Source organism: Zavarzinia sp. (assembly GCF_041650655.1).
Taxonomy (GTDB): domain Bacteria; phylum Pseudomonadota; class Alphaproteobacteria; order Zavarziniales; family Zavarziniaceae; genus Zavarzinia.
On record NZ_JBAZKR010000016.1, the window covers coordinates 1 to 57287 of the forward strand.

The 57287-nt window shown below is 68.4% G+C and carries 49 protein-coding genes and 1 tRNA gene; 32 read left to right on the forward strand and 18 right to left on the reverse strand.

Annotated elements, in window-relative coordinates:
• A partial coding sequence (locus WC493_RS05350; protein ID WP_373063295.1) for an amino acid--tRNA ligase-related protein occupies window positions 1-744 on the reverse strand: 744 nt, incomplete at its 3' end.
• A gap of 187 nt (window positions 745-931) precedes the next feature.
• On the opposite strand from WC493_RS05350, the gene WC493_RS05355 reads away from it, so the two are divergent.
• Both WC493_RS05355 and efp read left to right on the forward strand, forming a co-directional pair.
• Window positions 932-1336, forward strand: a complete 405-nt coding sequence (locus tag WC493_RS05355; RefSeq protein ID WP_373063297.1) for a DUF805 domain-containing protein — start codon at window positions 932-934, stop codon at window positions 1334-1336.
• A 96-nt stretch (window positions 1337-1432) separates the two neighbouring features.
• On the forward strand, window positions 1433-2002 hold the full coding sequence (efp, locus tag WC493_RS05360) for an elongation factor P (RefSeq protein ID WP_373063299.1): 570 nt from the start codon (window positions 1433-1435) through the stop codon (window positions 2000-2002).
• 74 nt (window positions 2003-2076) lie between these two features.
• Here the strand turns inward: efp and WC493_RS05365 are convergent, their stop codons facing one another.
• On the reverse strand, window positions 2077-2622 hold the full coding sequence (locus WC493_RS05365; RefSeq protein WP_373063301.1) for a hypothetical protein: 546 nt from the start codon (window positions 2620-2622) through the stop codon (window positions 2077-2079).
• Between the two features lie 162 nt (window positions 2623-2784).
• On the opposite strand from WC493_RS05365, the gene WC493_RS05370 reads away from it, so the two are divergent.
• From WC493_RS05370 to WC493_RS05385, 4 genes are all read left to right on the forward strand, one after another.
• Window positions 2785-3945, forward strand: coding sequence for a serine hydrolase domain-containing protein (locus tag WC493_RS05370; RefSeq protein ID WP_373063303.1), 1161 nt, complete (start codon window positions 2785-2787; stop codon window positions 3943-3945).
• Between the two features lie 6 nt (window positions 3946-3951).
• Window positions 3952-5130: an MFS transporter gene (locus WC493_RS05375; protein WP_373063305.1), complete on the forward strand. Its 1179-nt coding sequence runs from the start codon at window positions 3952-3954 to the stop codon at window positions 5128-5130.
• A 9-nt stretch (window positions 5131-5139) separates the two neighbouring features.
• The gene (locus tag WC493_RS05380; RefSeq protein ID WP_373063307.1) at window positions 5140-5880 is read left to right on the forward strand and encodes a DUF6065 family protein; all 741 of its coding nucleotides are present in this window, start codon (window positions 5140-5142) and stop codon (window positions 5878-5880) included.
• Between the two features lie 80 nt (window positions 5881-5960).
• Complete coding sequence (locus WC493_RS05385; protein ID WP_373063309.1) at window positions 5961-8063, forward strand: PQQ-dependent dehydrogenase, methanol/ethanol family; 2103 nt, start codon at window positions 5961-5963, stop codon at window positions 8061-8063.
• A gap of 33 nt (window positions 8064-8096) precedes the next feature.
• On the opposite strand, the gene WC493_RS05390 is transcribed toward WC493_RS05385, so the two are convergent.
• The 3 genes from WC493_RS05390 to WC493_RS05400 are packed head-to-tail and all read right to left on the reverse strand — an operon-like array spanning window position 8097 to window position 10573.
• Window positions 8097-9176, reverse strand: coding sequence for a DUF2817 domain-containing protein (locus WC493_RS05390; protein ID WP_373063311.1), 1080 nt, complete (start codon window positions 9174-9176; stop codon window positions 8097-8099).
• On the reverse strand, window positions 9173-10150 hold the full coding sequence (dgcA, locus tag WC493_RS05395) for an N-acetyl-D-Glu racemase DgcA (protein ID WP_373063313.1): 978 nt from the start codon (window positions 10148-10150) through the stop codon (window positions 9173-9175). The genes WC493_RS05390 and dgcA overlap by 4 nt, the downstream gene beginning before the upstream one ends.
• 45 nt (window positions 10151-10195) lie before the next feature.
• Window positions 10196-10573: a cytochrome c family protein gene (locus WC493_RS05400; RefSeq protein WP_373063315.1), complete on the reverse strand. Its 378-nt coding sequence runs from the start codon at window positions 10571-10573 to the stop codon at window positions 10196-10198.
• Window positions 10574-10745: 172 nt separating this feature from the next.
• Between WC493_RS05400 and WC493_RS05405 the strand changes: the two genes are divergently transcribed.
• Genes WC493_RS05405 through WC493_RS05425 form a run of 5 tightly spaced genes read left to right on the forward strand, consistent with a single transcriptional unit; the run spans window position 10746 to window position 15389 of the window.
• Complete coding sequence (locus WC493_RS05405) at window positions 10746-11858, forward strand: DUF2336 domain-containing protein (protein ID WP_373063317.1); 1113 nt, start codon at window positions 10746-10748, stop codon at window positions 11856-11858.
• Window positions 11859-11885: 27 nt separating this feature from the next.
• Complete coding sequence (locus WC493_RS05410; protein ID WP_373063319.1) at window positions 11886-13028, forward strand: ABC transporter permease; 1143 nt, start codon at window positions 11886-11888, stop codon at window positions 13026-13028.
• Window position 13029: 1 nt separating this feature from the next.
• Complete coding sequence (locus WC493_RS05415; RefSeq protein WP_373063321.1) at window positions 13030-13827, forward strand: ABC transporter ATP-binding protein; 798 nt, start codon at window positions 13030-13032, stop codon at window positions 13825-13827.
• Window positions 13828-13830: 3 nt separating this feature from the next.
• Window positions 13831-14730, forward strand: coding sequence for an MlaD family protein (locus WC493_RS05420; RefSeq protein ID WP_373063323.1), 900 nt, complete (start codon window positions 13831-13833; stop codon window positions 14728-14730).
• Window positions 14727-15389, forward strand: coding sequence for an ABC-type transport auxiliary lipoprotein family protein (locus WC493_RS05425; protein WP_373063325.1), 663 nt, complete (start codon window positions 14727-14729; stop codon window positions 15387-15389). Before WC493_RS05420 ends, WC493_RS05425 begins: the two co-directional genes overlap by 4 nt.
• A 209-nt stretch (window positions 15390-15598) precedes the next feature.
• Here WC493_RS05425 and mtgA read toward each other — a convergent pair whose 3' ends face one another.
• Genes mtgA through WC493_RS05450 form a run of 5 tightly spaced genes read right to left on the reverse strand, consistent with a single transcriptional unit; the run spans window position 15599 to window position 23190 of the window.
• Window positions 15599-16294 carry a monofunctional biosynthetic peptidoglycan transglycosylase gene (gene mtgA, locus WC493_RS05430; RefSeq protein ID WP_373063327.1) on the reverse strand — a complete coding sequence of 232 codons (696 nt, stop codon included), beginning with the start codon at window positions 16292-16294 and terminating at the stop codon, window positions 15599-15601.
• Between the two features lie 3 nt (window positions 16295-16297).
• Window positions 16298-19327, reverse strand: coding sequence for a hypothetical protein (locus WC493_RS05435; protein WP_373063329.1), 3030 nt, complete (start codon window positions 19325-19327; stop codon window positions 16298-16300).
• Window positions 19328-19370: 43 nt separating this feature from the next.
• Window positions 19371-20855 (reverse strand): redoxin domain-containing protein, encoded by a 1485-nt coding sequence (locus WC493_RS05440; protein ID WP_373063331.1) that lies wholly within the window; start codon window positions 20853-20855, stop codon window positions 19371-19373.
• A 7-nt stretch (window positions 20856-20862) separates the two neighbouring features.
• A complete protein-coding gene (locus WC493_RS05445; RefSeq protein WP_373063333.1) occupies window positions 20863-22377 on the reverse strand; it encodes an alkaline phosphatase family protein in 1515 nt (504 codons plus the stop codon).
• 39 nt (window positions 22378-22416) lie between these two features.
• A complete protein-coding gene (locus tag WC493_RS05450) occupies window positions 22417-23190 on the reverse strand; it encodes a ferredoxin--NADP reductase (protein ID WP_373063335.1) in 774 nt (257 codons plus the stop codon).
• Between the two features lie 254 nt (window positions 23191-23444).
• Here WC493_RS05450 and WC493_RS05455 point away from each other — a divergent pair, with 254 nt between their 5' ends.
• The 4 genes from WC493_RS05455 (at window position 23445) to WC493_RS05470 (ending at window position 27518) form a co-directional block, all read left to right on the forward strand.
• On the forward strand, window positions 23445-23900 hold the full coding sequence (locus tag WC493_RS05455; RefSeq protein WP_373063337.1) for an Lrp/AsnC family transcriptional regulator: 456 nt from the start codon (window positions 23445-23447) through the stop codon (window positions 23898-23900).
• The gene (locus WC493_RS05460) at window positions 23900-24538 is read left to right on the forward strand and encodes a LysE family translocator (RefSeq protein WP_373063339.1); all 639 of its coding nucleotides are present in this window, start codon (window positions 23900-23902) and stop codon (window positions 24536-24538) included. Before WC493_RS05455 ends, WC493_RS05460 begins: the two co-directional genes overlap by 1 nt.
• 136 nt (window positions 24539-24674) lie before the next feature.
• Window positions 24675-25604 carry an alpha/beta hydrolase gene (locus WC493_RS05465; protein WP_373063341.1) on the forward strand — a complete coding sequence of 310 codons (930 nt, stop codon included), beginning with the start codon at window positions 24675-24677 and terminating at the stop codon, window positions 25602-25604.
• Between the two features lie 3 nt (window positions 25605-25607).
• On the forward strand, window positions 25608-27518 hold the full coding sequence (locus WC493_RS05470) for a PAS domain-containing protein (protein ID WP_373063343.1): 1911 nt from the start codon (window positions 25608-25610) through the stop codon (window positions 27516-27518).
• 12 nt (window positions 27519-27530) lie between these two features.
• Here the strand turns inward: WC493_RS05470 and WC493_RS05475 are convergent, their stop codons facing one another.
• Both WC493_RS05475 and WC493_RS05480 read right to left on the reverse strand, forming a co-directional pair.
• Window positions 27531-29210: a sensor histidine kinase gene (locus tag WC493_RS05475; protein WP_373063345.1), complete on the reverse strand. Its 1680-nt coding sequence runs from the start codon at window positions 29208-29210 to the stop codon at window positions 27531-27533.
• A gap of 11 nt (window positions 29211-29221) precedes the next feature.
• The gene (locus tag WC493_RS05480) at window positions 29222-30316 is read right to left on the reverse strand and encodes an Mrp/NBP35 family ATP-binding protein (RefSeq protein WP_373063347.1); all 1095 of its coding nucleotides are present in this window, start codon (window positions 30314-30316) and stop codon (window positions 29222-29224) included.
• A 158-nt stretch (window positions 30317-30474) separates the two neighbouring features.
• Between WC493_RS05480 and hflK the strand changes: the two genes are divergently transcribed.
• The 5 genes from hflK to WC493_RS05505 all read left to right on the forward strand — a co-directional run bounded on the left by hflK (window position 30475) and on the right by WC493_RS05505 (window position 35143).
• On the forward strand, window positions 30475-31590 hold the full coding sequence (hflK, locus tag WC493_RS05485) for an FtsH protease activity modulator HflK (RefSeq protein WP_373063349.1): 1116 nt from the start codon (window positions 30475-30477) through the stop codon (window positions 31588-31590).
• On the forward strand, window positions 31587-32501 hold the full coding sequence (gene hflC / locus WC493_RS05490) for a protease modulator HflC (RefSeq protein ID WP_373063351.1): 915 nt from the start codon (window positions 31587-31589) through the stop codon (window positions 32499-32501). The genes hflK and hflC overlap by 4 nt, the downstream gene beginning before the upstream one ends.
• Before the next feature lie 186 nt (window positions 32502-32687).
• The gene (locus WC493_RS05495) at window positions 32688-34220 is read left to right on the forward strand and encodes a DegQ family serine endoprotease (protein ID WP_373063353.1); all 1533 of its coding nucleotides are present in this window, start codon (window positions 32688-32690) and stop codon (window positions 34218-34220) included.
• 111 nt (window positions 34221-34331) lie between these two features.
• Window positions 34332-34661, forward strand: a complete 330-nt coding sequence (locus WC493_RS05500; protein ID WP_373063355.1) for a type II toxin-antitoxin system PrlF family antitoxin — start codon at window positions 34332-34334, stop codon at window positions 34659-34661.
• The gene (locus WC493_RS05505; protein WP_373063357.1) at window positions 34652-35143 is read left to right on the forward strand and encodes a type II toxin-antitoxin system YhaV family toxin; all 492 of its coding nucleotides are present in this window, start codon (window positions 34652-34654) and stop codon (window positions 35141-35143) included. The genes WC493_RS05500 and WC493_RS05505 overlap by 10 nt, the downstream gene beginning before the upstream one ends.
• 7 nt (window positions 35144-35150) lie before the next feature.
• Here WC493_RS05505 and WC493_RS05510 read toward each other — a convergent pair whose 3' ends face one another.
• Entirely contained in the window at window positions 35151-36554 is a 1404-nt protein-coding gene (locus WC493_RS05510; RefSeq protein WP_373063359.1) for a wax ester/triacylglycerol synthase family O-acyltransferase, read from the reverse strand.
• A gap of 166 nt (window positions 36555-36720) precedes the next feature.
• On the opposite strand from WC493_RS05510, the gene WC493_RS05515 reads away from it, so the two are divergent.
• From WC493_RS05515 to WC493_RS05540, 6 genes are all read left to right on the forward strand, one after another.
• Window positions 36721-37395, forward strand: coding sequence for a hemolysin III family protein (locus WC493_RS05515; protein ID WP_373063361.1), 675 nt, complete (start codon window positions 36721-36723; stop codon window positions 37393-37395).
• 172 nt (window positions 37396-37567) lie between these two features.
• Window positions 37568-39439, forward strand: coding sequence for a pilus assembly protein TadG-related protein (locus WC493_RS05520; protein ID WP_373063363.1), 1872 nt, complete (start codon window positions 37568-37570; stop codon window positions 39437-39439).
• A complete protein-coding gene (locus tag WC493_RS05525; RefSeq protein WP_373063365.1) occupies window positions 39420-39842 on the forward strand; it encodes a TadE/TadG family type IV pilus assembly protein in 423 nt (140 codons plus the stop codon). The genes WC493_RS05520 and WC493_RS05525 overlap by 20 nt, the downstream gene beginning before the upstream one ends.
• Window positions 39843-39868: 26 nt before the next feature.
• Window positions 39869-42010, forward strand: coding sequence for a pilus assembly protein TadG-related protein (locus WC493_RS05530; protein ID WP_373063367.1), 2142 nt, complete (start codon window positions 39869-39871; stop codon window positions 42008-42010).
• 86 nt (window positions 42011-42096) lie between these two features.
• Window positions 42097-44382, forward strand: a complete 2286-nt coding sequence (locus WC493_RS05535; RefSeq protein WP_373063369.1) for a pilus assembly protein TadG-related protein — start codon at window positions 42097-42099, stop codon at window positions 44380-44382.
• Between the two features lie 37 nt (window positions 44383-44419).
• The gene (locus tag WC493_RS05540) at window positions 44420-44848 is read left to right on the forward strand and encodes a TadE/TadG family type IV pilus assembly protein (RefSeq protein ID WP_373063371.1); all 429 of its coding nucleotides are present in this window, start codon (window positions 44420-44422) and stop codon (window positions 44846-44848) included.
• A 6-nt stretch (window positions 44849-44854) separates the two neighbouring features.
• Here WC493_RS05540 and WC493_RS05545 read toward each other — a convergent pair whose 3' ends face one another.
• Together WC493_RS05545 and WC493_RS05550 are read right to left on the reverse strand one after the other, a co-directional pair.
• Window positions 44855-45034, reverse strand: a complete 180-nt coding sequence (locus WC493_RS05545) for a hypothetical protein (protein ID WP_373063373.1) — start codon at window positions 45032-45034, stop codon at window positions 44855-44857.
• Window positions 45035-45135: 101 nt separating this feature from the next.
• The gene (locus WC493_RS05550) at window positions 45136-45912 is read right to left on the reverse strand and encodes an N-formylglutamate amidohydrolase (RefSeq protein WP_373063375.1); all 777 of its coding nucleotides are present in this window, start codon (window positions 45910-45912) and stop codon (window positions 45136-45138) included.
• 268 nt (window positions 45913-46180) lie between these two features.
• Here WC493_RS05550 and WC493_RS05555 point away from each other — a divergent pair, with 268 nt between their 5' ends.
• A complete protein-coding gene (locus WC493_RS05555) occupies window positions 46181-47071 on the forward strand; it encodes a CHAP domain-containing protein (protein WP_373063377.1) in 891 nt (296 codons plus the stop codon).
• A gap of 179 nt (window positions 47072-47250) precedes the next feature.
• Window positions 47251-48774 carry a wax ester/triacylglycerol synthase family O-acyltransferase gene (locus WC493_RS05560; protein WP_373063379.1) on the forward strand — a complete coding sequence of 508 codons (1524 nt, stop codon included), beginning with the start codon at window positions 47251-47253 and terminating at the stop codon, window positions 48772-48774.
• Here the strand turns inward: WC493_RS05560 and WC493_RS05565 are convergent, their stop codons facing one another.
• Complete coding sequence (locus tag WC493_RS05565; protein WP_373063381.1) at window positions 48775-49218, reverse strand: GtrA family protein; 444 nt, start codon at window positions 49216-49218, stop codon at window positions 48775-48777. It abuts the gene before it with no gap.
• Window positions 49215-51869 carry a glycosyltransferase gene (locus tag WC493_RS05570; RefSeq protein ID WP_373063383.1) on the reverse strand — a complete coding sequence of 885 codons (2655 nt, stop codon included), beginning with the start codon at window positions 51867-51869 and terminating at the stop codon, window positions 49215-49217. Before WC493_RS05570 ends, WC493_RS05565 begins: the two co-directional genes overlap by 4 nt.
• 467 nt (window positions 51870-52336) lie before the next feature.
• Between WC493_RS05570 and WC493_RS05575 the strand changes: the two genes are divergently transcribed.
• The 4 genes from WC493_RS05575 to WC493_RS05590 all read left to right on the forward strand — a co-directional run bounded on the left by WC493_RS05575 (window position 52337) and on the right by WC493_RS05590 (window position 57006).
• Complete coding sequence (locus tag WC493_RS05575; protein WP_373063385.1) at window positions 52337-53233, forward strand: LysR substrate-binding domain-containing protein; 897 nt, start codon at window positions 52337-52339, stop codon at window positions 53231-53233.
• Window positions 53234-53454: 221 nt separating this feature from the next.
• Window positions 53455-54168: a hypothetical protein gene (locus tag WC493_RS05580; RefSeq protein WP_373063387.1), complete on the forward strand. Its 714-nt coding sequence runs from the start codon at window positions 53455-53457 to the stop codon at window positions 54166-54168.
• A gap of 61 nt (window positions 54169-54229) precedes the next feature.
• Entirely contained in the window at window positions 54230-55522 is a 1293-nt protein-coding gene (gene gabT / locus WC493_RS05585) for a 4-aminobutyrate--2-oxoglutarate transaminase (RefSeq protein WP_373063389.1), read from the forward strand.
• Between the two features lie 5 nt (window positions 55523-55527).
• Entirely contained in the window at window positions 55528-57006 is a 1479-nt protein-coding gene (locus WC493_RS05590) for an NAD-dependent succinate-semialdehyde dehydrogenase (protein ID WP_373063391.1), read from the forward strand.
• An 86-nt stretch (window positions 57007-57092) separates the two neighbouring features.
• Here WC493_RS05590 and WC493_RS05595 read toward each other — a convergent pair.
• Window positions 57093-57169 (reverse strand) — tRNA-Arg (locus WC493_RS05595).
• Between the last annotated feature and the right edge of the window lie 118 nt (window positions 57170-57287).

A 57287-nucleotide genomic window follows, 5' to 3' on the forward strand; every position in this document is an offset into this window, starting at 1 on the left:
GAGCGAGATCGGCCAGTCGGTCAGGAAGCTCGGCTTCACGCTGCCCAGCACGGGCTCGATCCGGTCGAGGCTGATGCGGAAGAAGATGTCTTCCCAACTGTCCTCGGGGGCGCAGCGGATGGCTGCCGCCTCCGCCTCGGCGCGCAGGGCTTCGGGCTTCGGGTTCAGGGGGTCGTCGATGGTCGCGGCGAGGTCGATGCCGGCGTGGAGCAGGAAGGCTTCCTGCACCGTCAGGCGCTCGAATTCCTCCTCGATCGCGATTTCCCGGCCCTGGGCCAGCAGGGTCTTCCGGCCCGCCGCCGCGGCCGCCGCGCGCAGCAGGGCTTCGCAATCCGCCATCAGGTCCTCGACCGTGCCGCCCGCCCGGTACCATTCCAGCATGGTGAATTCCGGGTGGTGGGTGGCCGAGCGTTCGCGGTTCCGATAGGTCTTGGCGAGCTGGAAGATCCGCGTCTCGCCCGCCACCAGGAGTTTCTTCATGGCGAATTCGGGCGAGGTGTGGAGATAGAGCCGGCGCAGGACATGGCCGTCCGCCGCTTCGAGATCGGTCGAAAAGGCCATCAGATGGGGCTCGAGGCCCGGGCTCACCTGCAGCGCCGGGGTCTCCACCTCGGTGAAGTCAAAGCCCTCGAAGGTGGCGCGGATCGCCTTGGTCACCGCCGCCCTGGCGGCCAGATAGGGGCGCCGGGCCGCATGGCGGTCGGGCCGCCACCAGGGCACGGGGGGAAGTCGGTCGTCGGTCATCTGTCGCGCTCTCGGCTCGGGACCCCTGGTTAGTGGATTTGCGCGCCGCGCGCCATCGGCAAGGCGGATTTGACGGGCATCACACCTGGCTTGATTTCAACTTGCGGATTCCAAGGCCCCGGTGCCTAGTTCTCGCGACCGGCCCGGCCCGACGAAGGGCCGCCGTTTCGAAACCGGGGGGTATCGAATGTCCGAACTTCTGTTCTCGTTCCAGGGCCGGATCAACCGCCAGCCCTTCTGGCTCGCCTCGATCGCGGTCGGCATCGCCACCAATGCGCTCATCTGGGGCCTGGCCTCCGCCCTCGGCCTGATGCCCGAGATGACACCGACGACCATGCCGGACGGCACCATGATGATGTCGGCGCCCATGGGGCCGGGCTTCGTCGTCCTCATGCTCGTGGTCATGGTGCCGGCGCTCTGGATCGGCCTCGCGCTCCAAATCAAGCGCTGGCACGACCGGAGCAAGAGCGGCTGGTGGGTCTTCATCGGCTTGGTCCCGGTGATCGGCGGTCTCTGGGTGCTGATCGAATGCGGCTTCCTGCGCGGCACTCCCGGCCCCAACGCCTACGGCCCCGATCCGCTGTCGGCCTGAGCCGCGGCTTTACCCGGGGGTTTCGCCGAGGTTGTCCCTGGCGGCGGTGTCTGATAGGGTCCGCCGCCATTCGGACAGGCTATAGAGTATTCCCCCATGCCCAAGGTTAACGCGAATTCGATCCGCGTCGGCAATGTCGTCGAGATCAACGGCAAGCTGTTCGCGGTGCTCAAGACCCAGATGGTGCAGCCCGGCAAGGGCGGCGCCTTCGCTCAGTTCGAGCTGCGCGGTATTCGCGACGGCGTGAAGACCCAGGAACGCTACCGCTCGTCCGAACAGGTCGAACGGGTCAGCCTGGAAGACCGCGAGTATCAGTATCTCTATCCCGAGGGCGACAATTACGCCTTCATGGACATCGAGACCTTCGACCAGATCCTGGTGCCCGGCGACGTGATCGGCGATCCCGCGGTGTGGCTGCAGGAAGGCATGGTCTGCTACATCCGGACCTACGAAGGCTCGCCCGTCGCGGCCGAACTGCCGCAGACCGTGACCCTGAAGATCGTCGAGGCCGACCCGGTGGTGAAGGGCCAGACGGCCTCTTCCTCCTTCAAGCCGGCCTTGCTCGAGAACGGCCAGAAGATCCTGGTGCCGCCCCATATCGAATCCGGCACCCGCGTCGTCGTCTCGACCGCCGACGGCGCCTATATGGAACGCGCCAAGGACTGATCCCCACCGCGTCGCCCGGCCCGGCCGGAGCGACGCGCCCAGGATCGGTGTGCCCAGGATCGGTGTGCCCAGGATCAGGGCTTCGCGGGGGTGTCCGCGAGCAGCCATTCCGGCCCGAACATATGGGCCATGGCACCCTTGGGCACCACCGCGTGGTCGGCCGGCGGGTTGGTCCGGTAGATGACGGTCCAGCTTCCGGGCACGATGTTGTTCTTCTTCAGGGCCCGATTGTATTTGCCTGCTTCGAAGGCGGAGGCGGGCTGCAGCGGCGCGCCCAGGATGACCACCAGCTCGATCCGCCACAGTTCGTCCGGGTTCTCCTCTGACAGCCGGTCGAGGATGTGGCGCATGTTGTAGCCGCCGCCGGAAAAGCCGTAGAAGGCGGCGATCTCGGGATCGCGGCCGAAGAGCTCGACCGTGGCATTGGCCTGCGGGCTGGTCTTGCTCTGGGGTTGGCCCGGCTTGTCGAGGACGACCGGCTCGTAACCCTTGCGCTGCGCGAATTCCTTGGCGGCGCCGACATGCAGCGCGCCGTTCGGCCAGGCGATCTTGTTGCCCTGCTCGTCGGGATAGGTTCCGGCACCGGCGGAATTGCCGCGCAGGATGATCATTTTCTTCATCGTGGCGCTCCCCCTCCCGTGGCCGTGGCCCGGGCGGCCGGCATTCTACGCCGCGCGGCCGTGACGTGCCATGTCCTGCCCTGCCCGCCCCATTCGCCCGCTTGAACCAGCGCCGGTTCAGCCCCACACTCCCCCGCCGCAGAAGCCGGGGAGAGCCTGAACATGCCGTCATCCATCGCCGCCGCCCAGGGTTTCGATCCGGGCCGGCTCGCCCGCCTGACCGCTGCGGTGGAGGCGGATGTCGCGGCGGCGCGGATCGACGGGGCGGTGGCGATCGTCGCCCGGCGCGGCCAAGTGGTGCTGGAGCGGGCGATCGGCCTGGCCCATCGCGAGAGCGGCCGGGCCATGACGCTCGACGCCGTGTTCAATTCGATGTCGGTCTCGAAGCAGTTCACCAATCTGGCGGCGCTGCAGAAGATCGACCAGGGCGAACTCGCGATCGACACGCCCGTGGCCGCCGTGATCCCGGACTTCGCGGCCGAGGGCAAGGGCGGCATCACCGTCGGCCATCTGATCACCCATACCAGCGGCCTGCCTCCCGTGGTCATGGGCGACCGCAACCTCAACCCGACCCGGCTGGACTCGGTGGCCGAGGTGCTGTCGCGCACGGCACCGCTCTGCCCGCCGGGCGAACGGGTGATGTACAGCCCGATCCTGGCCCATGGCCTGCTGGCCGAAGTGGTGCGCCGGCTGGACGAGGGGGAGCGGCGCTTTTCCCGCATCCTGGCCGAAGACCTGTTCCAGCCTCTCGGCATGGGCTCGACCGCGCTCGGCATTCCGGCCGAGCTGCGGCCGCGTTATGTCCCCGTCGTGGTGCGCGATCCGACCCCCGGCCTGTTCCCGCCCGGCGTGCTCGAATCCGGCGACCGGCTGAAGCCCGACAGCGAGATGGCGGGCGGCGGCGCCAGCCTGACCGCGGGCGATCTGCTGCGCTTCGTCGAGGCACTGCGCCAGGGCGGCAAGCTGGGTGATGCCCGGATCCTCTCGCCGGCCCTGCTCCGTTTCGCCCTGGCCGACCGCACCGGGACCAAGCCGCACCTGATGTACGACCCGATGCGGACGTCGCGCGGCTGGCCCGAGGTGCCGTCCCATCTCTCCTATGGTTTCTGGCTGCGGGGCGAGGGGGTGCACCCCATGGCCTTCGGCCATCTGGCGAGCCCGGGCACCTTCGGCGGCATGGGCGCCGGCTCCCACGTCTTCTGGTGCGATCCCGAAACCGACGTGAGCTTCGTCTTCCTCTCGGCCGGGCTGCTGGAAGAGGGGGCCTCGGTCGAACGGCACCGCCGGCTGTCCGATCTGGTGCACGCCGCGATCGAACGCTGAACCATCTTGAGCGCGCCCGAACCCCTTCGCCGCCGCATTCCGGTGGCGCTGCGCATGGCGCTGTTCTATGCCGTGTCCTATTCGGGGCTGGGCGTCATCGTGCCCTTCCTGCCGGTCTGGATGCAGGCGCGCGGGCTCGATCCGATCGAGATCGCCGTCGTGCTGTCGGTCGGGCAATTGGTGCGCATCTTCGGCAATACCGGCTTCGGCCGCCTGGCCGATCATTTCGGCGAACGCCGCCGCATCCTGATGGCGCTGACCGTGGCCAGCCTGCTGTCCTACCTCCTGCTGCTGCCGGCCCAGGGTTTCGTCGCCATCCTGGCGGCCAATCTGGTGGCCAGCCTGTTCTATCCGGCCCAGGTGGCGCTGACCGAAAATCTCGGCGTGCTCGCGGCCTATCAGCGCGGCTACGACTATGGCCGCGTGCGGCTCTGGGGTTCGGTCACCTTCATCGGCGGCACGCTGGCGGTCGGCTTCGAGCAGAAAGTGGTGGGGCCGGACGGCATCCTGTGGCTCGCCCTGGTGGCCCTGGCCGCGACCGTCGCGCTTGCCTGGATGCTGCCCGACATCCGGACCGAGCGCGCGCCCCGGCAGAAGGGGGCGGTCGGCGCCTTCCTGCGCAATCCGGTGTTCCTGCTCTTCCTGGGCGCCAATGCCTTCGTGCAGTCCAGCCACGCCGCCTATTACACCTTCTCCACCCTGCATTGGCGCCAGGCCGGGCTGGACGATCTCGCGATCGGCCTGATCTGGTCGGAAGGCGTGGTGGCGGAGATCCTGCTCTTCGCCGTCTCGGCGCGCTTCGTGCACAGGATCAGGCCGACCCGGCTCATCCTGATCGGGGCGCTCGGCGGCATCGTCCGCTGGGGCGTGCTGGCCTCGACCACCGATCTCGGCTGGCTGCTCGCCATCAACTGGCTCCATGCCGCGAGTTTCGCCTTCGCCCATCTGGGCGCCATGCATTTCATTCCCCGCGGCATTCCCCAGGGTCTGACCGCGACGGCCCAGGGGCTCTATTCCTCGATCGGCATCTCGGTCGCGGTGGCTGTGGCGACACTGGCGCTGGGCCCGCTCTATGCCGCCCTGGGCGGCCTGATCTTCATCGTCATGGCCGGCTTCTGCGTGCTTTCGGCCGTGCTCGGCTATTTCCTCGATCGGCGCTGGGACGGCGGTGTGATCCGGCTATAATCCACCCTCATGCGCCTCACCTGCTACACGTTCGGCGACCATGCACCGCCCATGCGCGTCGCCCCCGCCACGCGGGACTGGATGGATGCGACGCCGCATGGCTTCGCCTATCGCTGCCTGCCCCTCAACATCGCCAATGCCCACGGCTGGGAGCTGCTGTGTCCCACGCGGGTCGAGGCGGTCTGGACCGGAGGGGTCGAGCCGGCGGCGGTGCAGGTCTCGGGGCCGGGCGCCGGGCGTTCCGCGATCGGCCATTTCGGCTCCGGCGTGCTGACCTTCCATGTCCATGCCCTGTTCGTGACCGAGCCGGGCTGGAACCTCTATGTCACCGGTTCGCCCAATCAGGCCAAGCACGGCATCGCCCCCCTGACCGGCATCGTCGAGACCGACTGGTCGGCCGCCACCTTCACCATGAACTGGCGCTTCACGGCGCCGGACGTGCCGGTGGTGTTCGAGGCGGGCGAACCCTTCGCCTTCCTCTTCCCGGTGCCGCGCGGCATGATCGAGACGGTCGAGCCCGAGGTGAAGCGCCTGGCCGACGAGCCCGACCTCGCCGCCGCCTTCAAGGAATGGTCCGAGGGACGCACCAAATTCCTCAGCGACCTGCCGGTCAAGGGCTCCGACGCCAACAAGCGCGGCTGGCAGAAGAATTATTTCCAGGGCAAGAACGCCGACGGTTCGTCGACCGTGCCCGATCACCAGACCAAGCTGAAGCTGAAGCCCTTCCCGGCCCGTCCCCCCAAAAAGTGACGCCGTGTTCACCATTGTGCGGGCCCCACGGGACGGCTAGTCTTTCCTGACCTGATAAGAAAATAAATCGGGAGGAGAGATTGTTCGCTTCGCGCGTTGGCGGCGCCTTGTCTGCGCTCGCCCTTTTGCTGTGTCCCACCCTCGCCCTCGCCGATGTCGCCCCGCCGCCACCTCCGGGTGTCGCGACGGTCGACGGCGCCCGCATCGCCCATGCCGATGCCGAGCCGGGCAACTGGATGTCCCACGGAAGGACCTATGACGAGCAGCGTTTCAGCCCGCTCGACCAAGTCACCAAGGACAATGTGAAGGATCTCGGCCTCGCCTGGTCGTTCGAGACCGGCGGCACCCGCGGCCATCATTCGACGCCGATCGTGGTCGACGGCGTCATGTATGTCACTGCCCCCTGGTCCCTCGTCTTCGCGCTCGACGCCAGGACCGGCAAGCAGCTCTGGACCTATGATCCCGAAGTGCCCAAGGAATGGGGCAAGTTCGCCTGCTGCGACGTGGTCAACCGCGGCGTCGCGGTCTGGCAGGGCAAGGTCTATGTCGGCACCATCGACGGCCGCCTGGTGGCACTCGACGCCGGAACCGGCAAGGTCGCCTGGTCGGTCGACACCAAGGTGGGCGACTGGCCCTATACGATCACCGGTGCGCCCCGCGTGGTGAAGGGCCATGTCATCATCGGCAACGGCGGCGCCGAATATGGCGTGCGCGGTTACATCTCGGCCTATGACGCGGCCAGCGGCAAGCTCGACTGGCGCTTCTTCACGGTGCCCGGCGATCCCTCGAAGCCCTTCGAGAACCCGGAACTGGAAGCCGCGGCCAAGACCTGGACCGGCGAATGGTGGAAGATGGGCGGCGGCGGCACGGCCTGGGATTCCATGGCCTTCGACCCGGCGCTGAACACGCTCTATGTCGGTACCGGCAACGGCGCGCCCTGGGCCCGCCATATCCGGAGCCCGGGCGGCGGCGACAATCTCTATCTCTCGTCGATCCTGGCGCTCGACCCCGACACCGGCAAGCTCCGCTGGTATTATCAGGTAACCCCTGGCGATACCTGGGACTTCACCGCGACCCAGCACATGATCCTGGCCGACCTGGTGATCGACGGCAAGCCGCGCAAGGTCATCATGCAGGCGCCGAAGAACGGCTTCTTCTATGTCCTGGACCGCGAGACCGGCAAGCTGATCTCGGCCAAGAATTTCGTCACCGTCACCTGGGCTTCGGGCATCGACATGACGACCGGCCGCCCGATCGAGAACCCGGACGCGCGCTGGGAGACCAAGCCGGCGCTGATCTTCCCGTCACCCTTCGGCGGCCACAACTGGCAGCCGATGTCCTTCGATCCGAAGACCGGCCTGGTCTATATCCCGACCCAGGAAATTCCCGGCTTCTATGCGCCGCAGGGCAAATTCACCTATCATCGCAAGCAGTGGAACACCGGGGCCGACAATTCGCCCTTCGTCGACGTCGATCCCGCCACGGTCTCGGGCGCCCTGATCGCCTGGGACCCGGTCGCCCAGAAGGAAGTCTGGCGCGCCAAACTTTGGGGGCCGTGGAACGGCGGCGTGCTCTCCACCGCCGGCGGCCTGGTGTTCCAGGGCACCAGCGACGGCAAGTTCAACGCCTATGACGCGGCGACCGGCACCCGTCTCTGGACCACGCCGACCTGGACCGGCATCCAGGCCGCGCCCATCACCTATACGGTGGACGGCCAGCAATATGTCACGGTCGTGGCCGGTTACGGCGGCACCTATGCCCTGGCCTTCGGGCGGGCGGCCAAGACCTCGGACTTCCCGAATATCGGCCGGGTGCTGACCTTCAAGATCGGCGGCACCGCCACCCTGCCCAAGCCCGACCTGACCGCCGCCATCCCGGCCCCGCCGCCCAATGTGGCGCCGGCCGAGCAGGTGGCCAAGGGCCAGGCCCTCTATGCGCAATATTGCGGCGTCTGCCACGGCTTCGGCGTGGTCTCCGGCGGCGTGCTGCCCGATCTCCGCCATTCCGGCCCGGTGATCCACCAGTCCTTCAAGGAGATCGTGTTGGGCGGCATGTTGAAGGACAACGGCATGGTTTCCTTCGCCGACGTGCTGAACGATGCGGACGCCGATGCGATCCACGCCTATATCATCCAGCGCGCCAACGAGGGTGACGTGCCCGGCACGCCGCGCATCACACCATGATCCTTGCGGCACCCGGGGCGTCCCCGGGTGCCGTCAGATCCCGGCCAGCACGCCCTGCACGGTCTCCAGCCCCAGGGCATAGACGGCGTCCTGCCAAGCCGCCTCGTCGGGCGCGAAGGCGTCCTTCAGGCGGGCCTTGATGGCGCGGCCCTGCTCGGTGTCGAGCCCGCCCTGCTGATGCAGGAAATTGTCGTCGCGGAGTGCGCCCAGCACGGTGATGCCGTCCCTGGTGCCGACCTCGAGGGCGACGAAGGTGAGGCCGTCGTCGCCGAGCAAGGCGGCTACGCCCTCGTCGAGCGAACCCATCAGATGGGCGGAGAGGGATTCGCCCGTCACCGTCGACTTGACCCGGGCGCCGAACAGGGCCTTTGCCCGCCCATAGGCGGCGCTGCCAGGCGCCGCGATGGTGATCGCCTCGCCCGTGCCATAGGCCCCGAGCCCGGTATGGCAATCGATCGCCACCACATGGTCGGCGCCGGAGAGCTGGCAGAGCACGGCTTCCGAGACCCGGCGGCGCGACCAGGTCGGACCATAGCCGCCGAAATAGAGCCCGTCGCCATGGTGATACTGGCCCCGCGTCACCGCGGCCTGGAGGGCCGGCAGGCCGTTGGTACGGGCGAAATGGCGGAGTTCGCCGTCGGCCGCGGCCAGGGTCGCGGGGTCGAGCCCGGGGGGCAGCAGGGCGGCGGCGATGATCTCGTAATCGCGGTCGCGCGCCCGGCTCTCGCCGAAGTCGATCCAATCGCGGTTGAAGTCGACATTGTCCTCGGTGACGCGCCGGGTCCAGGCGAAGCCCCAGGGATTCAGGGCATGGAACAGGTGGACGGAAACGCCCTCGGGCAAATGGTCCAGATGCCCGTCTTCGACCAGGCCGAGGGAGAGGGCGGCGCCGAAATAGCCCTCGACCCCATGGGTGCCGGCGAAGAGCGCCAGGCGGCGCGGCGCCCCGGCCGGGCCGATGCGGACGACGTCGAGCGCCAGTTGCTCCGCCGCCGGGCCGCGCAAGGGGTGGACCCGGCTCTCGACCACGAGGCCGCGCGCGGCGCAGGCGGCCAGCAGGCGGTACCGGGCGGTCGCATAGTCCGGGCTGAAATGGTGGTGCCCCGGCCTCATCCCCAGAGCGCCGCCACGCCTGGATGGAGCAGGGCGCCGTCGTAGCGAAGCCCCGGTTCGCGGTCCCTGGCCAGGAGCAGGGGACCGTCGAGGTCGGTGAAATCGGCCAGGGGGGCGAGCAGGGCGGCCGGCGCCATGGCCAGCGACGTCCCCACCATGCAGCCGACCATCAGCCCGAGGCCGAGTTCGCGTGCCCCTTTCGCCAGTTCGATCGCCGCCGTCAAGCCGCCCGCCTTGTCCAGTTTCACATTCACATGAGAATAATGCCCGGCGAGCCGCGGCAGATCCGTGACCGTGTGGCAGGATTCGTCGGCGCAGAGGGCAATGGGGCAGGTGGCGGCGTCGAGTGCTTCGTCCGCCCCCGCCGGCACCGGCTGCTCGATCAGGGAAACGCCGAGGCCGGCCAGGCGGGCGGCCAGTGCCGGCGTCTCGGCCGGGCTCCAGGCTTCATTGGCATCGACGATCAGGCGCGCTTCCGGGGCGGCGGCATGGACCGCGGCGACCCGGGCGAAATCCTCGCCGTCGCCGCCCAGCTTCAGCTTGAGCAGCGGCTTGGCCGCGGCGCGCGCTGCAGCGGCCATGGCTTCCGGCGCGTCGAGGCTCAGGGTATAGGCGGTGAGCACCGGCCGGGGCAGGGGCAGGCCGGCCAGTTCGGCGACCCGGCGCCCGCTCTGTTTCGCGGCGAGATCCCAGAAGGCGCAGTCGAGGGCGTTGCGCGCCGCCCCGGCGGGCAGCGCAGATTGCAGGGCGATGCGGTCGAGCCCGGCTTCGATCGCCGGGCGCAGTCGCTCGATGGCGGCGACCACGCCTTCGACCGATTCGCCGTAGCGGCGGTAGGGCACGCATTCGCCCCGGCCCCGATGGGGGCCGTCGGTCAGGGTGGCAACCACCACTTCCGCTTCGGTCTTGGCCCCGCGGGAAATGCGGAAGGCGCCGGCGATGGGCCAGCGTTCGACCGAAACGGAAAGTTCCATGATGAAGCTCCGGGCGGGTGGGGCCCGGAGCTTAGCACTGCCGAATTATTTTTGTTCTTCGAGGTAGGCGATCACGTCCTCGCGCTCTTCCTCGTTCTTCAGGCCGACGAAGGCCATCTTGTTGCCGGGCACGAAGGTTTTGGGGTCGGTCAGATAGGATTCGAGCTTCTCCTTGTCCCAGGTGAAGCCGGCGCCGGCCATCGCCTTCGAATAGGTGAAGCCTTCCTTGGTGCCGGCGACGCGGCCGACCACGCCGTGCAGATTCGGACCCACGCGGTTCGGGCCGCCGGCCTCGACGGTGTGGCAGACGGCGCATTTCTTGAAGACGACGGCGCCCTTGGCGGCGTCGCCGGCCAGGGCGGCCTGGGCGCCGAGCCCGGTGAACAGGGCGATCAAGGCGATTTGCAGCTTATTTTGCATCATTCGGGTCCGATCGGCGTTAATCTCTGTGTGGGAAGTTCCGGTGTAGCTCTAAAATAGGCGAACAGAGGCCGAGGTCGATGCGGCACGCCGCCGCTCGCCGAAAGTCGAAGTGTCCTAAGTCGAAGGTGGCCGCTCTGCGCGGCACTTCGTCTGGTTGCAGCGAGAGGCAGTGTTGACCGAGACCATGCTGTCCCGATCCGATCTCGAAGCCCTGTTGTCCGATCCGGTGCCGGAACGCCAGGCCGCCGCGGTGACCCGCGTGGCCACGGCATGGCGCGCCGGCCGCCTGGACGAGGAGACGCGGGTCGCGACCGAACAGCTCTTCCGCATGGTCGCCCGCAAGGCGACGGTGGCGGTGCGCGGGGCCCTGTCGCGGGCCGTGCAGGATGCCGACGACCTGCCCCATGACGTCGCCATCAAGCTGGCCAGCGATGTCGATCACGTCGCCCTGCCGTTGCTCGAAGCCTCCAACGTATTGACCGACGACGACCTGGTCGCCCTGATTCGGGCCGCCACGCCGGGTGCCATGTATGCCATCGCCGGCCGCCCGGCGGTCTCCGGCCCGGTCGCCGACGCCCTGGTCGAGCAGGGCGATGCGCGTAGCGTCGGCCGCCTGGTCGGCAATCCCGGCGCCAGCCTCAGCGACCAGGCGTTGGAGCGCGCGGCCGAACGGCACGGCGATTCGGCCCTGGTGGCCGAACCCCTGGCGGCCCGTCCCGCCCTGCCGCCCCAGGTGGCGGAACGGCTGATGGCCGTGGTCGCCGAACAATTGCGCCAACACCTGCTGAGCCGGGACGCCATCGCCCCCGACCTGCTGACCGATCTCGTGCTGCAGAGCCGGGAACGCGCCACCCTGGGCCTGCCCCATGGTGTCGGCCAGGATCTCGAAGGCTTCATCGAGTCGCTCGACCGCAGCGGCCGCCTGACGCCCACCCTGATGATGCGGGCGCTGCTGACCGGCGATTATCTCTTCTTCGAAAGTGCGATGGCCCGGCGCGCCGGCATCCCGGCCGCCAATGCCCACCAGCTCCTGAACGATCCGGGCGGCCAGGGTATCGCCCGTCTGTTCATCGCCGCCGGGATGCCCGAGGAACAGCTTCCGCTTGCCCGAGTCGCCATGATCGCGGCCGAAGAGACCGAGCTGCGCGACGAACCGGGGGCCAAGCAACATTACCGCGACCTCGTGGTGGCGCGCATCCTCACTGGTTTCGGCGATCGGGTGGATACCGACAGCCTGGATTACATGATCACCAAGATCGGCCGGGGCTCGGCCGCGGTTGCGTGATCGGTCCGGACGCTCCACCATGCCGTCATGACGCCTTCCGCCGGAACCGGCCTGCTCACCATTGCCGAGGAGACGGGACAAGTCCGCGTCGTCTTGGCCGGGCGCTGGGTGGTCGGCAATGCCGATCGCCTGGATCGTGCCCTCGACGCCCTGCCGGCGCCCGCCGGACGCGGCCTGCAGCTCGACCTCGGCGGATTGGACGCCATCGATACCGTGGGGGCCTGGCTCGTGCATCGCACCGCCGCGCGCTGGCAAGCAGCAGGCGCGGCAGCGGCCATCGTCGGTGCCAGGCCCGAATACGAGGTCCTGCTGGGCCAGGTCGCCCAGGCCGACCGGCCGGCGCCGGAGCGGCCGCCGCGGCTCTCCCCCGTCGCCCGCATGGTCGGCGATTTCGGCCGCTCGGTGGCGCTGGCGGCGCACGACGGCCTGCAGCTCGTGGCCTTCCTGGGCGAGACGGTGGCGGCCCTGCTGCGTCTCGCCTTCCTGCATCCCGGCCGGTTCCGCCTGACCTCCACCTTCGCCCAGGTCCAGGCGACGGGGATCGAGGCGATGCCCATCGTCGGCCTGATCTCCTTCCTGATCGGCGTCGTCATCGCCTATCAGGGCGTCGACCAGCTCCGCATGTTCGGGGCGCAGATCTTCGTGGTCAATCTGGTTGCCATCTCGGTCCTGCGCGAACTCGGCATCCTGCTGACCGCGATCGTCATCGCGGGCCGTTCCGGCTCCTCCTTCACGGCCCAGATCGGCTCGATGAAACTGAACGAGGAAGTCGACGCAATGCGTACCCTGGGCCTCGATCCGGTCGAGGTCCTGGTGGTGCCGCGGGTCCTGGCCCTCGTCATCATGCTGCCCTGCCTCGCCTTTTTCGCCGACATCATGGGGCTCTTGGGCGGCATGGTGATGTCCTGGGCCAGCCTGGGCATCCCGCCGGACGCCTTCATCCACCGCCTGGCCGCGGCGGTCTCGTGGAAGACCTTCTTCGTCGGCGTGGTGAAGGCGCCCTTCTTCGCCGTCACCATCGCGGTCGTGGGTTGCCTCGAGGGCCTGCAGGTCGAGGGCAGTTCGGAATCGGTCGGCCGGCGCACCACCCAGTCGGTGGTCAAGGGCATCTTCCTGGTGATCGTCCTCGACGCCGCCTTCTCCATCTTCTTCGCGACGATCGGGATCTGACGTGGACGCCGATCATCCCATCATCCGCCTGCGCGGCATCCGCAACGCCTTCGGCGCCCAGGTGGTGCACGACAAGCTGGATCTCGACGTGCGAAAGGGCGAGATCATCGCCCTGGTCGGCGGCTCGGGCACCGGCAAGTCGGTGCTGCTGCGCACCATCGTCGGCCTGAACCAGCCGAAGACGGGCTCGATCGAAGTCTTCGGCCAGGACGTTCTGCACATGCCCTCGGCCGAGCGGCGCAAGGTCGAGGAGCGCTGGGGCATCCTGTTCCAGAACGGTGCCCTGTTCTCGTCCCTGACCGTGGCCCAGAACATCCAGGTCCCGCTCAAGGAACATCTCGGCCTCAAGGGCAAGATCCTGGACGAGATCGCGGCCCTGAAGATCGCCATCGCCGGCCTGCCGGCCGATGCGGGCGACAAATATCCCTCCGAGCTCTCGGGCGGCATGAAGAAGCGCGCCGGGCTCGCCCGGGCGCTCGCCCTCGATCCGGAGATCGTCTTCCTGGACGAGCCGACGGCGGGCCTCGACCCGATCGGCGCCGCGGCCTTCGACCGGCTGATCGCCGATCTTCGTGATACGATCGGTTTCACCGTCTTCCTGGTCACCCACGACCTCGACACCCTGGCCACGGTGTGCGACCGCATCGCCGTGCTCGGCCAGAAACGTGTTATGGTCGTCGGCACGATGGAAGAGATGCTGCAACAGACCGATCCCTGGATCGTCGAGTATTTCCACGGACCGCGCGGGCGCGCCGCCCTCGATGCCAAGGCGCGACTGGAAGCGCGGAAGGGGCTCTGAAGCATGGAAACCCGCGCCAACTATCTCTTCATCGGCTCGGTCACCCTGGCCCTGCTGATCGCCGGTTTCGCCTTCGCGCTGTGGCTCGCGGGCGCCGGGCGGGCGCCGGCCTTCGACCGCTACGTGATCTATTTCCAGGGCGCGGTGGACGGCCTCGGCGAGGGCTCGGACGTGCGCTACAACGGCATCAAGGTGGGCTCGGTCGGCAAGATCACGCTCGACCGCAACGACCCCAGCCGGGTCAAGGTCGAGGTCGACGTCGCGGCCGGCACGCCGGTCCGCAAGGATACCGTGGCCAAGCTCGAATCCCAGGGCATCACCGGCGTCGCCTATGTCCAGATGACCGCCGGCCAGGGCCAGAGCCCGCTGGTGGAGCGCAACCCGAACGGCGAGCCGCCGATCATCCAGAGCCAGCAGGGCGGGCTTGCCCAGGTCATCGCGACTTTGCCGGAAGTGCTGCGCAATTCGGCCGAGATCCTCGACCAGGCGAAGAATTTCGTCAGCCCCGAGAACCAGGAATCGGTCCGCCGCACCCTCGCCAACATCGAGACGGTGACCGCTGCGATCGCCGCCAAGTCGACCGAGATCCAGGAAATCATCGACAACGTCAACACGGTCTCCAGCTCGATTGCCGATGCCGCGCGTTCGATCTCCTCGATCACCGGCGACGCCAAGAAGGCGATGGACGCGATCGAACAATTCGCCGTGGCGCTGCGCGATCTCGTCATCAGCAACCGCCGCTCGATCGACGAATTCGCCGACGAGGGACTGACCCAATTCGCCAAATTCATCACCGAGGCGCGCCGCCTGGTCGCCACCCTGGAGCGGGTCGGCGAAAGGCTCGACAGCGATCCTTCGCGCTTCCTGCTCGGAACCCAGCGGCCGGAGTACGCCCCCCGATGACCGATGTCTGCGTTTCCCCCGGCCGCCGCCGCTTCCTGGGCCGGGCCGGCGCCGGCGTTGCCGCCCTTTCGCTCGCCGGCTGCGGCGGGCTGTTCAAGGCGGCGACCACGACGCCGAGCCTCTACACCCTGACCTCGAAGAACGATTTCGCGCCCGGCGCCCAGGTCAACTGGCAGCTCGTGGTCGAGGAACCGCTGGCATCGCGCGCCCTCGACACCGACTACATCGCCCTGATGCCGTCGACCACCGAGGTCAAATATTTCGACAATGCGCGCTGGGCCGAACGGGCGCCGCGCATGGTCCAGACCCTGCTGGTCGAGAGTTTCGAGAACAGCAAGCGGATCGTCGCCGTCGGGCGCCAGGCGGTCGGCCTCAGGGCCGATTTCAACCTGATCTCGGAACTCCGCGAATTCCAGGCGGAATACCGGAACGGTCTCGGCAAGCCGCCGGTGATCCATGTCCGCCTCAACGCCAAGCTGATCATGCAGCCCCAGCAGGTGATCATCGCGGCCCAGACCTTCGACACCGAAACGGCGCTGCAGGTGAACGACATGAAGGCGGTCATCGGCGCCTTCGACGCAGCGCTCGGCAAGACCATGCGCGAACTGGTCGAATGGACGCTGGCACAGAACAACCCGAACCGCGGCAAGCAGCTCTGAGGGTAGCGCTCTCGATCGTCAGCTCTGGCTCGCCCTACGACTGTCCGGTCGGGGAGTCGGGTCGCAAGATCGCGGGTAACGACAACCCTCTGTCGTCATCGCCGGGCTTGGCCCGGCGATCCACGCCTCTCGGCCCGGCTCGGTGTTCTCGCGGATGGCCGTGTCGAGCACGGCCATGACGATCAGGGGGACACAGGCGTGGCACCCCATCACTCGCAGGGCGGCACGTCGTCCTTACCGAGGTCGGCCATGCGGCCCTGGATGCGGCGGGCATAGGTCCTGACCCAGGTCGAGGGTTTCGAGGCGGAAAAGCGGATCGGGTTGGGCAGCACGGCCGCCAGCAAAGCCGCTTCCGGCACCGAGAGATCGGCCGCCGACTTGCCGAAATGGAAGCGCGCCGCCGCCTCGACGCCGTAAATGCCGGGGCCGAATTCGACCGAATTCAGATAGACCTCGATGATCCGGTGCTTGCCCCACAGGGTCTCGATGGCGACCGTGAAACCCGCCTCCAGTCCCTTGCGCAGCCACGACCGCCCGGGCCACAGGAAGACGTTCTTGGCCGTCTGCTGGCTGATCGTCGAGCCGCCGCGCAGCCGCCGCCGGCCTTCGCCGATGGCATCCAAGGCGTCGTCGATCGCCTGCCAGTCGAAACCGTAGTGGTGGCAGAACTTGCCGTCCTCGGCCGCGATCACCGCGCGCACCATGGCCGGGGAGATGTCGTCGTAACCGACCCAGTCATGGGCCATGCCGTAACCCTCGGCGAGGCGGAGCAGCATGAGCGGCGTCGCCGGCACCGGCACGATCCGGTAGAGCAGCACGAGGGAGAGCGGGGCGGCGACCAGGCCCACCGCCAGCGCACGGAGGAAGCGCCGGCGGATCCGGCGCCGGACCGCCGCGTCTTCCATGAACTAGCGGTCGCGCCCGAGGGCCGCCACCAGCAGGCGATGCAGCTTGCCGATGTCCGACGATTTCAGGGCGGCGGCCAGCACGTCTTCGTCGTCCACTTCGGCGGCGAGGCGCATCAGCTCGTCGAACTGGCGCATGTAGCGGTCGACATAGGTGCGGAATTCGCCGTCGTCGCGATATTTGGCGGCGATGCCGGCATGGCCGTCGCGGCTCCTGGCGCCCAGCAGGCGGCGGGTGAAGACGCCCTTCTCGCCCCCCAGATAGCGGCGCCACAGGTCGTCCGGCAGGTCCTCGTCCTCGAAGGTACGGGCGAGGTCGACGGAGAGGCCGTTCAGCCCCTCGATCACCGCGGCCGAGGCCTTCACCGCGTTCTGGCGGCGCTGGCGGCGGTCGACGTCCTCGAGGTCCTGGCGCTTCACCTCGATCCCGGCGGCGGTGGCGCCCAGCTCCTCGACCTCGTGGGCCATGGCCTTCACCAGGTCGCCCATGGCACGCCGGGTCTCGTCCGCCCGGCCGGAAAGCTGCTGGGTTTCGGTCGCCAGGTTGCGGGCGATCTGGCCGAGCGCGCCCGCCGTCTCGTCGGCCAGGGCCTTCAGCTCGGCGCCGCGCCTTGTCGCCATGACGATGGCGGTTTCCAGTTCCTCGCGGCTCTTGGCCGAGGATTCGAGCAGCGACTGGCGCTCGACCGCGATCGCCCCGCTCATCTCGCGCAGTTTCGAGATGGCTTCGCCGGCCTGGGCCGCCAGGCTCGAATCGTCGCGTTCCAGGGTCTCGATCAGCAGGTTGAGATTGCCCACGGCACCCTGGGCGGCGGCGTCCAGCCGGGCCGCGAAGGCGCCCAGCGTGCGTTCGGCATCGGCGACCTGGGAACGGGCGGTGGCGATCCGCTGGTCGATGGCGGTGCCGATCGCATCCAGCATCTGGCCCGCCTTGCCGGTCTCGTTGGTCGCCTTGTCGGCGACGCTGGCGATGATGTCGCCCTGGCGCTGGATGGCGCTCACCGCGGCATCGATCCGGGCGCTCGCCCGGTCGGCGGCGGACTCGAGGTCGCGGCCGCGCCGTTCGATCGTATCGGCCGCCTGTTCGACCCGGGCGCCTGCGGTATCGGCGGTGCCGGTCAACTCGCGGGCACGGCCGTCCAGGGCGGCGGCACTCTCGTTCAGGCGGCGTTCGGCGGCGGTGGCGCCTTCGGCCAGGGCGTCGGCGCGCTGGCGGAAGCCGGTCACCACGGTGCCCAGGCGCTGCACCGCATTGTCGGCCGTGGCGATCACGTCGGTGCCCTGGCGGGCCAGGGATTTGATGGCATTGTCGACGGTCGCGACGGCGCGCACCGTCTCGTCGTCCAGATTGCCGGCCTCGGCCGCGAAGCGCCGGCCCGCTTCCTCGATCGAGGTGGCGGCGCGGCCGGCGGCGGTCTCCAGGGTGCGGGCGTGATCGTCGATCGCCGCCTCCATGGCGCGCAGCTCGTCCTTCAACTTCTCGCCCGCGCGGGCCAGTTCGCGTGCCGTCTCGGCGGCGATGCGGCCGGCCTCGCCGCCGCGCGCCTGGGCGTCGTCGACCGCGGTGCGGAGCCTGGTGGCCAGCGCCTCGAAGCCCTGGCCGACTTCGCCGAGCCGGCCGAGGGCATTGTCGGCATGGGCGGTCAGGGCAGTGGCGCTGTTGCGCAACGCATCGGCGGCGGCATGGCTGCGGGCACTCGCCTCGTTGCCGGCACCGGCGATCTCCTCGGCGACGCGGCGGAGCTGGTCGCGGGCCACGGTGGCGCGCTGGGTAGCACTCGTGGTGATTTCGGCGTGTTCGCTGGCGCTCCGGCGCAGGGTTTCCCCGAGGGTGGCGAAATCGGTCACGGCGCGGCCGACTTCCGACTGGGTCGCGGTGACCAGGGCGCGCAGGTTGCGTTCGGTCTGTTGCAGCTTGGCGAGTGCTGTATCGCTGGCCTCGCCCACGGCCTGGCCGGCGCGGGCGGTCGAGCCGGCGGCCATGGTGATGGCGGCCTGGCTGGCCTCGGCGAGATCGCGCAGCCGCAGGCTCTCGCCCGACAGGGCCTCGGTCGCGTCGGACAGGCGCCGGGCGATGCCCGATGCGGCGTCTTCGAGCCCCATCATGCCGGCGCGGGTCGAGCCGATGCTCTCGTCCAATGTCGCATTGATGGCGCCGACCCGGGCCAGCGCCTTCTCGATCGCGTCGACCCTTCGGTCCTGGGTGGCGAAGGCTTCGTCCGCGGCGCTCACCACGCGCCCGGCGGCGAGGTCGAGGTCGGTACCGACCTGGCGCAGCTTGGCGGTCGCGGTGTCGGCCTTGTCGGCGGCCGCGTCGCCCGCGGCCAGCATGGCGTCGGCTTGGCGCTGCAGGTCGGCCGAGGCGGCGGCCGAGGCGGCGGCCGCGGAACGGGCGGCATCGGCGAGCCGGGTCAGGCGCTGGTCGACCTGCTGCTCGATCGCGGCCAAGGCGCCGGAAAGGGCGTCGGAGGTCGAGCGGGTGGCGCTCGACAGGGCGTCGAGTGCGCCGCCGATGGTGGAGCGGGTCTCGCGCGCTTCCTGCATCACCTTGCGCAGGTCCTCGATCCGGGTGGAGACCAGGGCGACCAGGTCCTGGGTCGCCTCGCGCGCTTCGAGGGTGGCGATGCGCAGCGCGTCCGTCTCGGCCTTCACCCGGGCCGCCCCTTCGGCGCCGACGCCGGGTGCCGGGGTGGCGGGCAGGCGCGGGGCTGCGACCGGGCGGCCGCCCAGCGCGCGCATCACCGCGGCGCGCTGGTCCAGCATCAGGGCGACCAGCCAGAGCACGGCGACCGGGCCGAAGACGCCGGTCAGCACCGCGGCCAATTCGTGCGGCGCCAGATTGCCGAGGGCGGTCAGTCCCACCACGTCGCCCAGATAGACGCTGGCGGCGGCGAGCCAGCCCAGCGTCACCGCGAGCACGAAGGCCCAGCCGATCAGCCCGCCGAGCGAAGCGTCGGCGGCCGGCACCGGCTGCTTGACGCGCGGCGGCGCCTCGGTCGGCACGGGCAGCTTGGTGTCGCGGGCGTTCGCCATGTCTTTCTCACCGGCACGAATCAGGGCGAATTTCACTCTATCATCATGCGGCGAAAGTCACCGTCGTCCCGCGCGCCGGATCGAACCGCAGCAGCCGGTGATTGTCGGTATCGGCGAGGATGAAGCCGCCGGCACCATCCGGGCAGATCCCGTTGGGCGCGCCGCCGGGCAGGCAGACCGGGTCTTCGCAAGTCTGTTCCGGCGTCTCCAGCCGGCCCGTGTCGCGGTCGAAGCGGCGGATCAGGCCGTTCAGGCTGTCCGCGATCAGGAGACGCCGCGGCCCGTCGAAGCAGAGCGCCTGGGGATGCTGCATCAGGGCGCTCTCGGCCGGGCCGTCGACGGCGCCGAAATCGAACAGGCCTTGGCCCGCCAGCGTGGTGACCGCCCCCGTCGCCGGATCGAGCAGGCGAAGGGCGGAGCTTTCGGCGTCGACGAAACCGATGGAGCCGTCCGCCGCCCGGTCGAGCCCGCTCGGCTGGGCCAGCACGGCGTCGAAGCCGGCGCCGTCGCGCAAGCCCTCGGCACCATTGCCGGCGACGGGCCGCATCATGCCATGGCCGAGGTCATAGGCCAGGATCTGGTGGCTGCCGCCATTGGCGACGAAGAGCTGGCGCCCGTCGCCGACGAGATCGAAGGGTGAGGCGAGGCCGGCGATCGGGCCGGGCAGGGGATCCTGCAGGATCGGCCCGCGCCGCCCGAAGCCGGCCACGGTCGAGACCGTGAAGGCGCCGAGGTCGATCCGCCGGATCAGGTGATTGCCCGTGTCCGCGACCCAGATCGCCGTGCCATCGGCAAAGACGCCCTGCGGCGCATTGAAACGCGCCCCGCCCCAGGGGCCGTCGCCCGGTCCGGCGATGCCGGCGCCGATCCGCGCCACCTCGCCGCCGGTGGCGTCGAGCAGCACGATCTGGTGGTGCCCGGTGTCCGCCAGCACATAGTCGGCCCGGCCGAGGGGCAGGGGCAGGCGGCGGATTTTGCCCGGGAAGGCGAAGCGCCCGCCGGGCAGGGGCGCGGGCATCAGGCTCAGGCTGCCGGGCAGCAGGGTGCCGGCATTCCGCCCGGCCATCACGATCGCCTCGACCGCGGCCATCAGGCGGGCGGCGTCGGGCTCGCCCGCGTCGCTCGCCACGATCCTGCCGTCCGGGCCGATCAGCACCAGGGTCGGCCAGGCGCGCACGGCATAGTGACGCCAGAGGTGCAGGCCGGGATCGTGCAGCACGGGGTGTCCGATGCCCAGGCGGGCGATCGCCGCCATTGCCACCGAAGGGCCGCGCTCGGCCGGGAATTTCGGGCTGTGGATGCCGACCACCGCGACTTCGCGCGGGAAACGCGCCTCGATCATCGCCAATGTGGGCAGCACATGGTGGCAGTTGACGCAGCCGGCGGTCCAGAAATCCAGGATCACCAGGCGCCCGCGCAGATCGCGCAGCGTGAGGGGGCCCGGCACGTTGAACCAGACCCCGCCCGGCGCCGCCAGTTCCGGCGCCCGGGTCACGCCGAAGCGATAGGGTTCCCGGGCTTTGGTCATCGGGGCGTCAGCGCCGGAACACCGGGCCGCCCTCGCCCAGGTGCCAATGGCTCAGGGAGCGTTCCATGTGGCGCATGCGCCAGGACAGCATCTTCTGGGCATAGCGGGCGAGCAGGGCGGCCTTGTCCGGCTTGGCGGCCAGATTGGCGAATTCGCCGGGATCGGCCTGGCGGTCGAACAGCAGGGCGTCGAGCCCGGCGAAATGGACGTATTTCACCTCCTCGTCCGCGATCACCGCGAGGTTGGAGCCCTCGATGGTGAGGCCGAGTTCGCTCTCCGGCCCGGCGCCGCGAATGTCGCGGAAGTCGTATTCCCAATGGACGGCGTCGCGCCAACCCTCGATCTTCTGGCCCAGCACGAAGGGCATCAGGCTGGTGCCGTCGCATTGCACCGGCACGTCGAGGCCGAGCCAGTCGAGGATGGTCGGCGTCACGTCGACCGATTCCGTGAAATGCTCCACCACCCTGCCGCGGGTGCCGTCGGCATTCCTGCGCGGGTCGCGGATGATCAGGGGGATGTGGAAGCTCTGGTCGAAATAGCCGGATTTGCCGAGCAGCCAATGGTCGCCCATCTGTTCGCCATGGTCCGAGGTGAAGACGATCAGGGTCCGCTCGTACTGCCCCTTCTCCTTCAGCCAGGCGACGATCCGGGCGAGCTGGTCGTCGACCTCGCGCATCAACCCGTAATAGGTCGCCTTGAACTGGCGCATCACCGTGTCGGACTCGGGGGCGCGATAGCCGGCGCGGCCCATCTGATAGGCGAGCCAGGGGTGCTGCGTCGCCTCCTCGACCCGCGCCTCGCGGCGGATGAAGCCGGGCACCGCATCGGCGTCGAACATCGTGTTGTAGGGCTCCGACGCGACCCAGGGCGGATGCGGACAGAACCAGGACAGATGGACGAACCAGGGCCGCTCGCCCTCGCTCTCGAGGTGGGCCAGGACTTCGCCGGTGAGGAAGGCGGTGATCGAATCTTCCGCCGGGAAGACGGGCGGCGGGTAGCTCGGCCCCTTGCCCTCGGCGCCCGGGTAATTGTCGACCGGGTGATAGATCTCGAGATCGGGCGGCACCTCATAGCCCTTGGCGCGCAGCCATTTCAGCCAGGCCGTGGGTTCCTCCGGCAGGCGGCAGCCGATGTCGAAGCCGGGCAGCACGCCCTCGTAGGTCGCCAGCGCCGGATCGTCGGCCGGCCTGCCGCGCGGGTCCGCCGCGGTATCGGTATAGCCGAACAGGGTCGGCGCATAGCCGAGCTTGCGCACCTCCTTGGCGACATTGGTGAAACGCGCGTCGAGCGGCGTGCCATTGGTGCCCGAACGGTGGTTCATCAGATACATGCCGGTGTGCAGGCAGGCCCGGCTCGGCCCGCAGGGGGCGGCACTGGCGTAATGGCGCCTGAACAGCACGCCCTCGGCCGCCAGACGGTCGAGGGTCGGGGTCGAGACCATATGGCCGAGGCTGCCGAGGCATTCGCCCCGCCACTGGTCGGCGGTGATGAAGAGGACGTTCGGTCGATCGGGCAGGGCCATGGCGCAACTCACTGACGGGAGCGCCGAGGCTACTAGGCCCTATTTTTCGACGAAAGCCTTCTCGATCGCGTAATGGCCGGCCTTGGAGAAACTGGCTTCGGTGAAGCCGTGGGCCTGCAGCCATTTCACCATGTCGCCCAGCATCTGCGGGCTGCCGCACAGCATGACACGGTCGTTCTCGGGCGAGATCGGCGGCAGGCCGATGTCGGTGAACAGCTTGCCGTTGGCGATCAGGTCGGTCAGCCGGCCCTGGTTGCGGAAGGGCTCGCGCGTCACGGTCGGGTAATAGATAAGCTTCTCGCGCACGAATTCGCCGAAGAATTCGTTCTCCGGCAATTCCTTCTCGATCTGCTCGTGATAGGCGAGTTCGGCCACCTCGCGGACGCCGTGGACCAGGACCACCTTCTCGAACTTCTCGTAGACCTCGGGGTCCTTGATGATCGACATGAAGGGGGCGAGGCCGGTGCCGGTCGAGAGCAGGTAGAGATGCTTGCCGGGCAGCAGGTTGTCGGCGATCAGCGTGCCCGTGGGCTTCCGCCCGACCAGCACGGTGTCGCCCACCTTGATGTGCTGGAGGCGCGAGGTCAGCGGGCCGTCCGGCACCTTGATCGACAGGAACTCCAGATGTTCCTCGTAGTTGGCCGAGACGACCGAATAGGCGCGCAGCAGCGGCCGCCCGTCGACCTCGATGCCGATCATGGTGAACTGGCCGTTGATGAAGCGCAGCGACGGATCGCGCGTCGTGGTGAAGGAGAACAGCCGGTCGGTCCAATGGTGAACGCTGAGGACCCGCTCCTGGTTCAGATTGCTCATTGTCAGACTTTCATGCCGTGCGGCAAACGGACGTTGGCCATGGCAATAGCCACTTCCGCCGCCCACCGCAACCGCTGAACGGACGACCCCGGCCCGACCCACGGTTCCTGGCAGAGAGGGTGCAATAGCAAAATATCCTGAAAATGGAATTGAAAAAGGAATTTTTCCTGACATATATAGAAATAACAGGATTGTTTCCTGATTATGCGGCTGAAAATTGATCTGTATCAAATTTCCCAGATGGATTGTGGTGAATGCTGGACGAAATTGATCTCGCCTTGATTGCGCGGCTGCAACAGGACGGACGGCTCGGCCTCGCCGAATTGGGCCAGGCGGTCGGCCTGTCGTCCTCGGCGGTGAACGAGAGGGTGCGCAAGCTGCTGGCGCGCGGCGCCCTGCGCGCCATCGTGGCGCTGGCCGATCCGGTGGCGCTGGGCCTCGGCATCACCGCCTTCGTCACCGTGACGCTGGCCGCAGGGGCGGACGAGGACGCATTCGTCGCCGCCGTGACGGCCGATCCGGCGGTGATGGAATGCCATCACGTGACCGGCGCTGCCAATTACCTGCTCAAGGTCCGGGTCGCCGACATGGCGGCCCTCGAAACCCTGTTGAAACGCCTGAAGGCGACCGGCGCCCTCGCCCGGAGCGAGACCCAGCTCGCCCTTTCGACCCCCAAGGAGACGACCGCCCTGCCGGTCGGCAGCCTATGATGGACCTGGATTTCGGCCTCTTCGCCTCGGCCTTCGCTCTCGGCTTTTTCATCGCCATGCCGGTCGGGCCGATCTCGCTGCTGATCCTCAAGCGGACCGTCGCCGAAGGGGTGCCGGTCGGCGTCGCCACCGGCCTCGGCGCCGCCACGGCCGATGCGCTCTATGCCGCCTGCGCCGCCTTCGGCCTGTCGGCGGTGACTGCCGTGCTGGTCGACGAGGCGCGCCTGCTCGGCCTGATCGGCGGCGCCACCCTGGTCTGGCTCGGCATCGGCGGCATCCGCGCCGCCGGGCGGCGCATCGCCCTGCCCGAGGCGGCAGCGGCGGCGCCGGCCCGGGGGGCCGTGCTGCCCGCCTATGTTTCGGCGGTCGGCCTCACCCTGACCAACCCGCTCACCATCATCTCCTTCGCCGGGGCTTTCGCCGGCATCGGCCTCGCCGCCGCGGGCGGCGCCCTGGCGGCGGGAACGACGGTCGTCGGCCTCGCCCTCGGCTCGGCCATTTGGCAGCTCACCATCGTGGCCGCGGCCGGCGGTGCCCGCCGCTTCCTCCGGCCCCGCCTATTGGCGGCGATCGACCGGCTTTCGGGCCTCGTCCTGATCGGCTTCGGCGTCTCGGCCCTGCTGCGCGCCGCCCTTTGAGGCGAAAGTCGGCCTTATGGGGCTGTTAACCAGCATCTGCCAGGGTTTCGGGGGCAAATGGTACCGCGCGGGGTCGCTTTTTCGCCGAATCCCGTGGTAAAGCGGTGCCGATCCGGCCTGGAACAGAAAGGGCGAGATGCGGCGCGTCGTTCTCCTTGTGGTGCTGCTCGTGGCGGTCGCTGCGGCCGTGCTGTTCGGCGTCCTGCCGGGCATGCTGATGGCGCAGTACCGCCAGGCCGTGCCGCCGGCCCCGGCCGACCTCGCCGTACAGACCGTCCATTTCGCAAGTGCCGACGGCGTCGACCTGGTGGCCTGGGTGGCCGAGGCCGAGGCGCCCAAGGCGACCGTCATCCTGGTTCACGGCTCGGGCGGGACGCGGGCGGATGACTATATCGACCAGACCGGCATGATGCGCGACCTGCTCGGCCGGAACTATTCCGTCCTGGCGCTCGATCTCCGCAACCACGGCGACTCCGGTGCCGGGCCGCGCGGCCCCAGCTATGGCCCGGACGAGGCGCGCGATGTGATCGCCGCCGTCGACTGGGTGAAGCGGCGGAGTCCCGGCCGGCGCGTCGCCGTCTATGGCACCTCGATGGGGGGCGCCGTGGCCATCTATGCCGCGGCCGCCGATCCGCGCATCGAAGCCGTCGTGGTCGATTCGACCTATGCCGATTCGGGCCCCGTGGTCGGCCAAGAGGTCGAGGACGCGACCGGCCTGCCGCCCCTGCTGACCCGCCTCGTGCTCTGGGGTGCCGATCATTTCTGGGGCTTGGCCGAACGCGATGGCCGGACGATCGACGTGATCGGCCGCCTGGGTGCCCGGCCCCTGCTGATCATCCACGCCAAGGACGACCCGGTGGTCCCCTTCGCCGACGCCCAACGCCTGGCCGCCGCGGATCCCGCCGCGGTCCTGTGGCAGGCCCCGCCGCCGGTGGCGGAAGACGGCGCGGAGAGCGCGGTCGAAGGCTTCGGCGGCCATGCCCAGACCTATCGCCAGTCGCGCGAACTCTGGGTCGAGCAGGTGTCGGGCTTCCTGGACGGTCTGTTCGCCACCATGTTCGGGTAAGTCATGACCTTCGCGGCGCCGACCCAGCAGGACACGATGGCGAGCGCCCGGCTCTCCACCGGCTTCGACACCAAGATCCTGGAGACCGACGCCGCTTTCACGGCCCTGACCGGCTGGCCGGCCGAAGAGGCGCGAGGTCAGACCCTGGCGATCCTGTTCGGGCCTTGGAGCGAGCGTAGGGCGGTCGACCGCCTGGTGCGCGCCGCCGAAAAGGGCGAGGTGGTCGAGCCTCTGGCGGTCAAGGTCTACGACTATGCCGGCAATGCCTTCGATGCCGAAGTGGCGCTGGAAGGCGATGGGCCGGAGCATCTGCGCTGCCTGCTGCGCCGTCACGACGGACGAGCCGCGGGCGTGGTGGTCGCCAAGGGCTCCGACCAGGCGATGGCGCCGAGTGCGGACCGCTTGCTGCCGGCCCTGATCGATTCCCTGCGCGACGGTATCGTGGTCGTCGACGAGGAAGACCGCATCACCCTGGCGAGCGAAATCTTCTCACAACAGGCGGGCCTCGCCGTGCCGGCCCTGATCGGCCGGCCGCTCGCCGAGGTGATCGAGCTGCGCACGCCGCCGGGCGACGGCAGCCTGGCCGCCGCCACTTTCCTGGCGCCCGAGCGCGGTGCGCGCGGGGCGACGGTCAGCATGGCCCGCGGTGTCGACCATCGCGGCCGGATCTTTCGCGTACTGACTCTGCGCAGCACCAATGCCCCGGCGGCCGCCCCGGCGCCGCGCGTCAACCCGCTGGAAGCCGGCCCCGACGTCTTCGAGAGGGCGATGCTGCGGCGGGTCGACATCGAGCATCAGGCGGTCACCCTCGGCCTCCTGGAGATCGTCGCCGACGACGACCTGGTGCGCAGCCTCGGTTCGATCTGGCGCGACACGCAGGAGCGGGCGCGCATCGCCGCGGCCGCGGTGCTGGCCGGCGAATTGCGCCCGGGCGAATTGTTCGTCGCGGTCAAGAACGAGATGTTTCTGGTCTTCATGCTCGACGTCGCGACGGTCGAGGACGCCCTCGGCCGGATGCAGCAGATCGCCCAGATGACCCGCCACCGCCTGGTCCGCGAAGGCGGCGCGCTCGCCTCGCTCGAAGCCTTCGGCGGCGCGGCGGTGCTCGGTGCCACCGATGCCGCCCTGGCGGCGCCGCGGCCGAACGTGCCGGGCGACCTCACCCGCAAGCTGGCCGATCGCATCCGCCAGGACAGCGGCCGTCACCAGCAGATCGAGACGGTGATCGCCGACATTCTCGACGAAGGCACGGTGCAAGCGCGTCCGGCGCGCAGCCGCGACCTCGCCGCCGCCCGTCATGCGATCGCCGAATTCGACGACCGCTCGGCCCGCTGGATCACCTGGCTGCGCCGGCACCACGGCATCGAGCCGGCGCTCGAGCGTGAACTCGACATCGCGCTCGCCGGGCGCGCCGTCGAATGGGCCATGACCGGCGAGGGCGCCAGCCTGATCATGACGCCGCTGCATTACGCGACGCTCGCCCATGCGCCCTCCGCCAGCCGGCTGGCCACCATGGTGAACGGCCTGCCGCCGGCGGTGCGCAACCGGATGATGCCCCTGGTCGAGCAATTGCCGCCGGAGCTGACGGGCGAGCGGCTGACCGTCTTCCTGCGCCGTCTGGCCGGCCTCGGCCGCGGTGCCTGGCTGGAGCTCGACGGGCTCGACAGCCGCGGCGTCGACGGGCGCCGGGACGGCCTCGCCGGTGTCGCCCTGAATCACGCGCGCCTGCTGCCCCGGCTCGAACACGAACCCAAGGCGGTGAAGCAATTCATCGATCATCTGCGGGCGGCCAACCAGCCGGTGCTGGTCTTCGGCATCGACGAGCCGGAACAGGCGAGCCTGCTGTTCGGCACCTTCGGCATTACCCTGGCCGCCGGTCCGGGGGTCGAGAAACTGGCCGCAGGCCGGCCCTGAGACCGCCGCCGTTCAGAGCGGGATGCGCAGGGTCGCCAGCGTGCCCCCGTCCGCTCCGGGCGAGGCGAAGTCGACCTTGCCCTTGAGCTGCACCGCGAGGCCGCGGATCAGCCGCATGCCCAAGCTCTTCGCCTTTTCGATGCCGCCCTGGTCTTCGGGCATGCCGGCGCCGTCGTCGGCGATCACCAGTTCGAGCTGGCCCTCGACTGTGCGGAGCGAGATCCGGATCGTGCCGCTGCGGCCGTCACCGAAGCCGTGCTTCAGGGCGTTGGTCAGCATCTCGTTGGCGATCAGGGCGAGCGGCACGGCCCGGTCCATGGGCAGGGAAATGCTGGAGAGCTCGAGTTCGAGGGCGATGCGGCCGCGGGTGCCGCCCTCGCCAGTCAGGCTCTCGCCGATCGCGCGCAGGAAGGCGGCGCAGTCGACGGTGGCGAATTCGCCGCCCTGATAGAGTTGTTCATGGAGCTGCGCCATGGCGCGGATCCGGTTCACCGTGTCGGTGAAGCCCTGGCGCAACGTCGGATCGCCATATTGCCCGGCCTGCAAGGAGAGCAGGCTGGAGACGATCTGGAGATTGTTCTTGGTCCGGTGGTGCATCTCCTTGAACAGGAGCGTGCGCGAGGCCAGCGCCTCCTCGAGCTCGACGGTGCGCGCGGCCAGCTTGTCCTTGGCCGCCGCCTCGCGGTCGACGGTGCGCAGGCCGAAGACGGCGAGACCGCCGATCAGCCCGCCCGCCAGGACGACGAAGACGAAGCCGATGCCGGTCGTCCGCCGCCATTCCTGCAAGGCTGCGGCGCGGTCGATCGAGGCGAGCGTCACCAGGGGCAGGCCGGCGATCCGGCGATAGGCGATGACGGCCGGGGTGCCGTCGACGATGGTCGGCGCCTCGACCGCGCCTTCCTCGCGCCCGCCCGAGAGATTCTCGTGGAAGAAGGGGGTGTAGAGGAAGTCGCGCCCGACCATGTCGTCGTTGATCGGCCAGCGCACCACCAGCCGCCCGTCGGTCCGGAACAATTCGAGCGCCGTCGTCGCCGGCACCTTCAAGCCGCCGTGGAACTTGGCGAAATAGCCCATGTCGATCGCCGCCAGCACGACGCCGGCGAAACGGCCCTGGTATTCGAGCCGCCGGCTGATCGAGAAATAGACGCTGTCGGTCAGGCGGCTGCGGTTGGCCGGGGTGATGAAGAATTCTTCGCCGCTCTGATGCGCCTGGAAGAAGTCGCGATCGGCGAAATCGGCCGGCGGGGCGCGGCCCTGGCTGGTCGAATAGACCACCCGGCCCTTGTCGTCGAAGAACCAGAGGGAGCCGATCTGCGGCAGCAGCCGGGCCATGCCGATCAGGTGCAGGCGCCGGCTCTCGGTCGCGAAGAGCGGGGTGAGCCCGTCTTCGGCGACCAGTTCGACCGCCTGCCGGAGGACGAGGTCGGAGCCCTTGATGGTCCATTGGAAATGCTCGTCGACCACGCGGGAGAGCAGGCGGGCCTCGTCCCGGGCGGCCGACAGGGCGCTCTGGTGGCCGGACCAGGTGAGCGAGGCCCAGGTCAGGAAGCCTACGCCCAGGAACAGGCTGGTGATCGAGAGCAGGATGGTGCGCGGCTTCCGCCCGAGCCGGCGCATGTCGTCGAGCAGCGAGGCGGGCGGGGCCGCCACCGGCACCGCCGCCGCGTCATGCGTGTCGGGATTGGCGCTCACGCAGGCCCGTCTCAGGCGAAGGTGATGCGCGGCGCGGGGCGCCCGGCCGTCTCGATCCGGGCCGCGACCTCGCGCGCCAGGGCCATATAGGCTTCGGCCTGGGGGCTCTCCGGCGCAAGGGCGACGATCGGCCGGCCGTCGTCCGAATGCTCGCGGATCGACATGTGCAGCGGGATCTCGCCCAGGAAGTCGACCCCGAGCTGGGCCGCCGTCTCGCGGGCGCCGCCGTGGGAGAAGATGTCGGAACGGCCGCCGCAATGGGGGCAGATGAAATAGCTCATGTTCTCGACGATGCCGAGCACCGGCACCTCGACCTTCTGGAACATGGCGAGGCCCTTCTTGGCGTCGATCAGGGCGATGTCCTGCGGCGTCGAGACGATCACGGCGCCGGCCAGGGGGGCGCGCTGCACCAGCGTCAGTTGGGCGTCGCCGGTACCCGGCGGCAGGTCGATCACCAGGACGTCGAGGGGCGCCCAGTCGACCTCGGAGAGGAGCTGGCCGATCGCGCTCATCACCATGGGGCCGCGCCAGATCACCGCCTGATCTTCGGGCACCAGGAGGCCGATCGACATCGCCTTCAGGCCATAGGCTTCCATCGGCACGAGCTTCTTCGCCGCCGTGGTGCGCGGCTTGCCCGAAAGGCCCAGCATGCGCGGGATCGAGGGACCGTAGATGTCGGCGTCGAGGAGGCCGACCTTGAGGCCCAGGCGAGAGAGGCCGATCGCCAGATTGACCGATGTGGTCGACTTGCCGACCCCGCCCTTGCCCGAAGCGACGGCGATCACCTTGGAAACGCCGGGAATGGCATTCGGCTTCGGTTGCTGGCCAGCACCCTGGGGCGGGCGCTGCGGCGGGGTGTCGCGATGGGCGGTCAGCACGGCGGTGACCGAGAGCACGCGGGGCAGTGCCATCACCGCCTTTTCGCAGGTCGCGCGGAGGGGCTCCAGGGCGGCCGCTTCGGCCGGGTCGATCTCGATCGAGAAGGCGACATGGCCGTCCTTCACCATGAGTCCCGCGATCCGCCCGGCGGCTACCACGCTGCCTCGTCCGCTCGGATCGGGGACGCGCTCCAGGGCGGCCAGAACCTCGTCGCGGGAAATCGTCATCGCCTTCGTCCTTGAAATACCCGGCGTTTCGCCCACATTGCGAGGGGCAAGCAGCATTCGGCGGCTGAATCGCCGCCCTCGTGGGGTATAGCGCATCGCGGGCCGGCACCCAACAGCCGCCGCGGGGGCGCACGTCTAAGGTGGGAGATCGCGTCAGCATGCCGTGGCAGAACAATGGCGGTCCTTGGGGCGGCGGGGGCAACGGCGGCGGTCGTGGCCCCTGGGGCCAGGGCCAGCGTGGACCGGGCGGCCAGCCGCCCAACCTCGAAGACCTGCTGCGGCGCGGTCAGGAGCGTTTTCGCGACATCGTTCCCCAGGGCGGCTGGGGCCGCCGGGGTGTGTTGCTGGCGGCGCTGGTCGCCATCGGCCTGTGGGCTTCCACCGGCTTCTACCGGGTCGAGCCCGATCAGCTCGGCATCGTGACCCGTTTCGGCAAATGGGTGGAGACCACCCAGCCCGGCCTGCACTACCATCTGCCCGCCCCGATCGAGAGCGTCGAGACTCCCTCGGTGACCAGCCAGAACCGGGTCGACGTCGGCCTGACCAACACCGACGGCCTGCGCGGCCTGCGCCGCGAAGGGGCGGACGAGAGCCTGATCCTGACCGGCGACGAGAATATCGCCGACGTCGCCTTCTCCGTCTTCTGGGTGATCGACGACGCCGGCAAATATCTCTTCAACGTCGAGGACCCGGACGAAACCGTGCGCGCCGTGGCCAATTCCGCCATGCGCGAGGTGATCGGCCAGTCGCGCCTGCAGGACGCCCAGACCGAGGGCCGCGAGAAGATCGCGCGCGAGGCGCGCGACCTGATCCAGCAGGTGTTGAACACCTATGGCGCCGGCATCCAGATCACCCAACTGCAGCTGCACCGGGTCGACCCGCCGGCCGCCGTGATCGAAGCTTACCGCGACGTCCAGGCCGCCCGCGCGAACCAGGAACAGTATCGCAACGAGGCGGAAGCCTATTACAACGACAAGGTGCCCCAGGCCCGCGGCCTGGCGCAGAAGATCTACCAGGACGCCGAAGGCTACCGCCAGCAGGTGGTGGCCGACGCCCAGGGCCAGGCGGCCCGCTTCCTTTCGGTCCTGAAGGCCTATGACAGCGCCAAGGAAGTCACCACCCAGCGCCTCTACATCGAGACCATGGAAGCGATCCTGCGCAACGTGAACAAGACGATCCTCAATACCGGCGCAGCGTCGCAGGGTGTGCTGCCCTATCTGCCCCTGCCCGAGGTCGCCAAGCCCGGGGCCGGCGCCGCGGGAGGCCAGCCATGAGCCGCAGTCTCGTCATCGGCGCCGTGGTCGCGGGCGCCCTCGCCATCGTCGGCCTGTCTTCGGTCTTCACCGTCGACATGACCCAGCAAGCCATGGTGCTGCAGTTCGGCGACCCGAAGCAGGTCGTCTCCGAACCCGGCCTGCACTTCAAGCTGCCCTTCGTGCAGAACGTCGTCTATATCGACAAACGGGTGCTGAATGTCGATGCCCCGGCCGAGGAACTGATCGCCGCCGACCAGAAGCGGGTGGTGATCGACGCCTTTGCACGCTGGCGGATCGTCGACCCGCTGCTCTATTACCAACGCCTGCGCACGCAGGAGACGGCGCGGCGCCAGCTCGCCACCTTCATCTCGTCCAGCCTGCGCGACGTCATCGGCCGCCAGCCCCTGACGGCCCTGCTGATCGACCCGCGCGAGACGACGCGGGGCAGCATGCGCGCCGAAGTGCTGCGCAACTTGAGCCAGCAGGTGAACGAGAAGGCCAAGGAGAACGGCATCGAGGTGGTCGACGTCCGCATCCGCCGGGCCGACCTGCCGGAGGCCAACAGCCAGGCGATCTTCCAGCGCATGCGCACCGAGCGCGAGCAGGAAGCCAAACTGATCCGTGCCACCGGCCAGGAAGCGGCACAGAAGCGCCGCTCCGAAGCCGACCGCGAGGCGACGGTGATCATCGCCAACGCCCAGCGCGACTCGGACATCCGGCGCGGCGAGGGCGAGGCCGAGGCGAGCAAGATCTTCTCCGACGCCTTCGGCTCGGACCCGAAGTTCTTCGCCTTCTACCGCTCGATGCAGGCCTACCGCGCCGTTCTGACCGACAAGACCACGACCATGGTGCTGTCGCCCGATAGCGACTTCTTCCGCTATCTCGACAATATCGCCGGAATGGTCGGCGGATCGGCACCCGCGAAGTGACGAGGCCCGGGCGCCGCCGCGAGGTGGCGCCCGGCCCGCGATGGCGGCGCCTTTCGGTCATAATGCGTCCACATTCCACGCCTACACCCCGGAACGCGGGTGAAGGCGTCTTCATCCTTCAATTCTCTTGCAGGAAGCGTTGCGGCACCCAATCCTGTCCGCCGCAAACAATGGAGCCGTCAGGTGATGGATCTCAGAGTGACTAGGGCCCGGGTGCAGTCGGCCGCGGCCGACGACCTCCACCGCCGCCTGTTCGTCCTGCTCGTCGGGCTGTTGCTGCTCGCCGTGATGATGGGGGCCCAGGCCGCCCATGCCCGCGGCGCCCCCGACAGTTTCGCCGACCTCGCCGAGAAGCTCAGCCCGGCGGTGGTCAACATCTCGACCACCCAGATCGTCTCCGGCAGCGGCGGCGAGGACGGCGGCGACGAAGAGGGCCAGGTGCCCATGCCGCAGTTCCCGCCCGGCTCGCCCTTCGAGGAACTGTTCAAGGACTTCCTCGAGCGCCAGGGTCAGGGCCAGGGCAAGCCGGAACCGCGCAAGGTGCAGTCGCTCGGCTCGGGCTTCGTCATCGATCCCTCGGGCGTCATCGTGACCAACAATCACGTGATCCAGGACGCGGAAGAAATCACCGTGACGCTGGCCGACGGCACCAAGCTGCCGGCGGAACTGCGCGGCCACGACCCCAAGACCGACGTCGCCGTGCTCATCGTGAAGCCGTCGAAGCCGCTGCCTTTCGTCAATTTCGGCGACAGCGACAAGGCCCGCGTCGGTGACTGGGTGCTCGCCATCGGCAATCCCTTCGGTCTCGGCGGTTCGGTCTCGGCCGGCATCATCTCGGCCCGCAACCGCGACATCAACGCCGGCCCCTACGACGACTTCATCCAGACCGACGCGGCGATCAACCGGGGCAACTCGGGCGGCCCGCTGTTCGACATGGACGGCAATGTCATCGGCATCAATACCGCGATCTATTCGCCCTCGGGCGGCTCGGTGGGCATCGGCTTCTCGATCCCCTCGGCCCTGGCCCAGCAGGTCGTGGCCCAGCTCCGCGAATTCGGCGAGACCCGGCGCGGCTGGCTCGGCGTGCGCATCCAGTCCGTCTCGGACGAGATCGCCGAGAGCCTGAACCTCGACAAGGCGCGCGGCGCCCTGGTCGCGGGCGTCGACGACAAGGGCCCGGCTGCGGTCGCCGGCATCGTCGCCGGCGACGTCATCCTGACCTTCGACGGCAAGCCGGTGCCCGACATGCGCACCCTGCCCCGCATCGTGGCCGAGACCAAGATCGGCAACACCGTGCCGGTCGTGGTCTGGCACGACGGCAAGGAGAAGACCGTCCAGGTCAAGGTCGGCCAGCTCGACGAGACGGCGATCGCCGACGCTTCGGGCAGCGGCCACAAGGGCGGCGCGGCGCCGACCAAGACCCAGGTCGTGCTCGGCCTCACCCTGTCGCCCCTGACCGACGAGTTGCGCGGCAAGAACAATGTCCCCGACGACGTGAAGGGCGTCGTGGTCACCGACGTCGCCGAGAGCAGCGCCGCCGCCGAAAAGGGCATCCGCCCGGGCGACGTGATCGTCGAAGTGGCGCAGGCCAAGGTGGAGACCCCGGCCCAGATCGCCGAAAAGGTGAAGGCCGAGAAGGACGCCGGGCACAAGTCCGTGCTCTTCCTGGTCAGCCGCGCCGGCGACCTCCGCTTCGTGGCGCTGCGCGTCGACAAGTAACGCACCTGATGCGGCCCCTCTCCCGCCCGGGGGAGGGGTCGCTTTTCAAGCCGTGCTTGAAAAGTAGGGAAAAATCCCTACCTTTGTGGCTCCCGAACGAGGAGCCGCGCCATGGCCGATCCAGCCGTCATCGCCAGGACCTGTATCGTCAGCCCCAAGGGCCAGACCACGTTGCCGCTGGCGGTTCGCCAGGTCCTCGGCGTCCGTGACGGTGGCGAAGTGGTTTTCCGCACCGACGGCCATCGGGTCGTGGTCGAAGCGGTCGAAGCCGCGCACGAAGATCCCGCCATCGGCGCCTTCCTCGGCCTGATCGCCGCGGATATCGCGGCGGCCCGGGCCGTGAGCCTTCTGCCTGCCGACCTGCTCGACGCCCTGGAGGCAGTCCGGCGCGAAGTCGATGTCGATCTGGACCAGCCGATCGAGGGCGATGTTTGCCTCTGACGGTCGGCGGCTGGACGCTCCTTTTCCATGACATGATGCTCGGTCAGATCCGCGGTCTGGCCGATGCCGCGCGCCGGGCGCGGGCGACAGACCCCGAGGGGTTTCGCGGCAATGCCAATGTCCGCACCCTGGCCGCCATCGCCAAGCTGGTCCTGGAGGTGGTCCCGGCCGATCCCGGCCATGCCAATTACCGCATCGGCAACACCATGGGCGGGGATTACCGCCATTGGTCGCGGGCCAAGTTCGGCCAGCGCTTCCGGCTGTTCTTCCGTTACGACAGTCGCGCCAAGATCATCGTCTTCGCCTGGGTGAACGACGAGGCGACTCTGCGGGCCCGCGGCGCCAAGAACGATCCCTACGCGGTCTTCAAGGCCATGCTCGAGCGCGACGATCCGCCGGACGATTGGGCGGCGCTTCTGGCTGCTGCGCAGGATCTCCCGGCCGAACTCGCGGCGTGGATGAAAGATGTGAGGGCACCCTGACGAAGAGTCAGGGACGCTTCGCCAGGGCGGCCTCGATCTCGGCCAGGGCGGCCGGCATCTGCTCCATCATGTGCTCGATGTCCGGCACCGCTTCGCGGTCGGCGGTCAGGCCGATCGCCACTTCGTTCCGGTAGGACATGATGGTGATGTTGAGGGCGATGCCCTCGATCGCCAGCGAGATCGGATAGGAATGCAGCAGTTCCGCCCCCGCCAGATAGAGCGGGAAGGGCGGACCGGGCACGTTCGAGATGATCACATTATAGGGCGGGCGGTGCAGGTCGGCGATCCGCCAGCGCGAATAGAGCCGGGCCGCCTGGGCTGCCACCAGGGGGGCGGCAAACATCGACCAGTCCTGCAACGTATTGGCGGGCAGGGCCTTCATCGCCTCCTTGGCATGGGCGGTCGAGGCCTTGATCGCGGCGAGCCGGTCGAGCGGATCGGCGATGTCGGTCGCCAGCGAGACGAACATGGCGGAGACCGCATTGTTCGCATCGCCACCGCCTTCGGTCCGGACCGAGACCGGGCAGACCGCGAGCAGGGGTTTCGCCGGCAATTCACCCGCGGCATCGAGATAGCGGCGCAGCGCCCCCGCGCACATGGCCAGCACGACGTCGTTCACCGTGGCGCCCACGGCGTTCTTCACCGCCTTGATGCGGTCGAGCGAGACTTCGCCCACGGCATAGCGGCGGTGCGGGGTGAGGGCCCGGTTGAAGGGCGTCTTCGGGGCCTGGAAGGGTGCCGTCGGCAGCGGTTCTTCCCGTGCCAGCGCCTTGCGGCCGAAGGCGATGCCGGCGCCGATCACCCGCGGCAGGCGGCGCAAGCTGCGGATCGGCGTGACCACGCCGTGGACCGAGGCGCGCAGCAGCATCTCGAAATCGGTCGGGGCGCGCTCGGGCCGCCAGGGCTTCTCGGGCGGCGGGACGTCGCGCGGCTCCGGCCCGAAATCGAGCAGCGAGACCATGAGCTCGGTACCCGACATGCCGTCGATGCAGCAATGGTGGATCTTCACATAGACCGCGACCTGGTCGTCCTCCAGGCCCTCGATCACATACATTTCCCAGAGCGGTCGGGCACGGTCGAGCGGGCGCGAATGCAGCCGGGCCACCAGTTCGAGCAGTTTCGAGCGGTCGCCCGGCGGCGGCACGGCGATATGGCGGAGGTGGAAGTCGAGGTCGAAATCCGGATCCTCGATCCAGATCGGGTGATCGATGTCGAAAGGCACCGGCACCAGGCGCCGGCGATAGGTCTTGGAGAGATGCAGCCGGCTCTCGACCAGGGCGCGGACGGCGTCGAAATAGGAGCCGGTGGCACCTTCCGGCCGCTTCAGCACCCACAACATGCCGATCTGCATGTGGTTGTTCGGCGTCTCCATGTAGAGAAACGACGCGTCGATACCCTTCAGGCGTTCCATGGAAGCGCTCCGTCGTGATTGTCGGTTTTCGGCAAACAACGAACACGCCGAGACACGCGCCACCCTAGAAGCGGGGCGCCGGCCTGCAATCGACCGAATGGACTAGCGGCGCCACCCCCGGCTTTCTATTCTTGTTACAGGGGAGCGGCACGGGAACGAGGCGAGTGTGAGCGACACGGTCTATGATTGGGGGCCCCGCCATTACAGCACGGCCGAACTCGTCGTCGATCGCTGGGTCCATCTTGTCGGTGTCGGCTTCGCGCTGCTCGGCACGGTCGTGCTGCTCTCCCTGGTCGGCATCTTCGGCGACGGCTGGGCCTTCGCCGCCGTGTTGCCTTATGCCGCCGGACTCAACGCCATGCTGATCTGTTCGGCCGCCTATAATCTGACCAAGCCCTCGGCCCGGCGGGAATTCCTTCGCCGCTTCGACCATGCGGCGATCTTCGTGATGATCGCTGGCACCTATACGCCCTTCACCACGCGCTACCTCGACGGTGCCTGGGCGATCGCCATCACCACCACCATCTGGGTCGTCGCCCTCATCGGCGTCTATGTGAAGATCGCCTTCCCGCGCCGTTTCGAGCGCGCCTCGATCGGCGTCTACCTGGCGCTCGGCTGGATCCTGGTCGTGCCGACCCGGCCCCTGCTCCACAATCTCGAGACCTCGACCTCGATCCTGATCGGCGTCGGCGGGCTGCTCTTCTCGGCCGGCACGCTGTTCCACCTCTGGCACCGGCTGCGCTTCCAGAACGCGATCTGGCATCTCTTCGTCCTGGCCGCCACCATGTGCCATTATGCGGCGGTGACCCGGGCCATGGCATTCGGGGCGGGCGCGGGGTGAATTCGGGCCATTGCAACCGAATCGGTTCAATTGCCGGGCGAGTTCCCGCAAAGCTTCCCGGAAAATTAACCACTACCGGATCAATTTGAGCCTGAAACGGTGTGAAGCAGTGAGGGCGTGGGGATACTCTGCGCCGCATGAAGCAACGAGGTCCGGGGCGATGGTCGGTTTCATGCGTAGAGGGAACGAACGCGGCGCCGCGGCGATCATTTTTGCCGTCGTCCTGCCGATCCTGCTGATCATGGTCGCCTTCGTGGTCGACTATGGCTATGCCTATTACTCGAAGCAGCGGTTGCAGGATTCCCTCGATCTCGCGGCAATCGCGGCCGCCCGGCAGCTCGACGGCGCGACCGACCAACGGGGCCGCGCCCGCTCGGCCGCGGTCGCCGTGCTGGTCCAGAACGACTATACCGGGGACAGTCTGTCCGGTGTCGAATTCGGCAGCTACCAACGCTCGCGCGGGGTGCTCGACCGTTTCGTGGTCGAGAGCAGCACGTCGTCGTCGGCGCCGACGGCGGTGCGCCTGACCGCCACCGACCCCTCGCCCCGCTTCTTCTCGCGCATCCTGGCGCAGGACAGTCTCGACGTCGGCGCGCGCTCGACCGCGGTCACCACCGGGCGCTACGCGACCGTGCGGATCGGCTCCGGTCTCGCCTCGCTCGGCCCCGGGCTGCTGAACGGGATCCTGGGCCTCCTGCTCGGCTCCAGCGTCAATCTGACCGCCCTCGACTACAACGGCCTGGTCGGCGCCAACATCGACCTGCTCGGCCTGCTCGACCAATATGCGGTGAAGGTCGGTCTCCAGGTCGGCAATTACGACCAGCTCCTGGGGGCCGATGTCTCGGCCCTCGGCATTCTCGGCGTGGTCGCCGACGTGGCGAAGAATGCCGCCAACGGCGATCCGGCGGCGCTCGGCCTCGGCATCGGTCTCGGCGATGCCTTCCCCGGCATTTCCAAACTGCCGCTCCTGAACCTGCACGACGTCAATGTGAAGCTGGGCGACCTCCTGGGCGTCGCGGCGGGGACCAACCAGAACGGCCTCGCCGTGCCGATCAATGTCTTCGACCTGGTCACGGCGGCACTCTTCGCGGCCTCGCCCGCGGCCAGCAATGCGACCGGCCAGCATCCGGTCGCCCTCTCCCTCGGCACCTTCCTGGGCGCCAGCCTCGATCTCTCGGTGGTCGAGCAGATGCAGCCTCCCTCGGGCCAGCGGGTGATCACCGACGACGACATCAAGAATGGCGACAACCTGCTGCGCACGGCGCAGATCCGTCTGCTGCTGCAGGTCGACCTGACCGGCCCGCTCGGCTCGGTGGTCAGCCTGGTGAACGGCCTGCTCGGCATCCTCAATCTGCTCGGGGTCAGCATCCAGTTGCTGCCCGACGGCAACAATCTCTCGGTCGGCGTCGACGTGGCACCGGCCCAGGCGGTGGTCACCAAGCTCGGCTGCGAACCGGCCAACACGGCGGACCGCTATGTCGCCATGAATATCGACACGGGCCTGCTCGGCGCCTTCATCGGCCAGATCGACAAGACCGCCTTCCTGTCCAACGACATCGCGGCCCATGCCGATCCTCTGACCCTGCTCAGCGTGAAGCTGTTCGGCATTCCGCTGCTTGGTGCCGGCATCGGGGTCAACCTGCCAGTCGGCGCGCCGACCCTGGCGGCCGAGGTCAAGGGGGGCGACGCGACCAGCAAGAAGGCCTTCCCCGACCTCTACGCCCTGTTCAGCCAGACCGGCCAAGCGCCCGACAATGCCGATTTCCCGAGCAGCATCCACACCGGCACGAGCCAGATCCTGACCACGCTGGTCTCGCAGTTGGTGGGTTCGCTGGGGCTCAGCCTGACCGGCGTGCTGGGCGACGTGCTGTCGGCCATCCTGAATCCGGTACTGAGCCTGCTGACCACCATCCTTTCGGTCACCTTGACGCCGATTCTGGATGCGCTGGTCGATCTTCTGTTGAATACGCTCGGCCTCAGCGTCGGCACCGCCGACGTCGCCGTGATCAACCTGGAGTGCAACAATGCGAAGCTGGTGCCTTAGGCGCTCGAGGCGCGCTGACGGCGAACGCGGCGTCGCCATCATCGAATTCTCGGTCGTCAGTGGCCTGATGGTCCTGCTGCTGCTCGGCATCATGGCCTATGGCGAGATCCTGGCGAACTACGTCCAACTGAAATATGTGGTCGGCGAATTGTCGCGACAGGTCGCCACCGGGACCAGCACGGCCGACCGCCAGAGCCGCTACACTGCCGCCAAGGCGCAGATCCTGAATACCAGCAGCCTGAACGCCGATTGCGTCAGCATCCTCGACCCGAGCTTCGTGCCGGGTACGATCCGGCTCGAGGCGACCTACAATCTGAACGGTACGGGCTGCCGCCTGATGCCGAGCTTCTTCCTGCCGATGCCGACGCAGTTGGTCGCGACCAACGAATTCACGGTGCAATAGGGCGGCGGAGCGGTAGGGCGGCGCGCATGGGGGGATCGCGGGGGATCGGCCAACAGGGGGAAAGCGGCATCGCGGCCATCCTCTTCGCCGTCAGCCTGGTCGTTCTGATCGGCATGGTCGCCATGGTAGTCGACGTCGGCTTTGCCTATTACCAGAAGCAACGCCTCCAGGACGCCCTCGATCTGGCCGCCATCGCCGGGGCGCGGGCACTGACCAACGGCACCGGCAATCAGGTCGCCGCGGTCAATGCGGCACAGGCCGCGATCGATCTGAACTACGGCATTTCGGAACATCTGACCGTGGCTTCGGGCTGTGCCACACCGGCGGTCGAAGGCGTGATCAACCTCTGCCTCGGCAGCTATGACGCCGGGACCGCGAACAACCGGCCGGCCCTGGCCAGCCGCTTCACGGCGCAGGGTTCGAGCTGTACCACCTGCACCTCCGTCCGTCTCTTCGCGCACAGCGAGGCGCCCAGTTTCTTCGCCCGCATCTTCAACGTGACGGTGCTCGACATCGGGGCGGTCTCGACCGCGGTCAAGTCCGCGACGCCGCTGGCGCGGCTGACCATCCGAAGCTCGCTCGCCACCTTGAACACCAGCCAGTCGGCCCTGCTCGGCCCGGTCTTCGGACTGCTCGGCGGCGGCGTCAACGTCTCGGCGGTGAGCTGGACCGGGCTGGTCGGCGCAGATGTCAACCTGCTCTCCTATCTCGACGGCCTGATCAGCGGCGGCGGTCTCGGCGTTTCGATCGCGGCGGGTGATTATACCAGCCTGCTGAGCACCTCGATCAGCGTCTCGCGCCTGCTCACCGGCGTCGTCAGTGCGGTCGGCCAGAACAGTACGGCAGGCCTGGCGCTCAACAGTTTCATCGGCTCCATCTCGGCCGGCATCAAGTCGACCACAGTGAAGCTCGGCTCGCTGATCGACCTCGAAACCGGCACGCCGGCCGCCGGGCTCGACACCAATATCGCCCTGCTCGACTTCCTCCAGGGCGTGCTTGTGGCGGCCAACGGGGCCTCGGCGCTCAGCACGACCGGCCTGACCCTCAGCACGGCCGGGGTCACCAGCCTGCTCAATTCGGTCGGCGGCTCGCTTCCCAACTACGGCACGCTGTCGTCGCTGCTCTCGGCGCTCTCGCCGCTCACCAGCATCCTGGGCGGGGCGGCCACGGTCACGGTGAAGCTCAAGGTGATCGAGCCGCCCCAGCTCTCGGCGATCGGCAATCCGGCCGATGCCAAGGCCGCCACCGACAAGCGGGCCGGCGCAGGAGCGATCTATGTCCGGACCGGGCAGATCCGCCTCTATGTCTCGATCCAGCTGCCGATCCTGAACACGCTGTCGTCGCTGCTCAACGCGGTCGCCACGTTGGCCAATTCCTCGCAGCTCGTCTCGATCCTGAATAGTGCGCTCAGCCTGAATCTTTTCGACCTGCTGACCGGGCTGCTGCCCATCCCGACCGTCAAGAACGTGCTCGACATCAAGATTCTGCCGCAGCCCCGGATCGACGTCAGCGTGGACCTGGCCTATGGCGAAGCCTATGTGACCGACTATACCTGCCCGGCCTCGGGCAGCGACTCCCTGTCGATCAACGCGGCGTCCAGCGTGGGGCTGGTGAATGTCGGCACGCTGGACCCGACGACGGTGTTCTCCTCGACCACACCACCCGCGGTCAATCCGGTGACGATCATCGATATCGGGACCAAGTCCTGCACCGTGACCTGTCTCCTTGGCCTCTGCGGGACGTCCAATTGCGGGGCGCATCATGCGCTGACGGGTGGTGGCCTTGGCCTCTATGCCAATGCCACGGTCGCCGGATCGCAATATAGCTACGCCTATTCCGCCCTGCCCAAGCTCGACGAAGCGACGAACAACTACCATTCGTTTTCGATCAGCAACGTGATCGGCGGCCTGAAAACGACCCTGGCGGGCCTGCACATCGACTCCTATAAGCCGGCGGCGGGCAACGCCAATCTGATCAGCACGCTGCTGACCGGGACCGCCACCCTGACCTCCACCATCGTGTCGATCCTCAATCCGGTGATCACCCTGCTCGCCGCGGTGCTCGATCCGATCGTGAACTTCCTGCTCAATCTGCTCGGCCTCGACGTGGCCAATATCGACGTCGGCGCCAACATGACTTGCAACGCCGGGGCACGCCTCGCGAATTGACTTCCCTGCCGCCGTTAAGAAGGCGTCCACGGTTCCGTGGCTGAATGGTCCGGGATGAAGGCTGGATCGGCGTCGCGGGACACTGAATGAGTGCGAGACACAGGACAGGGAACGAGCACGAGCACGAGCGCGGCGTCGCCGCTTTGCTCTTCATCGCCGGGCTTTCCGTCCTGATCGGTATGATGGCCATGGTGATCGACCTCGGTTACACCTACTTCCAGCGCCAGCGCTTGCAGGATTCCCTGGACCTCGCGGCGATCGCGGCGACGCGCGGGCTCGGCGCGTCGGCCGGCAACGGGGCTGCGGCGGTCCGGGCCGCCCAGGCCGCACTCGATCTCGACTACACGGGCGGCCAGCACCTCCAGGTGGCGGCCGGTTGCGGCGCCCCGGAGGCGCCGGGGATCGTCAATCTCTGCCTCGGGACTTATGATTTCGGCGTGCCCGGCAGTCGCCCGCGGCCGGACCAGCGCTTCGTCGCCCAGGGGGCGAGTTGCGCGGATTGCACCGCCGTCCGCCTTGACGGCGCGGTGACGGTACCCAGCTTCTTCGCGCGGATCTACGATGTGGCGGCGGTCGGTGTCGGTGCCCGGGCGGTCGCGGCCAAGCCAGGCTCACCGCTCGCCCGGCTCACCATCCGCAGCACGCTGGCGAGCCTCGACAACGATGCCCTGGCCCGGCTGTTCGGCCTGCTGGGCGGCAAGGTCAATCTGACGTTGGTCGGCTGGGAAGGGTTGGTCGATGCCAAGCTGGATCTGCACAGTTTCCTCGACCGGCTCATCCTGCGGAACGGCGCGTCTCTGAACCTCCAGGCCGGCGACTATACCCAAGTGCTCGACGCTTCGTTCCGGGTCTCCGAACTGCTGGCGGCGGCGATCGAGGTCCTCGGCCCGGACACGACGGCGGGCCTCGTCCTGCAGACGGTGGCGACTGCGACGGCCGCCACGGTCGGCCCGGCCCTGATCCGTGTCGGCGATGTCGTCGCGATGCAGTCCGGCCTGCCGGACTCTGCACTCGATCTCGACCTCGGCGTGCTCGATGTGCTCGAAGCCTTCTTCCTGGCGGCGAACGGCCGCAATGCCCTGGCGGGCGAGATCGTGATGTCGGACGAGGGCATCACCGCCCTGCTGCAGGCACTGGGCGGTGGCCAGCCCGGACAAGCGCTGGCGCAGGCGTTACAGGATTACGTTCCGCACACCAATCTTTTCGGCGGCGTTGCCACGGTCACCCTGCGCTTCGCCGTGATCGAACCCCCCCGCCTGTCGGCCATCGGCAATCCCGAACGGGCAAAACAGGAAGCCGACAAGAAGACCGGGGCCGATGCGATCTATGTCCGCACGGCGCAGATCCGGGTCCACCTGTCTGTCAATCTGCCGATCATGCACAGCCTGACCGGGCTTCTGAACGCATTGGCGCAACTGGTCGATCCGGCGGTGGTGGTGCTGAACGATACGCTGTCGCTCGACGTCGTCGGGGCGGTCGGTGATCTCGTCACCCTGGTCGACGGGTTGATCGGTTCGGTCGCCTGCATTCTTGCCTGCGATGTCACGCGCTCCGACACCAAGGACGTGCTGGACATCAAGATTCTGGATCGCGGCGAGACGCAAGGAGCGGGCTTCGATGCCGTGCTCGATCTCGGCGGCGGCGAAGCCTATGTCACCGACTATAGTTGCGGCACGGGGGCGACGCCGCCGCATCTGTCGACGGTGGTCGAAACCAGTGTCGCCCATGTCGACGCCGGCGTGTTGGCCAATCCGGCCGCCGTCTTCGCCTCCGACAGTTTTCCCGTGATGCTGCCGGCCCCCCTGATCGATTTCGGCACGGTCAGGACGACGGTGAGCGAACACAAGATCTGCGGTCTCCTGCACGCCAAACTGTCCTGCACGACGACCACCAGCACGACGACCGAACCCCGACTCGCCTTCGCCGGCGGCGGGGTCGCCCTGCGGGTCGACGCGCCCCTGTTGGGCAATGGTCAGACCACGCTGGCACCGGGCAGCAGCGACCCTTATGGCTATACCTGCGACGACCCCTATACCGATCCGCCCGAAATCGGCGCGGCGCCCGGCTATTGCAGCTATCCGACGAGCAATCTGATCGCCAGCCTGTCCGACACATTGGCGGGCGCCAATGTCGAGGTGGTGGAGCCGGGCCAGGCTGCGGGCAGCCTGTCGAGCAATCCATTTTACGCCCTGGGTCACCTCACGGCGGCGCAGAGCATCACGGACACCATCCTGCGGCCGATCGTCGGCGTGCTGTCCAATGCCCTCGATCCCTTGTTGAACGTCCTGCTCGATTTCCTCGGGCTCGGGCTCGACAAGGTCGATGTCGGGGCCAACCTTTCTTGCAATGGGGCTTCGCGCCTCGTCAACTAGCGTGGTCGGCAAGGTCGACAGGAGCGGAGCGTTCGAGATGCGTCATCACAAGTGCGGCGACCGCGGACAGGCGGACGGCGAGCGGGGGGCTTCGATCATCGAATTCGCCTTGGTCGCGGCGCTCATGTTCATGCTGCTGTTCGGCATTCTGTCCTATGGCGAAGTCTTCTCCGACTATGTCCAGCTGCGCCACCGGCTCGGCGAGATTTCGCGCCTGGTCTCGCTCGGCGAGGATGCGGCCGACCGCCAGACCATCTTCACCCAGCTCGCTAACGAGGTGCAGCCGGGCTTCATGAGCCGCAACGGCTGCGTGCCGACCTACGTCATGGACTCGGCTTCCAGCCCCATCACCATTACCGCGACCTACGATTACCAAGGCGGCGCCTGCCGGATCATGCCGCAGATTCCCCTGGTGCCGCTGCCGGCCACGGTTGTCGCGCGGAACAGCTTCACCGTGACCAATTGAGCCTGCTCAGGCGGTGAAGCCGGCCAGGATGGCGGGGTCGGCCGGAATCAGCGCGCCGAAGGGGTCGGGGCGCCAGGGCATCGGCGGCTGATGCACGACATCGGTCACCGCCTGGGCGATGCCGAGACTGGACAGGGTGATCATCAGGGCGAGCCAACCTCGCCACAGCCACTCGATCATGGGCATCAGCTTCTCCTCGTTCGCGCAACCGAACGGGAAAATGCTGCACCAGCGAATAAAATCTCGCATATGCAAAATATGCCGATCTGGGGCGGTCGCGCCGCGGATCAGGCCGCGGCCAGGGCTTCCAGCCCCGGCTCCAGCGCCCGCCAGCACTCGGCGAGCCGGGCCGCCCAAATGTCCTGGCCGGCGCTGCCGGCGACACCGTCCTGGCGCATTTCGATCAGGGCATGGAGCAGGCCGCGCCCCTCGCCATAGACCGGCATGGCGTAATCGCCCGAATCCGTGACCGCATAGGGCTGGTTGTCGCCGACCGAAAGCGCGGGCCAGCGCCGGCGCAGGATATCGATCAGGCGCCCGGCCAGGCGTCGGTCGCGGCCATAGGTAATGCCGATCTGCCAGGGCCGCGGCGTCCCCAGGTCGGGCGTGAAGGAATGAATCGCCAGCACGACCGAAGGGCGCCCCTCGGCCGCGCGGCGGTCGAGCAGGGCGCTGATGGCGGCGTGATAGGGGCGGAACAGGTCGGCTTCGCGCGCCGCCCGTTCCGTGGCCCCCAGGTTCCGGTTGCCGGGCACGGCGATGCCGCCGGTCACTTCGGGAATCGAGGTGGGGGCACCGGGCGGGCGGTTGCAGTCGATCGCCAAGCGGGAATAGCCGGAGAGCACCAGGGGCGCATCGATCAGGGCGGACAGGCGGCGCGCCACGGCGGCCGCGCCGATGTCCCAGCCGATGTGGTCGAGTCGCTGGGTCTCGCTCAGGCCGAGATCGCCCAGGCGGCGGGGCAGAAGGGGACTCGCATGGTCGCACAGCAACACCGCCGCCGAGCGTCCCGATGGATTCGCGACCTCGACCGCCGGCGCCTCGCCCGATTCCAGAAGCTGCATCTTTTCCGCCCGTATCGGGTCAAACCTGCCTGCGACACTATCGAGCAATAGCAAGCGCTTGCGGTATCCGGCAACGAGTCCTTGCGATTCCCGGCCATATATTGCGTCAAGTCAATGACGGCGCGGCAAAATCCCCCCTGCGCCTAGGGTGATTGAGGGTGGACAGGATTATTTCGGTTTGTTACATCGGCTGGGCAGGGCGAACACCGGATAGCGGAACGGGGGCAAAATGGCAATGCGGGCGAGGCTTTGGGGCCGTGGCTTGATTGTGGCTTTCGCAATCGCCGCTTCCGTTTCTCTCACCGCACCCGCCAAGGCCGTCGAATGCGTCCCCTATGCGCGCCAGGTTTCCGGCGTCGAGATCAAGGGCGACGCCTGGACCTGGTGGGGTCAGGCCCGGCAGGTCGGCTATCAGACCGGCGGCCATCCCAAGGTCGGCGCCGTGATGGTGTTCAAGCGCGCCAACGGTATGCGTCGCGGCCATGTCGCGGTGGTCCGCAACGTCGTGAATTCCCGTGAAGTGGTAATCGATCACGCCAATTGGGCCGGCCGGCGCAGCGGTATGAAGGGCCGGGTCGACCGCGGCGTTTCGGTGATCGACGTCTCGCCCCGTAACGACTGGTCGATGGTGCGCGTCTGGTACCCGGTGATCGACGATTACGGCACCAGCATCTATCCGCTCTACGGCTTCATCTACAACGGCGGCGCGCCCAGCTTCGAGGATGCGGTGGCCCGCAGCGACGACGGCGACGATGCCGCGGCCGATGCCCGGGGCCTCGATTCCCGCCCGGCCAACGCCCGTGTCGAGGAAGCCGGCCCGATCCGCGTGAGCGCCCCCGCCGGCACCCTGGACTCCCAGCTGCGCAGCTCCCAATCCCATGGCGCGACTGTCATGATCCGCGCCGGCAAGCCGGTGGTGATCGGTCATCCGGTGGTCTCGGAAGGCGATCCGGGCTCCGCCGTGGAACCGCCGCGCCGCCCGACCGAGCGGGCCGACGAGCCGCGCTCCCCCACCGCCAAGCCGCGCGCCCTGGCGGCCTCCGCCGAGCGGAACCCGTCCCGTCACGTCGTGCCCAAGCCGGCCGCCGGCAAGCCCGAGCAGTTCGCTGCCAATGGCGCCCAGCTGCCCGCGATGCCGACGATCAAGCCTGCGCCATAAGATCCCACTTCGCCCGAGATCGTCAGCTCGCCGGTGACGTACCGGCGGGCTTCGCGTAGTCTTTTCCCGTGGTTGTCGGCGTAAAGGATGATTCTGCGGCTCGGATGTGAGGAATTGGCGCGGTTTCCTGCGGCAAATCGGTCTCCACCTTGCCGGAAACCGCGCTGGGGAGGCGATCGATGCGTCAGTTGAGCGGACTTGATCAGGGGTTCCTGCACCTCGAGACCGCTAATTCGCCGATGCATATCGCAGGGCTCTGCTTCTACGACCCCTCGACCGCCAAGGAGCCCTTCAGTTTCCAGGCGATCCGGGACGGCATCGAAAAGCGCCTGCATCTCGCCCGCACCTTCCGCGAGCGCCTGGTCGAAGTGCCGCTCTCCCTCGACCGCGCCTATTGGATCGAGGATCCGGATTTCGACCTCGACTACCACCTGCGCCATACCGCGGTGCCCCAGCCGGGCGACTGGCCCACCCTGGCGGCCATGGTCTCGCGCATTCTCTCGCATCCGCTGGACCGCAGCCGCCCGCTCTGGGAATTCTATGTGATCGAGGGGCTGGGGGCGATCGAGGGCATGCCGCCGAGCTGTTTCGCCACCCTGGTGAAGATTCATCATGCCGCGATCGACGGCGTTTCCGCGAACGACATCCTCTTCGCCCTGACCGACATGACGCCGGAAGGCCGCAACATCGAGCCGCCGCGCCGCCGCTGGGTGCCGGAACGGATCCCGACGGCGGGCCAGCTCTTGCTGCGCACGGCAGCGACCTCGGTGGTGGCGCCTTTCAAGCTGCTCGAAGTGGTGCCCAAGCTGGCCTCTTCGGTGATCAGTGCGGCTGCCCACCTGCCCAAATACCGGGAAAACCCGCCGGCGGCCCCCTTCCAGGCGCCGCGGACGCCTTTGAACGTGCCGATCTCGGCCCAGCGCATCTGGGACGGCACGATCTTCCCGCTCGATATCGTGAAGCGGATCCGCAAGGCGGTCGACGGTGCCACGGTCAACGACGTGATCCTGACCATCTGCGCCGGTGCGCTGCGCCGCTGGCTCGAAAAGCACCACGCCCTGCCGGACAAGTCGCTGATCGCCTTCGCGCCGATCTCGGTCCGCAACGAGGCGGAGAAGGGCCAGCTCGGCAACCAGGTCTCGGGCATGTTGGTCTCGATCGCGACCGACATCGCCCATCCGCTCGAGAGGCTCGCCGCCGTCCAGCAGAATACCGCCCGCTCGAAGAGCCTGACCAATGCGATCGGCGCCCGCGCGCTGACCGACTATACCCGCTATGTGCCCTCGGCCACGGCGGCCCTGGCGACCCGCCTCTATACCCGCATGAAGGCGGCGGAAGCGCATCGTCCGCTGTTCAACTGCGTGATCACCAATGTGCCCGGGCCGCAGATCCCGCTCTACAGCCTGGGCAGCAAGCTGGTGGCCCAGATCGGCTATGGCCCGATCTTCGACGGCATGGGCCTGCTGCTCGCGATCTTCAGCTACAACGGCACGATCTCGATCGGCGTCTCGTCGTGCCGGCGCATCATGCCGGACATCGCCGATTTCGTGTCCTTCCTGAAGGACGCCCTGGCCGAACTCGCAGCCGCGGCCGAAGCGGCCCTGACCGAAGAAGAGGTCGATGTGCTGGAGCCCATGCCCGCCAGCGCCCCGAAGCGCCCCCGCCGCCGCGGCGAGATCCCGCCGGTGGCGACGGCGACCTGATCAGCCCCGGTCCGCCTTGAACACCAGCTTGCTGGCGGCGGTGAAATTCACCGCGAGGCCGGCGATCGAGCCGAAGGCGACGGCGATCGAGGGATAGTCGCGGGCCAGCGGCCAGAGCGTGATGGTCGCGGCATAGACGGCGTAATTCACCGCCTGGCCGCCGAGCTGGCTCACCACGAAGTGCGCCCATTGGCGCAGCACCGGCTCACGCGCGGCGTCGCGGAAGGTGATCAGGCGGTTGCAGAAGAAGGTGAAGGTGACCGCGACCACGAAGGCGAAGACGCCGGCCGAATAGAGGTCGAGGCCGAAGAGATCCGCCGCCAGATGGACGGCGGCGATGCTGACCACAAGTCCCGCCGTGCCGATCAGGGCGAAGCGGAAGAAGCGGCCGCGCAGGAAGGCCCGGACGAGGCCCGGCCCGCGCGGCCGCTCGGCTGTGCTCAATGCCCGGCGCCCGGGGTCTGCATCCGGCCGTTGGCGATCGGCTCACGCCGGGGCGCCGGCCGGCCGAAGGGCAGCCAGCGCAGGCCCGGCACGGCGCTGATCATGGAGAGCGCCAGGGCCGCCAGATAGGGCAGGGACTGCACCACCATGACCGCGACCCAGACATAGGCTTCCTTGTCGTGCGGGCCATAGACCACCCCGACCGCCGCCGCCGCCGCCCACAGTGCGAGCATCAGCGTGGTTTCCTCGCGGGCATGGAGCAACCCGCGGATGGCCGCCGGCTTGTCCTCGCATTTCGGCGTGCGCAGGAAGGGCTTTTCCTTCTTCACGAGGCCGATCAGGAAGGCCTTGCCGACAGTATAGGTCAGCGCCAGGCCGGCGATCGCGGCGCCCGCCGCCTGGGTCACCGTGCAGGGCACCCGCTTGGCGTAGAGCGAGAACGTATAGGCCAGCTTGAAGCCGAAGACCGCCAGGGTGGGGACCAGGAACAGGGTGACCGGGAAGGCGAAGATCTCGGGCAGCAGCAGCAGGCCCACGGTCCAAGCGAGGCCAGCCAGCGTGAACACCAGGTTCATCGCGTCGGCGAACCAGGGCGCCCAGCCCATGATGAAGTGATACTTCTGGGCCAGCGTCAGGCCGGTCGACTTGAAGGGGTTCAGCCAGGACATGCGGCCGCGCAGGATCTGCATCGCGCCGAAGGCCCAGCGGAAACGCTGGCCGCGGTAGGAGGCGAAGCTGTCCGGCGTCACGCCACGGCCGAAGCGGTGGTTGATATAGACCGACTTGTAGCCCTCGTGCATCAGCTTCAGGCCCATCTCGGCGTCTTCGCAGATGGTCCAGGTCGACCAGTTGCCGACCGCTTCCATCGCCTTGCGGCGGACCAGCGTCATGGTGCCGTGCTGGATGATGGCGTCACGCTCGTTGCGGATCTTCATGCCGATGTGGAAGAAGCCGGCATATTCCCAGTTGATCATCTCCTTGAAGGCATTGCCGGCCCAGTCGTAATGGTCCTGCGGCGCCTGCACGAAGCCGACCTTCTCCTCGTCGAAATAGGGGATCGTCGCCTTCAGCCAGTCGGGCTCGACCAGATAGTCGCTGTCGATCACGCCCACCACTTCGACGTCCGGCGCGGTCTGGCCCATGGCGAAGTTGAGGGCACCGGCCTTGAAGCCCTTGCAGACTTCGAGGTGGAAGAAGCGGAAGCGCGTTCCCAGCAGTTCGCAGTAAGCCTGCACCGGCTGCCAGATCGCGGGGTCCTTGGTGTTGTTGTCGATCACCAGGACTTCGAGATTCGGGTAGTCGAGCTTGGCCAGGCTGTCGAGGGTCTTGCGCACCATGTCGGCCGGCTCGTTGCAGATCGGCAGATGCAGCGAGACCTTGGGCCAGACGCGGTCGCGCTCGGCCGCAGGCGTCAGGCGGAAGGGCGTGAAATGCCGCTTCTCGCGCCGGGCGAACAGGCCTTCCGACATCTCGAAGCCTTCGGCCAGGATCAGCGTCAGCAGGAACACCATGCCGAAGGAGAGCCCCGTCCAGACCGCGATCATGGGCAGGTTCAGGTACTGCGTGGTGCCGTAATGGACGGTCCACACCATCAGGTTGGCCGCCACCATCAGCAGGCTCGAGAAGAGCAGCTTGCCCGGGGCGCGCAGGTTGTTCGACTTGCGCAGGAAATAGGTGAGCGGCAGGAGGGCGATGGCCGCGGCGATGGCGGCCAGCAACGGCCAATCGCGCACCGAGGTGACATCGCCGGCGAGCGGGAACTTGGCCTGGCGGTCGGCGTCATAGAGGCCCCAATAGGCACCCACGGCCCCTTCGATCTGCCGCTTCCAGGGCTGGTCGAAGGCTTCCATGATCGAATAGTCCCAGCCGCGGGCGCGCGCCAGCGCCAGGAAATCGCGGATGAAATTGGCTTCGGTGGTGAGGCCGGGGACGGCGCCGTCGCGCATCCGGCCGTCGGACGGCCAGCCGATTTCCGAAATCACGATCTTCTTGCCCGGATAGGCGCGGGCGAGCTGGTCGTAGCGGCGGGTGATGTAGTCGAGCGCCTGGTCGGCCGGCACGCCTTCCCAATAGGGCAGCAGGTGCACGGCGATGAAGTCGGTCGCCTCGACCAGATCGGGGTGGTCGAGCCAGATATGCCAGGGTTCCGCGGTCGAGACCGGCTGGTCGACCTGGCCCTTCACCTTCTTGATCATGCGGATCAGTTCGGGAACCGTGACGTCGCCGCGCAGCACCGCCTCGTTGCCGACCATCAGCCGCTTCACGTTGGCATTGTCGTTGGCGACGCGGATCAGGCCGGCGATCTCGGCGTCGTTGTTGTCCTGGCGCTTGTCCAGCCAGGCGCCGGCGATCACGGCGAGCCCGTGTTCGGCCGCCATCGGCGGGATCTCGTCCTGGCCGTTCTGCGTCGAATAGGTACGGATGCCCTGGGCGAAGGTCGAGACCAGCGCCAGATCTTCGTCGATCTGCGCAGGAGTCGGGTTGCGCCCTTCGTTAGGGTTCTGGTCGGCCCGGTGGGGGTCGAAGGAGACGGCCTGCAGCGAGCCTTCCCAATCGGTCATCGAGGCCGGGCGGTTGAACCAGGCCCAGACACCCGCATGGGCGGCCAGCACGACAAGTAGGACAGCGAGATTGACGGCGTATTTGCGCATCTTTAGTTGACCCGAAACTGCGTCAGAGCATGAACCCTGCACGGCGCTCCCCGGTTCCTTCGCGGGCGCACTCTTCCACTCGCGGGATTGCACGGCCCTCATGCAAGAGTCGCATGAGGTAACACGTCATGACGTCGATCCGGAGTCGAGGGGTGAGGGCCAGCGGCAGGTACCTTTGGCCCGAGCGCGCCGACCGGGCGGTCGGCCCTAGGCCTGAAAGCCATGCGACGGCTGCGGCGCCTCGGGCGCGAGGCGTATGCCCTCATGCTCCTGCTCACCGCCGGCGCCCCTGCTCCGGTCTCGTGATGCAGTGCCGCAATTCGGCCGCATTCGCAAACGGCTGTCCAGATGGGACAGAAGCGCTGATGTGAAATGAATCGGCGCTGCGGCAGGCGAGCAACAGCTCCCGGTTCCGGTCGGGTCCTGCGCCGTGTAAGGTCGGCGCGCCGCCACTTCCGGGGTTCGCCTTGTCCCGTCGCCTGCCACCCCTGACTGCCCTTCGCGCCTTCGAGGCGGTGGCCCGCCTGGGCGGCACCCGCCGTGCCGGCGAGGACCTGAACGTCAGCCATACGGTGGTCAGCCGGCACCTGCATAATCTCGAAGCCTGGGCCGGCGTCCGCCTGGTCGAGCGGGACGGCCGCGGCATCGTGCTGACAGCCGAGGGCCGGCGCTATTACGAGCGGATCGCCAAGGGCTTCGACCTGATCGCCGCGGCGACCGAGGAACTGTCGCCCCGCGGCGGTTCGGGCGAGATGCGCATCGTCTGCGTGCCCGGCCTCGCCGTCCGCTGGCTGACCCGGCGCCTGGCCGATCTCGAGGCGGCACTGCCCGGGGTCGACATCGTCTTGCAGCCGACCGACCGTTCGCCCGATTTCGCCAAGGGCGAGGCGGATGCCGAGATCGGCTTCAACCTGAAGCCCCAGCCGGGCCTGACCCTGGTCGAACTGGCGATGCCGCGCTTCTTTCCCGTGGCGAGCCCGGTCTTCGTCGCCCGCCGAGGTCCCTTCGCCGGCCCGGCCGACGTTGCCGCCGCCCCCCTGATCCACGAAGAGAGCCGGGAACAATGGCGCCAGTGGCTGGCCGCCGCCGGGCTCGACCCGGTGCCGCCGCTGCACGGCCCCCGGCTCTGGCATGCCGATGCCGCGATCGAGGCGGCGCTCCAGGGCCAGGGTATCGCGCTGGCCAACCGCCTGCTGGTCGGCGACGACCTCGCCGCCGGGCGCCTCGTCGAAGTGCTAAAGACCGACATCCGCCTCGGCCCCTATGGCTTGCGCGGGCCGGCGGCGGCCTGGGAGGGGCGCTCGATGGGCCGCCTGCGCAACTGGCTCGCCAGTGCCCTGGCCGATACGGTCTCCGGCCGATGACGCCGGCCGCGGGCGAGCGCCTCCTTGTCGTACCGGCCCTGAGCCGGAAACATCGGCTCTGGTTGACCATTGTCCTGGCGCCGCTCTGCGGAATCGCCGGTTTCACCCTCTGCCTACTCGCCGGGGCCGGACTGCGTTGGCTGGCGAACGAGCCCGGTTGGCTCCTTGCCCTCGGCTTGGCCTTCCTTGGTTTGACGAGCGGCATCAGGACAGGGCGGCGGTTGGCGGTCCTGCTGACCGCGGTCACCTATTACCGGCCAGGGCGCAGCCTCATCCTCTTCCGGTTGGCCCCCGGCCGCCGCTTCTGGGCCGCCACCGGCGTCGCCGCCCTGCTGGGGGCGGCGGCGCTGGCCTGGCTCGCGCTCGACCGGGGGCCGCCGGTGCTGGCCCTGCCGACCGCCGCCTTCCTGGTCCTGGCGGTCGAGGCGTGGCGCCGCGTCCGGGCCCCGGCAGCCGTCGCTGTCGAGCCGGCCGCGGTCCGCGTGCTCACCCGCTACGGCCTTCTGGACGGCGAGGCAGTGAGTGCCGCCTGCCTCGCCTACCGCCCGCTCGGACCGGGCAGGACGACGGCGATCTGGGCGCTGGCGATCAGCGGCGACCAGTTCGTCGCCTGTGTCTTCACCGATGCCAAGGTGCAGGGCGCCCGCCGAGCCCTGTCCGAAGCGAGGGCAGTCGGCATGGACCGGGCCCGCCACGGCGATGCAACCCTGGTCCTGGTCTTCGCCGACGATGCGCCCGAGCAGCGCTGGCAGATCCGCCTGCGCCGCCACGCCCCGGGCCAGACGGTATCGCCCGCCCAATTCTGCCGCAGTCTGCTCCGCGCTCTCGACCAGGGGCGGGGCCAGGCCGGCGGCTGGCCGCGGCCTGACGTCCTCTTCGAGGCGCGCACCGAAGAAATGGTGCTTGCAGAGCACCAGTCGGCGCAGAAAACCTGATAGTCGGCGGCGGCGTTCGGCCGCACCATTCGGGCCTTCGTCAGCCCCGAGGGATGCCGCCATGGCCACCAATGCCGAACTCACCGCCCGCCGCGAAGCCGCCACGCCGCGCGGCGTTTCCGTCGCCTATCCGGTCTATGCCGAAAAGGCGCTGAACGCGGAACTCTGGGATGTCGAGGGCAATCGCTTCGTCGATTTCGCGGGCGGCATCGCCGTGCTGAATGTCGGCCACCGCCATCCGAAGGTGATCGCCGCGGTCAAGGAACAGCTCGACCACTTCACCCATACCGCCTATCAGGTCGCCCCCTACGAGGGCTACGTCGCCCTGGCCGAGCGGCTGAATGCGCTCGCCCCCTTCAAGGGTCCGGCCAAGACCGTGTTCTTCACCACGGGCGCCGAGGCGACCGAGAATGCGGTGAAGATCTCGCGCGCCCATACCGGCCGTTCGGCCGTCATCGCCTTCACCGGCGCCTTCCACGGCCGCACCATGATGACCATGGCGATGACCGGCAAGACCCTGCCCTACAAGCGGAAGTTCGGCCCGCTGCCGAACGAGGTCTTCCACGTGCCGTTCCCGAACGAGCTGCATGGCGTCTCGGTCGCGGATTCGCTGCGCGCCCTCGAATTCCTGTTCCGCGCCGACGTGGAACCCGCCCGCGTCGCCTGCATCATCATCGAGCCGGTGCAGGGCGAGGGCGGCTTCTATCCGGCACCCAAGGAACTCCTGGAGGCGCTCCGCGCCATCTGTGACGAGCATGGTATCGTCCTGGTCGCCGACGAGGTGCAGACCGGCTTCGCCCGCACGGGCAAGATCTTCGGCATCGAGCATTCCGGTGTCGAGCCCGACCTTGTCACGGTGGCCAAGTCGCTCGGCGGCGGCTTCCCGATTTCGGGCGTGATCGGCAAGGCGCCGATCATGGACGCGGCCGACCCGGGTGGCATCGGCGGCACCTATGCCGGCTCGCCGATCTCCTGCGCCGCGGCGCTCGCCGTGCTCGACGTCATCGCCGAAGAGAAGCTGCTCGACCGCGCCAATGCGATCGGCGAGCGGATCAAGGCCCGCGTCGCCAAGATCAACACCCGGAACGACACCGTGCCGGTGACCGCGATCCGCGGTCCGGGCGCCATGATCGGCTTCGACATCGTGAAGTCGGGGGGCGGTTACGAGCCCGATGCCGAAGCGACCAAGCGGGTCACGGCGGAAGCGCTGAAGGCCGGGCTCATTCTTCTCTCCTGCGGCGTCTATGCCAACGTGATCCGCGTCCTGGTGCCGCTGACCGTTTCCGACGCCGTGCTGGACGAGGGGCTGGACAAGCTCGAGACCGCCCTCGCCGCCGCCTATCAGGGGGCCTGAGGGAAATGACCTTCGCATTCAAGACCCCGGTGGCCCTGCCGCTGCGGGATCCTTCCCTGCTCGAGAACCGCTGCCTGATCGACGGCGAGTTCCTGGGCGACGGCGTCGACGCCGTGCATAACCCGGCGACCGGCGTGCTGATCGGTACCGTGCCGCACTTCGGTGCGGCCGAGGCGACGGCGGCGGTCGAGGCCGCGTCGCGCGCCTTCAAGCCCTGGGCCGCCCGCCTGGCCAAGGAGCGGAGCGCCGTCCTCCGCCGCTGGTTCGAGCTGATCATCGAAAACAGGGAAGACCTGGCCGAGATCCTGACCGCCGAACAGGGCAAGCCGCTGGCCGAAGCCAGGGGCGAGATCGACTACGCCGCTTCCTATGTCGAATATTACGCGGAAGAGGCGAAGCGGATCTACGGCGAGACCATCCCCTCGCATCGGCCCGACGCCCGCATCCTGGTGCTGCGCCAGCCGACCGGCGTCGTCGCCGCGATCACGCCGTGGAATTTCCCGGCCGGCATGATCACGCGCAAGATCGCCCCGGCGCTCGCCGCCGGCTGCACCGCCGTGGTGAAGCCGGCGCCGGAAACCCCCTTCACCGCCCTGGCACTCGCCGTGCTGGCCCGGCGGGCGGGGATTCCGGCCGGCGTCTTCAATGTGATCACCGGCGATGCACCGGCGATCGGCAAGGTGTTCTGCTCGCATCCCGCCGTCCGCGTGGTGGGCTTCACCGGCTCGACCGAGGTGGGCAAGCTGCTCATGGCCCAAGCCGCCGGCGGGGTGAAGAAGGTCGCCCTGGAGCTCGGCGGCAATGCGCCCTTCATCGTCTTCGACGATGCCGATGTCGATGCCGCGGTCGAAGGCGCCATGGTTTCGAAGTTCCGCAACATGGGGCAGACCTGTGTCTGCGCCAACCGGCTCTATGTCCAGGCCGGGGTCTACGATCGCTTCGTGGAGCGCCTCGCCGAGCGTGTCGCCGCCCTCGTCGTCGGTGACGGCGCCGCCCCGGGGGTCACCCAAGGACCGCTGATCACGCCGGACGCCCTGGCCAAGGTCGAGCGCCTGGTCGCCGACGCCAAGGCCAAGGGCGCCAGCGCGGTGACCGGCGGCAAGCATCACGCCCTCGGCCGGACCTTCTACGAGCCGACCGTGCTGCGCGACGTGACGGCGGACATGACGGTGGCCCGGGAAGAGATCTTCGGCCCCGTCGCCCCGGTCTTCCGCTTCGAGACCGAAGACGAGGTGATCGCCGCCGCCAATGCGACCGAATACGGTCTCGCCGCCTATTTCTATTCGCGTGACGTCGGCCGCATCTTCCGCGTCGGCGAAGCGCTGGAATACGGCATGGTCGGGGTCAATTCCGGCCTGCTCTCCTCCGAACTTGCCCCCTTCGGCGGCATCAAGGAGAGCGGCAACAGCCGCGAAGGCGGCCCCCACGGCATCGAGGAATTCGTCGAGCTGAAATATATGCTGCTCGGCGGCCTGGCGCAGTGAGATCGGGGCCCGGCGACGGGCCCCGACCTATGCGGCCTGTTCGGCAATGGCGCTGCCTCGCACCTGCGGTCTCGGGGCGAAATTTGTGGTGTCCCCGGCGAGATTCGAACTCACGGCCCCAGGATTAGGAATCCTGTGCTCTATCCTGCTGAGCTACGGGGACACGCGACCGGTTGTAACGGCAGGCGGGGGCGGGCGTCAATCGGCTGCGCTCAGAAGCCGTAGGCGTTGCCGGGCAGCACTTCGCCGAACTGGCCGAGCCGGTCGGTGTGGCAGCGGTC

Excerpts from the sequence above, each read along its gene's own strand:
- WC493_RS05500 (WP_373063355.1), top strand. The coding sequence starts at position 34,332 with ATGGCCGATCCAGCCGTCATCGCCAGGACCTGTATCGTCAGCCCCAAG.
- WC493_RS05550 (WP_373063375.1), bottom strand. The coding sequence starts at position 45,912 with ATGCAGCTTCTGGAATCGGGCGAGGCGCCGGCGGTCGAGGTCGCGAAT.
- WC493_RS05480 (WP_373063347.1), bottom strand. The coding sequence starts at position 30,316 with ATGACGATTTCCCGCGACGAGGTTCTGGCCGCCCTGGAGCGCGTCCCC.
- WC493_RS05370 (WP_373063303.1), top strand. The coding sequence starts at position 2,785 with ATGCCGTCATCCATCGCCGCCGCCCAGGGTTTCGATCCGGGCCGGCTC.
- WC493_RS05410 (WP_373063319.1), top strand. The coding sequence starts at position 11,886 with ATGACGCCTTCCGCCGGAACCGGCCTGCTCACCATTGCCGAGGAGACG.
- WC493_RS05425 (WP_373063325.1), top strand. The coding sequence starts at position 14,727 with ATGACCGATGTCTGCGTTTCCCCCGGCCGCCGCCGCTTCCTGGGCCGG.
- WC493_RS05355 (WP_373063297.1), top strand. The coding sequence starts at position 932 with ATGTCCGAACTTCTGTTCTCGTTCCAGGGCCGGATCAACCGCCAGCCC.
- WC493_RS05390 (WP_373063311.1), bottom strand. The coding sequence starts at position 9,176 with ATGAGGCCGGGGCACCACCATTTCAGCCCGGACTATGCGACCGCCCGG.
- WC493_RS05590 (WP_373063391.1), top strand. The coding sequence starts at position 55,528 with ATGACCTTCGCATTCAAGACCCCGGTGGCCCTGCCGCTGCGGGATCCT.
- WC493_RS05465 (WP_373063341.1), top strand. The coding sequence starts at position 24,675 with ATGCGGCGCGTCGTTCTCCTTGTGGTGCTGCTCGTGGCGGTCGCTGCG.
- WC493_RS05380 (WP_373063307.1), top strand. The coding sequence starts at position 5,140 with ATGCGCCTCACCTGCTACACGTTCGGCGACCATGCACCGCCCATGCGC.
- WC493_RS05365 (WP_373063301.1), bottom strand. The coding sequence starts at position 2,622 with ATGAAGAAAATGATCATCCTGCGCGGCAATTCCGCCGGTGCCGGAACC.
- WC493_RS05400 (WP_373063315.1), bottom strand. The coding sequence starts at position 10,573 with ATGATGCAAAATAAGCTGCAAATCGCCTTGATCGCCCTGTTCACCGGG.
- WC493_RS05530 (WP_373063367.1), top strand. The coding sequence starts at position 39,869 with ATGGGGGGATCGCGGGGGATCGGCCAACAGGGGGAAAGCGGCATCGCG.
- WC493_RS05540 (WP_373063371.1), top strand. The coding sequence starts at position 44,420 with ATGCGTCATCACAAGTGCGGCGACCGCGGACAGGCGGACGGCGAGCGG.
- WC493_RS05445 (WP_373063333.1), bottom strand. The coding sequence starts at position 22,377 with ATGGCCCTGCCCGATCGACCGAACGTCCTCTTCATCACCGCCGACCAG.
- WC493_RS05525 (WP_373063365.1), top strand. The coding sequence starts at position 39,420 with ATGCGAAGCTGGTGCCTTAGGCGCTCGAGGCGCGCTGACGGCGAACGC.
- WC493_RS05520 (WP_373063363.1), top strand. The coding sequence starts at position 37,568 with ATGCGTAGAGGGAACGAACGCGGCGCCGCGGCGATCATTTTTGCCGTC.
- WC493_RS05570 (WP_373063383.1), bottom strand. The coding sequence starts at position 51,869 with ATGCGCAAATACGCCGTCAATCTCGCTGTCCTACTTGTCGTGCTGGCC.
- WC493_RS05420 (WP_373063323.1), top strand. The coding sequence starts at position 13,831 with ATGGAAACCCGCGCCAACTATCTCTTCATCGGCTCGGTCACCCTGGCC.
- WC493_RS05495 (WP_373063353.1), top strand. The coding sequence starts at position 32,688 with ATGGATCTCAGAGTGACTAGGGCCCGGGTGCAGTCGGCCGCGGCCGAC.
- dgcA (WP_373063313.1), bottom strand. The coding sequence starts at position 10,150 with ATGGAACTTTCCGTTTCGGTCGAACGCTGGCCCATCGCCGGCGCCTTC.
- WC493_RS05470 (WP_373063343.1), top strand. The coding sequence starts at position 25,608 with ATGACCTTCGCGGCGCCGACCCAGCAGGACACGATGGCGAGCGCCCGG.
- WC493_RS05545 (WP_373063373.1), bottom strand. The coding sequence starts at position 45,034 with ATGCCCATGATCGAGTGGCTGTGGCGAGGTTGGCTCGCCCTGATGATC.
- WC493_RS05435 (WP_373063329.1), bottom strand. The coding sequence starts at position 19,327 with ATGGCGAACGCCCGCGACACCAAGCTGCCCGTGCCGACCGAGGCGCCG.
- WC493_RS05450 (WP_373063335.1), bottom strand. The coding sequence starts at position 23,190 with ATGAGCAATCTGAACCAGGAGCGGGTCCTCAGCGTTCACCATTGGACC.
- WC493_RS05460 (WP_373063339.1), top strand. The coding sequence starts at position 23,900 with ATGGACCTGGATTTCGGCCTCTTCGCCTCGGCCTTCGCTCTCGGCTTT.
- WC493_RS05455 (WP_373063337.1), top strand. The coding sequence starts at position 23,445 with ATGCTGGACGAAATTGATCTCGCCTTGATTGCGCGGCTGCAACAGGAC.
- hflK (WP_373063349.1), top strand. The coding sequence starts at position 30,475 with ATGCCGTGGCAGAACAATGGCGGTCCTTGGGGCGGCGGGGGCAACGGC.
- gabT (WP_373063389.1), top strand. The coding sequence starts at position 54,230 with ATGGCCACCAATGCCGAACTCACCGCCCGCCGCGAAGCCGCCACGCCG.
- mtgA (WP_373063327.1), bottom strand. The coding sequence starts at position 16,294 with ATGGAAGACGCGGCGGTCCGGCGCCGGATCCGCCGGCGCTTCCTCCGT.
- WC493_RS05535 (WP_373063369.1), top strand. The coding sequence starts at position 42,097 with ATGAGTGCGAGACACAGGACAGGGAACGAGCACGAGCACGAGCGCGGC.
- WC493_RS05440 (WP_373063331.1), bottom strand. The coding sequence starts at position 20,855 with ATGACCAAAGCCCGGGAACCCTATCGCTTCGGCGTGACCCGGGCGCCG.
- WC493_RS05560 (WP_373063379.1), top strand. The coding sequence starts at position 47,251 with ATGCGTCAGTTGAGCGGACTTGATCAGGGGTTCCTGCACCTCGAGACC.
- hflC (WP_373063351.1), top strand. The coding sequence starts at position 31,587 with ATGAGCCGCAGTCTCGTCATCGGCGCCGTGGTCGCGGGCGCCCTCGCC.
- efp (WP_373063299.1), top strand. The coding sequence starts at position 1,433 with ATGCCCAAGGTTAACGCGAATTCGATCCGCGTCGGCAATGTCGTCGAG.
- WC493_RS05510 (WP_373063359.1), bottom strand. The coding sequence starts at position 36,554 with ATGGAACGCCTGAAGGGTATCGACGCGTCGTTTCTCTACATGGAGACG.